The sequence below is a fragment of the Streptomyces sp. NPDC091282 genome (genome assembly GCF_044757385.1).
GTDB classification, from domain to species: Bacteria; Actinomycetota; Actinomycetes; order Streptomycetales; family Streptomycetaceae; genus Streptomyces; species Streptomyces gramineus.
Genome location: NZ_JBIVUX010000001.1, coordinates 507,413 through 564,554, shown reverse-complemented (window position 1 = coordinate 564,554; position 57,142 = coordinate 507,413). Strand labels below are relative to the sequence as shown.

The 57,142-nt window shown below is 71.7% G+C and carries 47 protein-coding genes (1 of these 47 only partly in view); 25 read left to right on the top strand and 22 right to left on the bottom strand.

What is annotated here, in order from left to right:
* Positions 1 to 48 precede the first annotated feature (48 nt).
* Both npdG and ACIQOE_RS02600 read right to left on the bottom strand, forming a co-directional pair.
* Positions 49 to 768 carry an NADPH-dependent F420 reductase gene (npdG, locus tag ACIQOE_RS02605; protein WP_351325657.1) on the bottom strand — a complete coding sequence of 240 codons (720 nt, stop codon included), beginning with the start codon at positions 766 to 768 and terminating at the stop codon, positions 49 to 51.
* A 37-nt stretch (positions 769 to 805) separates the two neighbouring features.
* Positions 806 to 1,885, bottom strand: coding sequence for an exo-alpha-sialidase (locus ACIQOE_RS02600; protein ID WP_401409140.1), 1,080 nt, complete (start codon positions 1,883 to 1,885; stop codon positions 806 to 808).
* Positions 1,886 to 1,965: 80 nt separating this feature from the next.
* On the opposite strand from ACIQOE_RS02600, the gene ACIQOE_RS02595 reads away from it, so the two are divergent.
* Positions 1,966 to 2,565: a hypothetical protein gene (locus ACIQOE_RS02595; RefSeq protein WP_351325661.1), complete on the top strand. Its 600-nt coding sequence runs from the start codon at positions 1,966 to 1,968 to the stop codon at positions 2,563 to 2,565.
* A 118-nt stretch (positions 2,566 to 2,683) separates the two neighbouring features.
* Positions 2,684 to 3,952: an MFS transporter gene (locus tag ACIQOE_RS02590; protein ID WP_401409136.1), complete on the top strand. Its 1,269-nt coding sequence runs from the start codon at positions 2,684 to 2,686 to the stop codon at positions 3,950 to 3,952.
* Here ACIQOE_RS02590 and ACIQOE_RS02585 read toward each other — a convergent pair whose 3' ends face one another.
* Positions 3,953 to 4,186, bottom strand: coding sequence for a hypothetical protein (locus tag ACIQOE_RS02585; RefSeq protein WP_351325663.1), 234 nt, complete (start codon positions 4,184 to 4,186; stop codon positions 3,953 to 3,955).
* A gap of 58 nt (positions 4,187 to 4,244) precedes the next feature.
* On the opposite strand from ACIQOE_RS02585, the gene map reads away from it, so the two are divergent.
* Together map and ACIQOE_RS02575 are read left to right on the top strand one after the other, a co-directional pair.
* Complete coding sequence (gene map / locus ACIQOE_RS02580) at positions 4,245 to 5,102, top strand: type I methionyl aminopeptidase (protein WP_362639514.1); 858 nt, start codon at positions 4,245 to 4,247, stop codon at positions 5,100 to 5,102.
* A 145-nt stretch (positions 5,103 to 5,247) separates the two neighbouring features.
* On the top strand, positions 5,248 to 5,895 hold the full coding sequence (locus ACIQOE_RS02575) for a biliverdin-producing heme oxygenase (RefSeq protein WP_351325666.1): 648 nt from the start codon (positions 5,248 to 5,250) through the stop codon (positions 5,893 to 5,895).
* A gap of 3 nt (positions 5,896 to 5,898) precedes the next feature.
* Here the strand turns inward: ACIQOE_RS02575 and ACIQOE_RS02570 are convergent, their stop codons facing one another.
* Complete coding sequence (locus ACIQOE_RS02570; RefSeq protein ID WP_351325668.1) at positions 5,899 to 6,699, bottom strand: site-2 protease family protein; 801 nt, start codon at positions 6,697 to 6,699, stop codon at positions 5,899 to 5,901.
* Positions 6,700 to 6,835: 136 nt separating this feature from the next.
* Here ACIQOE_RS02570 and ACIQOE_RS02565 point away from each other — a divergent pair, with 136 nt between their 5' ends.
* Entirely contained in the window at positions 6,836 to 7,381 is a 546-nt protein-coding gene (locus ACIQOE_RS02565; RefSeq protein ID WP_365561829.1) for a Uma2 family endonuclease, read from the top strand.
* 35 nt (positions 7,382 to 7,416) lie between these two features.
* Entirely contained in the window at positions 7,417 to 10,683 is a 3,267-nt protein-coding gene (locus ACIQOE_RS02560; RefSeq protein ID WP_401409130.1) for a BTAD domain-containing putative transcriptional regulator, read from the top strand.
* A 25-nt stretch (positions 10,684 to 10,708) separates the two neighbouring features.
* Here ACIQOE_RS02560 and ACIQOE_RS02555 read toward each other — a convergent pair whose 3' ends face one another.
* Both ACIQOE_RS02555 and ACIQOE_RS02550 read right to left on the bottom strand, forming a co-directional pair.
* Entirely contained in the window at positions 10,709 to 11,539 is an 831-nt protein-coding gene (locus ACIQOE_RS02555) for an ABC transporter permease (RefSeq protein WP_351325672.1), read from the bottom strand.
* Positions 11,536 to 12,543, bottom strand: a complete 1,008-nt coding sequence (locus tag ACIQOE_RS02550; protein ID WP_351935306.1) for an ATP-binding cassette domain-containing protein — start codon at positions 12,541 to 12,543, stop codon at positions 11,536 to 11,538. The genes ACIQOE_RS02555 and ACIQOE_RS02550 overlap by 4 nt, the downstream gene beginning before the upstream one ends.
* Before the next feature lie 88 nt (positions 12,544 to 12,631).
* Here ACIQOE_RS02550 and ACIQOE_RS02545 point away from each other — a divergent pair, with 88 nt between their 5' ends.
* A complete protein-coding gene (locus tag ACIQOE_RS02545; RefSeq protein ID WP_401409125.1) occupies positions 12,632 to 13,153 on the top strand; it encodes a GNAT family N-acetyltransferase in 522 nt (173 codons plus the stop codon).
* A gap of 78 nt (positions 13,154 to 13,231) precedes the next feature.
* Here ACIQOE_RS02545 and panB read toward each other — a convergent pair whose 3' ends face one another.
* Positions 13,232 to 14,104: a 3-methyl-2-oxobutanoate hydroxymethyltransferase gene (gene panB, locus ACIQOE_RS02540; protein WP_351325677.1), complete on the bottom strand. Its 873-nt coding sequence runs from the start codon at positions 14,102 to 14,104 to the stop codon at positions 13,232 to 13,234.
* Positions 14,105 to 14,296: 192 nt separating this feature from the next.
* Between panB and ACIQOE_RS02535 the strand changes: the two genes are divergently transcribed.
* The 5 genes from ACIQOE_RS02535 to ACIQOE_RS02515 all read left to right on the top strand — a co-directional run bounded on the left by ACIQOE_RS02535 (position 14,297) and on the right by ACIQOE_RS02515 (position 20,000).
* On the top strand, positions 14,297 to 15,895 hold the full coding sequence (locus ACIQOE_RS02535; protein WP_365561838.1) for an MFS transporter: 1,599 nt from the start codon (positions 14,297 to 14,299) through the stop codon (positions 15,893 to 15,895).
* An 84-nt stretch (positions 15,896 to 15,979) separates the two neighbouring features.
* Complete coding sequence (locus ACIQOE_RS02530) at positions 15,980 to 16,615, top strand: TetR/AcrR family transcriptional regulator (protein WP_365569761.1); 636 nt, start codon at positions 15,980 to 15,982, stop codon at positions 16,613 to 16,615.
* Between the two features lie 200 nt (positions 16,616 to 16,815).
* Complete coding sequence (locus ACIQOE_RS02525; protein ID WP_365561841.1) at positions 16,816 to 17,868, top strand: endonuclease/exonuclease/phosphatase family protein; 1,053 nt, start codon at positions 16,816 to 16,818, stop codon at positions 17,866 to 17,868.
* Positions 17,869 to 18,016: 148 nt separating this feature from the next.
* On the top strand, positions 18,017 to 19,240 hold the full coding sequence (locus ACIQOE_RS02520; protein WP_401409119.1) for an MFS transporter: 1,224 nt from the start codon (positions 18,017 to 18,019) through the stop codon (positions 19,238 to 19,240).
* Positions 19,241 to 19,385: 145 nt separating this feature from the next.
* On the top strand, positions 19,386 to 20,000 hold the full coding sequence (locus ACIQOE_RS02515) for a Uma2 family endonuclease (protein WP_351325686.1): 615 nt from the start codon (positions 19,386 to 19,388) through the stop codon (positions 19,998 to 20,000).
* A 96-nt stretch (positions 20,001 to 20,096) separates the two neighbouring features.
* On the opposite strand, the gene ACIQOE_RS02510 is transcribed toward ACIQOE_RS02515, so the two are convergent.
* The 3 genes from ACIQOE_RS02510 to ACIQOE_RS02500 all read right to left on the bottom strand — a co-directional run bounded on the left by ACIQOE_RS02510 (position 20,097) and on the right by ACIQOE_RS02500 (position 23,626).
* A complete protein-coding gene (locus tag ACIQOE_RS02510; protein ID WP_365561897.1) occupies positions 20,097 to 22,016 on the bottom strand; it encodes a S53 family peptidase in 1,920 nt (639 codons plus the stop codon).
* Between the two features lie 324 nt (positions 22,017 to 22,340).
* Positions 22,341 to 22,964, bottom strand: a complete 624-nt coding sequence (locus tag ACIQOE_RS02505) for a DUF305 domain-containing protein (RefSeq protein ID WP_362639498.1) — start codon at positions 22,962 to 22,964, stop codon at positions 22,341 to 22,343.
* Positions 22,964 to 23,626, bottom strand: coding sequence for a DUF3105 domain-containing protein (locus tag ACIQOE_RS02500; protein ID WP_351325690.1), 663 nt, complete (start codon positions 23,624 to 23,626; stop codon positions 22,964 to 22,966). Before ACIQOE_RS02500 ends, ACIQOE_RS02505 begins: the two co-directional genes overlap by 1 nt.
* 168 nt (positions 23,627 to 23,794) lie before the next feature.
* On the opposite strand from ACIQOE_RS02500, the gene ACIQOE_RS02495 reads away from it, so the two are divergent.
* Positions 23,795 to 24,238 (top strand): Rrf2 family transcriptional regulator, encoded by a 444-nt coding sequence (locus ACIQOE_RS02495; protein WP_362639495.1) that lies wholly within the window; start codon positions 23,795 to 23,797, stop codon positions 24,236 to 24,238.
* An 11-nt stretch (positions 24,239 to 24,249) separates the two neighbouring features.
* Here ACIQOE_RS02495 and ACIQOE_RS02490 read toward each other — a convergent pair whose 3' ends face one another.
* Positions 24,250 to 25,443, bottom strand: coding sequence for a globin domain-containing protein (locus tag ACIQOE_RS02490; RefSeq protein WP_365569770.1), 1,194 nt, complete (start codon positions 25,441 to 25,443; stop codon positions 24,250 to 24,252).
* Between the two features lie 309 nt (positions 25,444 to 25,752).
* Between ACIQOE_RS02490 and ACIQOE_RS02485 the strand changes: the two genes are divergently transcribed.
* On the top strand, positions 25,753 to 27,114 hold the full coding sequence (locus ACIQOE_RS02485) for a glutamine synthetase family protein (RefSeq protein ID WP_363017542.1): 1,362 nt from the start codon (positions 25,753 to 25,755) through the stop codon (positions 27,112 to 27,114).
* A gap of 86 nt (positions 27,115 to 27,200) precedes the next feature.
* Here ACIQOE_RS02485 and ACIQOE_RS02480 read toward each other — a convergent pair whose 3' ends face one another.
* The 5 genes from ACIQOE_RS02480 to ACIQOE_RS02460 form a co-directional block, all read right to left on the bottom strand.
* Positions 27,201 to 27,389, bottom strand: coding sequence for a hypothetical protein (locus ACIQOE_RS02480; protein ID WP_362639492.1), 189 nt, complete (start codon positions 27,387 to 27,389; stop codon positions 27,201 to 27,203).
* 115 nt (positions 27,390 to 27,504) lie between these two features.
* The gene (locus ACIQOE_RS02475; protein ID WP_401409112.1) at positions 27,505 to 28,524 is read right to left on the bottom strand and encodes a TolB family protein; all 1,020 of its coding nucleotides are present in this window, start codon (positions 28,522 to 28,524) and stop codon (positions 27,505 to 27,507) included.
* Complete coding sequence (locus ACIQOE_RS02470; protein WP_401409109.1) at positions 28,521 to 29,789, bottom strand: MFS transporter; 1,269 nt, start codon at positions 29,787 to 29,789, stop codon at positions 28,521 to 28,523. The genes ACIQOE_RS02475 and ACIQOE_RS02470 overlap by 4 nt, the downstream gene beginning before the upstream one ends.
* A gap of 1 nt (position 29,790) precedes the next feature.
* Entirely contained in the window at positions 29,791 to 30,690 is a 900-nt protein-coding gene (locus ACIQOE_RS02465) for an alkaline phosphatase family protein (RefSeq protein ID WP_351325701.1), read from the bottom strand.
* A 220-nt stretch (positions 30,691 to 30,910) separates the two neighbouring features.
* A complete protein-coding gene (locus ACIQOE_RS02460; protein WP_351325703.1) occupies positions 30,911 to 31,420 on the bottom strand; it encodes a pyridoxamine 5'-phosphate oxidase family protein in 510 nt (169 codons plus the stop codon).
* Between the two features lie 146 nt (positions 31,421 to 31,566).
* Here ACIQOE_RS02460 and ACIQOE_RS02455 point away from each other — a divergent pair, with 146 nt between their 5' ends.
* Positions 31,567 to 34,596 (top strand): bifunctional [glutamine synthetase] adenylyltransferase/[glutamine synthetase]-adenylyl-L-tyrosine phosphorylase, encoded by a 3,030-nt coding sequence (locus ACIQOE_RS02455; RefSeq protein ID WP_351325705.1) that lies wholly within the window; start codon positions 31,567 to 31,569, stop codon positions 34,594 to 34,596.
* 61 nt (positions 34,597 to 34,657) lie between these two features.
* Here the strand turns inward: ACIQOE_RS02455 and ACIQOE_RS02450 are convergent, their stop codons facing one another.
* Entirely contained in the window at positions 34,658 to 35,266 is a 609-nt protein-coding gene (locus ACIQOE_RS02450; RefSeq protein WP_351325707.1) for a TetR/AcrR family transcriptional regulator C-terminal domain-containing protein, read from the bottom strand.
* Positions 35,267 to 35,445: 179 nt separating this feature from the next.
* Here ACIQOE_RS02450 and ACIQOE_RS02445 point away from each other — a divergent pair, with 179 nt between their 5' ends.
* A complete protein-coding gene (locus ACIQOE_RS02445) occupies positions 35,446 to 36,960 on the top strand; it encodes an APC family permease (RefSeq protein WP_401409103.1) in 1,515 nt (504 codons plus the stop codon).
* A 29-nt stretch (positions 36,961 to 36,989) separates the two neighbouring features.
* Positions 36,990 to 38,564 (top strand): amidohydrolase, encoded by a 1,575-nt coding sequence (locus tag ACIQOE_RS02440; RefSeq protein ID WP_401409100.1) that lies wholly within the window; start codon positions 36,990 to 36,992, stop codon positions 38,562 to 38,564.
* Between the two features lie 82 nt (positions 38,565 to 38,646).
* Here ACIQOE_RS02440 and ACIQOE_RS02435 read toward each other — a convergent pair whose 3' ends face one another.
* Together ACIQOE_RS02435 and ACIQOE_RS02430 are read right to left on the bottom strand one after the other, a co-directional pair.
* Positions 38,647 to 39,468 carry a phosphatase PAP2 family protein gene (locus tag ACIQOE_RS02435; RefSeq protein ID WP_401409097.1) on the bottom strand — a complete coding sequence of 274 codons (822 nt, stop codon included), beginning with the start codon at positions 39,466 to 39,468 and terminating at the stop codon, positions 38,647 to 38,649.
* Between the two features lie 70 nt (positions 39,469 to 39,538).
* Complete coding sequence (locus tag ACIQOE_RS02430; RefSeq protein WP_351325714.1) at positions 39,539 to 40,582, bottom strand: LacI family DNA-binding transcriptional regulator; 1,044 nt, start codon at positions 40,580 to 40,582, stop codon at positions 39,539 to 39,541.
* A gap of 394 nt (positions 40,583 to 40,976) precedes the next feature.
* Between ACIQOE_RS02430 and ACIQOE_RS02425 the strand changes: the two genes are divergently transcribed.
* The 5 genes from ACIQOE_RS02425 (at position 40,977) to ACIQOE_RS02405 (ending at position 47,649) form a co-directional block, all read left to right on the top strand.
* Positions 40,977 to 42,251: an extracellular solute-binding protein gene (locus tag ACIQOE_RS02425; protein WP_351325716.1), complete on the top strand. Its 1,275-nt coding sequence runs from the start codon at positions 40,977 to 40,979 to the stop codon at positions 42,249 to 42,251.
* Positions 42,252 to 42,353: 102 nt separating this feature from the next.
* Positions 42,354 to 43,358: a carbohydrate ABC transporter permease gene (locus ACIQOE_RS02420; RefSeq protein WP_401409093.1), complete on the top strand. Its 1,005-nt coding sequence runs from the start codon at positions 42,354 to 42,356 to the stop codon at positions 43,356 to 43,358.
* 13 nt (positions 43,359 to 43,371) lie between these two features.
* Complete coding sequence (locus tag ACIQOE_RS02415) at positions 43,372 to 44,280, top strand: carbohydrate ABC transporter permease (protein WP_351325720.1); 909 nt, start codon at positions 43,372 to 43,374, stop codon at positions 44,278 to 44,280.
* Positions 44,281 to 44,462: 182 nt separating this feature from the next.
* Complete coding sequence (locus ACIQOE_RS02410; protein WP_401410078.1) at positions 44,463 to 46,124, top strand: glycoside hydrolase family 13 protein; 1,662 nt, start codon at positions 44,463 to 44,465, stop codon at positions 46,122 to 46,124.
* A gap of 151 nt (positions 46,125 to 46,275) precedes the next feature.
* On the top strand, positions 46,276 to 47,649 hold the full coding sequence (locus ACIQOE_RS02405; RefSeq protein ID WP_399008351.1) for an alpha-amylase family protein: 1,374 nt from the start codon (positions 46,276 to 46,278) through the stop codon (positions 47,647 to 47,649).
* A gap of 94 nt (positions 47,650 to 47,743) precedes the next feature.
* Here ACIQOE_RS02405 and ACIQOE_RS02400 read toward each other — a convergent pair whose 3' ends face one another.
* Positions 47,744 to 48,334, bottom strand: a complete 591-nt coding sequence (locus ACIQOE_RS02400) for a DUF4232 domain-containing protein (protein WP_362639471.1) — start codon at positions 48,332 to 48,334, stop codon at positions 47,744 to 47,746.
* Positions 48,335 to 48,660: 326 nt separating this feature from the next.
* On the opposite strand from ACIQOE_RS02400, the gene pulA reads away from it, so the two are divergent.
* From pulA to ACIQOE_RS02385, 3 genes are all read left to right on the top strand, one after another.
* Positions 48,661 to 54,027 carry a pullulanase-type alpha-1,6-glucosidase gene (pulA, locus tag ACIQOE_RS02395; protein ID WP_401409088.1) on the top strand — a complete coding sequence of 1,789 codons (5,367 nt, stop codon included), beginning with the start codon at positions 48,661 to 48,663 and terminating at the stop codon, positions 54,025 to 54,027.
* A gap of 73 nt (positions 54,028 to 54,100) precedes the next feature.
* Entirely contained in the window at positions 54,101 to 55,723 is a 1,623-nt protein-coding gene (locus ACIQOE_RS02390) for a SpoIIE family protein phosphatase (RefSeq protein ID WP_401409085.1), read from the top strand.
* A gap of 35 nt (positions 55,724 to 55,758) precedes the next feature.
* Positions 55,759 to 56,115 (top strand): isomerase, encoded by a 357-nt coding sequence (locus tag ACIQOE_RS02385; protein ID WP_351325731.1) that lies wholly within the window; start codon positions 55,759 to 55,761, stop codon positions 56,113 to 56,115.
* Between the two features lie 24 nt (positions 56,116 to 56,139).
* On the opposite strand, the gene ACIQOE_RS02380 is transcribed toward ACIQOE_RS02385, so the two are convergent.
* On the bottom strand, positions 56,140 to 56,829 hold the full coding sequence (locus tag ACIQOE_RS02380; protein ID WP_351325733.1) for a TetR/AcrR family transcriptional regulator: 690 nt from the start codon (positions 56,827 to 56,829) through the stop codon (positions 56,140 to 56,142).
* 56 nt (positions 56,830 to 56,885) lie between these two features.
* Positions 56,886 to 57,142: the 3' end of a PDR/VanB family oxidoreductase gene (locus ACIQOE_RS02375; protein WP_365561874.1), read on the bottom strand. It continues 772 nt past the right edge of the window; 257 of the gene's 1,029 nt are visible here — the last part of the coding sequence; its start codon lies off the right edge, out of view — the gene reads right to left on this strand; it ends in the stop codon at positions 56,886 to 56,888.

The window sequence follows — 57,142 nt, the reverse complement described above, 5'->3', positions numbered from 1 at the left end:
TCGGCCGGGGGACACCGGTGGGGGCAGCCACCAGTGTCCCCCATCCGCTCAGACGTCCGTGACGCGGAGCCCGGCGTGGGCCTTGTAGCGGCGGTTGACCGAGATCAGGTTCGCGACCAGCGACTCCACCTGGTGGGCGTTGCGCAGCCGTCCCGCGAAGACGCCCCGCATCCCCGGGATGCGCCCGGCCAGCGCCTGCACGGTCTCCACGTCCGCGCGCGCCTCGCCCAGCACCATCACGTCGGTGTCGATCTGCTCGATCTCCGGGTCCTGGAGCAGCACCGCCGACAGGTGGTGGAAGGCCGCCGTGACCCGGGAGTCCGGCAGCAGCGCCGCGGCCTGCTCCGCCGCGCTGCCCTCCTCCGGCTTGAGCGCGTAGGCACCCTGCTTGTCGAAGCCGAGCGGGTTGACGCAGTCCACGACCAGCTTCCCGGCCAGGTCCGCGCGCAGCGACTCCAGCGTCTTGCCGTGGCCCTCCCACGGCACGGCGACGATCACGAGGTCGCTGCGGCGCGCGCACTCGGCGTTGTCGGCGCCCTCGACACCGTGGCCGAGCTCGTCGGCCGCGGCCTGCGCACGCTCGGCGGCCCGGGAGCCGATGATCACCTTCTGGCCTGCCCGCGCCAGCCGGTAGGCGAGGCCCTTGCCCTGCGGGCCGGTGCCGCCGAGTACACCCACGACCAGGCCTGAGACGTCGGGCAGGTCCCAGGGATCCTTGGCGGGAGCCTTCTGGGCCGCCGGCTGCTGTGCACTGTCGGAAGAGGTCATGGGCCGACTCTACGTCCGTGCGGGCGGCCGTACCCGGTCAGGTGAGCCGGTTCACGGGCACCCGCCGGAAGGTGATCGTCTCGTACGCCCCGAAGTCCCCCGTCTCGTACAGGAGTCCGACGGTGGCCCGGTCGATCCGCGCCAGGTCGGAGTAGGCGGCGGGCAGGCCGTCGAGCGGGTACACCGGACGCCAGGTGGTCCCGTCGTCACCGGACGTCCGGATCGTCATCAGGGCGCGGGCGTTCGGGTCGGCCGGGCCCGCGTACAGCAGCACGTCCGGGTCCCGCAGCTGGAGCACCGAGGCCTCGCAGACCGGCGCGATGAGCCCGGCCTGCGGCCGGAACGGCTTCACCAGCGTCCGCCCGCCGTCCGCCGAGTACGCGTCTGCCCGGTTCCCCGGCGACGGCGAGTCGTTGCGGGTGTTGAAGTAGACCCGGCCGTCGGGGAGTTCGGCGGCGGTGGTCTCGTTGACGTTGACGTACCCGTCGGTGTTCTCGTCGAGGTAGCCGAGGTACCAGGTCTCGCCCCGGTCGTCGCTGAGCAGGCAGTGGCCGCTGTTGTACCTGGCCTCCGTGCCGGTGTCGGTCCCGGTGGGCGGCAGCGTGTGGTTCGCGGCCACCACGACGCGCCCGGTGCTCAGTTGGAGGGCGTGTCCGGGCGTGGTCGCGTACCAGCGCCAGCCGGGCTCCTTCACCGTCCCGGTGATCTCCGTCGGGCCGGACCACGTCACCCCGTCGTCGTCGCTGTGCTGTACCCACACCCGGCGCCCGTCCGCGTCCGGCACCTGCCCGCGCAGGATGGCGTCCTCGGTGGCAGAAGCGGCGTTGCGGACGTGCACGAGCAGGATCCGGCCGGTGTCCAGCACCACGGGGGCCGGGTTCCCGGCCAGGTCGGGGCCGTTGTCCGCGGCGACCTGGAGCGCTCCCCAGGTGCGCCCGCCGTCGGTGGACCTCTTCAGCACCACGTCGATGTGCCCGTGGTCGGCGGCGGAGTCGGCCCTCCCCTCGCAGAAGGCGAGCACGGTGCCCGCCCCGGAGACCACCACGGCCGGGATCCGGAAACTGGCGTAGCCCTCGGTGCCCGCGCGAAAGGGAATGCTTGCTTCTACGTCACTCATGGGCCGCCTTCTCCCCGGGCCGGGCGAATTCGCGGTGAACTCCGCGTCACGACTGACCGATTGCGGCAGTATGCGGGGACATGGACGCCGTACGGGTCGCGCTGCTGCGCGAAGTGTTCGCCGGGACCGAGTGGTTGGGGGCGACCCGCAGGTTCGCGGGCGCGCTGCGGGGCTCGGTGGTGACGCACGGCGGCGGACTCCTGCTGCTCGGCACCCCGGAGTACGAGCCGTGGCATCTCGCCGCCCACCTGGTGGACGAGGCCGCGTGGTCCGGTACGCCGGAACTGGCCCCGACCCTGGTACGGCACGGCGCCCGCCCCACGGACCCCGCGCACCTCGCGGTCGGCCCCGGCCGGATCGGGGCGGCCCGCCGGGGCGAGACGCTGCTGGTGGTGGCGCCGGGTGTCTCGGAGCCGCTCCTCGACCACGTGCACACCGCCCGCCGGGCCGGGGTGACGGTGCTGGCCCTGTCGGCCGCGCCCGACGACGCGCTGACGGCGATGGCCCACGAGACGCTCACCGTCCCAAAGGACGCGGAACTCGACCTGGACACCGTCCAGCACCTGGTCAGCGCGGCGACGGGGGAGAACGGCCCGTCGCCCAGGGGCCGCCGCCGCTTCAGGGACCGCCTCTCACGCCTGGCCGAGACCCTGACGGCACCGCCCCCGACCCCCTGGTGACGGCCCGCCCACCGGACTGGCGTCCCGCCCGCCGGACGTGACGGCCCGCCCTCCCGACCGCCCGGCCGGGAGAAAAAGCAGTTGAGGCGGCACCGGTGCGCGTTCAGCATGGGTCGGCGTGACCGTGCTTCCCGACCTCGCCCCCTGGCGGGCCTCCGCCGACTTCCGCCGCCTGTGGGCCTCCGGCCTGATCAGCAACTTCGGGACCTTCCTGACGTTCGTGGCGCTCCCGGTGCAGATCAAGGACCTCACCGGGAGCGCGACCGCCGTCGGGGCCATCGGCGCGGTGGAACTGCTCCCGCTCGTCCTCTTCGGCCTCTACGGCGGCGCCCTCGCCGACGCCCTCGACAAACGCCTGCTCATCCTGTGGACCGAGGCCGGGCAGGGCCTGCTCAGCGCGGCCCTGCTGGCCAACGCCCTGCTGCCGCACCCGGCGGTCTGGCCGCTGTACGCCGTCGCCGCGTTCTCCGCCGCGATGGGCGCGGTCCAGCGCCCGGCCCTCGACTCGCTCTGGCCGCGGATCGTCGCCCACGACGACCTGCCGGCCGCGGCCGCCCTCAACTCGTTCCGCTGGACGGTCGGCGGCGTCGCGGGACCCGCGGTCGCCGGCCTGGTGGTGGCCTACGCGGGCCTCGGCTGGGCGTACGGCGCGGACCTGGTCACGTTCGCCGTCTCGGTCGTCCTGATCGTGCCGATCGCCGCGTCCCCCGCCGCCCACGAGGCCGTCAAGCCCTCCCTGCGCTCCATCGCGGAGGGCGCCCGCTACGCCTGGAGCCGCAAGGAACTCCTCGGCACCTACGCCGTGGACCTCGCGGCGATGTTCCTGGCCATGCCGCTGGCCGTGCTGCCGTTCCTGGCCGACGAACTGGACGCGAAGTGGTCGCTCGGACTGATGTACGCGGCGATCCCGGCCGGTGCCCTCCTCGTGAGCCTGGTCAGCGGCTGGACCGGGCGGGTGCGCCGGCACGGGCGGATGGTGGTGCTCTCCGCCGGGCTGTGGGGCCTGGCGATCGCCGCCGCCGGCGCCGTGCGCGACGTCTGGCTGGTGCTGCTCCTGCTGGCCGTCGCGGGCGGCTGCGACATGATCAGCGGCATCTTCCGGGGCGCCATGTGGAACCAGACGATCCCCGACGAACTGCGCGGCCGGCTCGCCGGGATCGAGCTGCTGTCGTACTCGGTGGGCCCGACCGTCGGCCAGGTCCGGGCCGGTGGCATGGCCGGTCGGCTCGGCGTACGGGCCTCCGTCGGCGTGGGCGGTCTGCTGTGCACGGGTGCGGTCGGCCTGCTGGCCCTGTGCCTGCCCGCCCTGATGGCCTACGACGCCCGGACCAACGAGCATGCCGTGCGGCTGCGCGCCCAGCGCACGGCCGCACCGACCCCCCTCTGATCAGCCCTCTTCGGAGGAGTCCCCGGCCGGCGTGTCGTGCCACCGCGGGTCGTTCTCCCACTGGAGGTTGCGCTCGCGCGCCATCTCCATCGCGTGCTCGGCCTCCTGCCGGCTGGCGTACGGGCCGAACCGGTCCTTGGCGGGGCACTCGGGCCCCTCCTCGACCTTCTTGTGCTCCAGGCAGTAGTACCACTCGCCCGGCTTGCCGACGGTCCGCTTCTTGAACAGGGCCATGACCATCTCCTTTCGCCTTCCACATGTTCCCGCATGCCCGCTGGTTAGACTCGCTGGCATGTCTGGCCAGTCGCTGCTCGTACCAGGGGAGCTCTCTCCCACCCGTTCGGTACCCGGGAACATCCGCCGTCCCGAGTACGTCGGCAAACCCGCGCCGACCCCGTACACCGGGCCCGAGGTGCAGACCCCGGAGACCGTCGAGGCGATGCGGACCGCCGGCCGTATCGCCGCGCAGGCGATGGCGGAGGCCGCGAAGATCATCGCGCCGGGGGTGACCACGGACGAGCTGGACAGGGTCGCGCACGCGTACATGTGCGACCACGGGGCCTACCCGTCCACGCTGGGCTACCGCGGCTTCCCGAAGTCCCTGTGCACCAGCCTCAACGAGGTCATCTGCCACGGCATCCCGGACTCGACGGTCCTCCAGGACGGCGACATCGTCAACCTGGACGTGACCGCGTACATCGGCGGGGTGCACGGCGACAACAACGCGACCTACCTGGTCGGGGACGTCGACGAGGAGAGCCGGCTGCTGGTCGAGCGGACCCGGGAGTCCCTGGACCGGGCGATCAAGGCGGTCAGGCCCGGCCGGCAGATCAACATCATCGGCCGGGTCATCGAGTCGTACGCCAAGCGCTTCGGGTACGGCGTGGTGCGGGACTTCACCGGCCACGGCATCAACTCGTCGTTCCACTCCGGGCTGATCGTCCCGCACTACGACAGCCCGCACGCGACGACCGTGATGCAGCCCGGGATGACCTTCACGATCGAGCCGATGCTGACCCTCGGGACGCACGAGTACGACATGTGGGACGACGGCTGGACGGTCGTCACCAAGGACCGCAGGCGGACCGCGCAGTTCGAGCACACCCTGGTGGTGACCGACACCGGCGCGGAGATCCTCACCCTGCCGTAGTCCCGCCGTCGCGCCGGGCCCGTCCTCCCCTCGGAGGGCGGGCCTTTTTCGGGTACGCTTTTCCCGACAAGGTGTCGGTAACTTTCCCGACGGGGCGTCGGCAAGGCATTGACTTAGGTAAGGCTTACCTTAGAGGATGTTGCCCATGGACTCCTTCTCGACCCTCATCCGCACCGCGTCCCACGAGCAGCACGTGGCGGCGGAGACCTCGACGTTCATGAGCGACCTGCTGGGCGGCCGGCTCGGCGTGGCCGCCTACGCGCGCTACACCGAACAGCTGTGGTTCGTGTACGACGCGCTGGAGAGCGGGGCCGCACGGCTGGCGTCGGACCCGGTGGCCGGGCCCTTCGTGCAGCCCGAGCTGTACCGGCTGGCCGCGCTGGAGCAGGACCTCGCGCATCTGCGCGGCGCCGGGTGGCGGACGGGACTCGCGGCGCTGCCGGCCACCGAGGAGTACGCGGCCCGGGTGCGGGAGTGCGCCGAGGCCTGGCCCGCGGGCTACATCGCCCACCACTACACCCGCTACCTCGGCGACCTCTCCGGCGGCCAGATCATCCGCGACCGCGCCGAGCGGACCTGGGGATTCGAGAAGAAGGGCGACGGCGTCCGCTTCTACGTCTTCGAGCAGGTCGCCAACCCCGCCGCCTTCAAGCGCGGCTATCGCGACCTCCTGGACGCGGTGGACGCCGACGACCTGGAGCGGCAGCGGATCGTCACCGAGTGCAAGCGCGCGTTCGCCCTCAACACGGAGATGTTCCGGGAACTCGGCGAGGAGTTCCCGCTCACCGCGTGAGGATCAGCCGGCCACCGAGCAGTACTCGTTCGTCCCCTGCCAGAAGCGGTACAGCTCCTGGCCGCAGTAGCGGTCGAAGTCGCCCACGCCCAGCCCCCGCAGCAGCGCGTCGATCACGTCGAAGAACGCGCTGTTGACGGACGGCACCCACAGCAGCGCGAAGACGAAGAGCAGGCCGAACGGGGCGAACGGTTCCACCTGGCGCTTGATGCCGTACGACAGCCAGGGCTCGATCACGCCGTAGCCGTCCAGGCCCGGCACCGGCAGGAAGTTCAGGATCGCGGCCGTGACCTGGAGCAGGGCGAGGAAGGCGAGGGCGTAGCGGAAGTCGCGCGGGACGCCGTCCAGGGAGTGCAGCCAGAACGGCGCAGTGCAGACGGCCGCGAACAGCACGTTCGTCAGCGGTCCCGCCGCCGAGATGAGGCTGTGCCGCCAGCGGCCGCGGATCCGGTTGCGCTCGATGAAGACCGCGCCGCCCGGCAGGCCGATCCCGCCCATGATCACGAACAGCACCGGGAGCACGATGCTCAGCAGGGCGTGCGTGTACTTCAGCGGGTTCAAGGTCAGATAGCCCTTGGCGCCCACGGTGAAGTCGCCGCTGTGCAGGGCGGTGCGCGCGTGCGCGTACTCGTGCAGGCACAGCGAGACGATCCAGGCCGCCGTCACGAACAGGAACACGGCGACGCCGGGCTGCTCGGCGAAGCCGGACCAGGTGGCCCACCCGGTGACCGCGGTGACGGCCATGATCCCGACGAAGACGGGACTGATCCGCCGGTCGCTGTGGCGGGTGGTGGTGGCGGTCATGGGCCGGGACTCCTGAGGCGCGTCGGTGGAGGCGTGCGGGGTCGACCGTACAGGTGACGGATGAAGAACGTCATACGCAGGGCTGTGGGTTCCTGGTAGTCGTTACGCTGATATCAAGTCGAACCAGGGGGTGCTCATGACGATCGCCGATGGATGGGTCGAACTGGTCCAGAACCGGATCGATGTCCCGCGGAGCGCGCGCCTCCGGCTGACGGAGAACGGTCTGACAGTGGTACCGGTGACCCAGGCGCACACGACGACAGCACGGCGCATCCAGAACCAGATCGAGGCCGGGCTGCCCGGCTGGGCGGCGGTCGGCGAGTTCTCGTTGGTCCCGCCCCGAGAGGGATACAAACCCGAACCCGATGCCGCAGCGCTGCCGCTGGACCAGGTTCACCCAGGTGAGAGCGAGATCAACGAGGCGTTGCTGCCCTTCGTCGTCGAAGTCGTCTCCCCGGAGAGCAAGAACCGGGACTACAACACCAAGCCGAGCCACTACGCACTGCGCGGCATTCCGGTGTACCTCATCGTCGACGTGCTCTCCGCGACCTGGACGCTCCTGACCCAGCCGGAGGACGGCACCTACCAGTGCACGCAGTCCGGCCCCTTCGGCAAGGAGATCACCATCCCCGTCGCCGACCGGACCCTCACCCTCGACTCCTCCCAGTTCATGCGCATCTGAAACCCGCGGGCGGCACCCGGGCGTCCCCAGGGACAATGGACCCCGTGCGCTACCGGATTCTCGGCACCACCCAGGTACTCCGCCCCGACGGCACGGCCGTCCCCGTGGGCGGGGCACGGCTGCGTGCCCTGCTGACCGTGCTGGCGCTGCGGCCCGGACGCTCCGTGCCCGCGGGGCTGCTCGTCGACGAGGTGTGGGGCGACGATCCGCCCGCGGACGCCGGCGGCGCGCTGCAGGCGCTGGTCGGCCGGCTGCGCCGCGCGCTCGGCGCGGACGCGGTGGAGTCCACCGACGGCGGCTACCGGCTCGCGGCCGCCCCCGACGACATCGACCTGCACCGCTTCGAGCGGCTCACCGGCGAGGCGCTGCACGCGCTCGCCGACGGCGACCCCGCCAAGGCGGCGGCCGTCCTCGACGACGCGCTCGCCCTGTGGCACGGACCGGCCCTGGCCGACCTGCCCGACCGCACCGCCGAGGCGGCCGGCGTCGACATCCGCCGCCTCGACGCGCTGCGCGCCCGCCACACCGCGGCCCTCGCCCTCGGCCACGCCGAACAGGCACTGCCCGAACTGGCCGCCCTGTGCGACGCCCACCCGCTGGACGAACCCCTCCAGGCGCTGCGCCTGCGCGCCCTGCACGACTGCGGCCGCACCGCTGAGGCGCTGGCCGCCTACGACGGCGTACGGCACCTGCTCGCCGACCGGCTCGGCTCCGACCCCGGCCCCGAACTGCGCGCCCTGCACGCCGAGTTGCTGGCCCCGGCGGCGGTGCCGAAGGAGCCGTCGCGGCCCGGCAACCTGCGCGCCCGGCTCACCTCCTTCGTGGGCCGCGAGAAGGACCTGGAGGTCATCAGGGGCGACCTGGCCACCGCCCGCCTGGTCACCCTGCTCGGGCCCGGCGGGGCAGGCAAGACCCGGCTCTCCCAGGAAGCCGCCGAGGCCGTGCGGCACACTGTCCGGGACGGGGTGTGGCTGGCCGAACTGGCGCCCGTCGACGACCCGGCCGACGTCCCCGAGGCCGTGCTCAGCGCCATCGGCGCCCGCGAGACCGTCCTCTACGGCGCCGGCGCGGAGGGCATGCGGGCCGCCGCCGACCGGCACGACGACCCGGTCGAACGGCTCGTCGACCACTGCTCGCGGCGCCGGATGCTGATCGTCCTCGACAACTGCGAGCACGTCGTGGACGCCGCCGCCGACCTCGCCGCCCGGCTCCTGGAGCGCTGCCCGGACCTGACGGTCCTCGCCACCAGCCGCGAACCCCTCGGTGTCCCGGGGGAGTTGCTGCGCCCTGTGGAACCGCTGCCCGATCCGGTGGCGCTGCGGCTGCTCGCCGACCGGGGCGCCGCGGCCCGGCCCGGCTTCGCCGTCGACGCCGACGAGGAGACCGCCGCGGCCTGCGCCGAGATCTGCCGCCGCCTGGACGGCCTGCCCCTCGCCATCGAACTGGCCGCCGCCCGGCTGCGGATGCTCACGCCCCGCCAGATCGCCGACCGCCTCGACGACCGCTTCCGCCTGCTCACCTCCGGCAGCCGCACGGTCCTGCCCCGCCAGCAGACGCTGCGCGCCGTCGTCGACTGGTCCTGGGACCTGCTCGACGCCGACGAACGGAGCGTGCTGGGCCGGCTCTCGGTGTTCGCGGGCGGCTGCGACCTGGCCGCCGCCGAAGCGGTCTGCGGCCCCGCCGCCCTCGACGCGCTGGCCTCCCTGGTCGACAAGTCCCTCGTCGTCGCCGCCCCTTCGGACGGGCAGGGCATGCGCTACCGGCTCCTGGAGACCGTCGCCGAATACGCCGGCGCCCGCCTCGACGAGAGCGGCGCGCGCGCCGACGCCGAACGCGGCCATCTGACGTACTACCGCGAACTAGCCCGCACCACCGACCCGTTGCTGCGCGGCACCGGCCAGCGTGCCGCCGTGGCCCGGCTGGAGCTGGAGTACGAGAACCTGCGCACCGCCATCCGGCACGCCATCGCCACCAGGGACGAGCAGGAGGCTTTGTGCCTGGCCCACTCCCTGGTCTGGTACTGGCAGTTGCGGGACAAGCGGGTCGAGACCCGCACCTGGTGCGCCGACATCATGGCGCTCGGCCCCGACCCCTTCGCCGAGCCGGTCCAGCGCGCCGAACCGGTGTGGCAGCGCCCGCACGACACCCCGCCGCCGTACTCCGGGGAAGTCCTCGTCGAGGCCCGGCGCGGCATCCACCTGGCCCACATGGCCTGCATGGACACCGAACTGGACGTCTGGCAGACACCGGCCGCGCAGGCGAAGATGCGCGCCGTCACCGAGGCCTACCAGCCCGGACTGCCGCAGACCTGCCGGGCCCCCGGCATGTTCTGGTTCTTCGCCGTGATGCTGACCGGCGGCCTGGAGCACCTGCGCACCATCGTGGACGCCGGTGTCGAGACCTGCCGGCGGACGCCCGGCTTCGAGTGGGAACTCGCCGGCGCCCTCCAGCTGCGGGCCAACGTGTTCGCCAACTTCGCGACCTCCGCCGGTGCCGCCACCCGGGACGCCGACGAGTCCCTGGAGATCTTCCGGCGCCTCGGGGACGACTGGGGCACCGCCGAGGCCTTCTCCGCGCGCGCGGAGTCTCGGGAGCGGATGGGGGAGTACCGGGAGGCCGCCACCGACTACGAGTCGGCGATCGAGCGCGCCGGACGGCTGGACGCCCGTACCCAGGTCGCGGTGCTCAACGCCCGGCTCGGCATGGCGCTGCTCGAACTGGGCGAGATCGAGCGCGGCGAGCGGCTGCTGCGCGAGGTCATCGAGAACCACGACAGCAGTCACAACGAGGCGATGCCCGCCGCCCGGCTCTTCCTCACCGTGTGGCTGCTGCTGACCGACCGGATCACCGAGGCCCGTGAGCAGCTCCGGCTGCTGCGCGATCAGTTCACGATCTCGCACTTCGTGGTCTTCGACGCGATGATCCTCATCCAGGAGGCGTGGGTGGACGCCCTCGACGGACGGCACACCGAGGCCCTGGCCAAGCTGCGCGAGGCGATGACGCACTCCGCCGACCCGCTGGCCCAGGCCGTCACCCCGCACTCCGGCTCCTCCGGCCTCACCGTCGCCGCCTTCACGCTGGCCGGCGTGGACGGCGGTGCCCGCGCCCGGGACGCCGCCCGCTGCCTGGGCGCCGCCGACGCCCTGCAGCCGGCCGGGCACATCGCCTCCGGCATGGAACGCCGGCTGCACGGCCGCGCCGAGGAGCGGGTGCGGGCCGCGCTCAGCGACGACGCCGCCTACGCGGCCGCGTACGCGGAAGGCGGTGGCCTCTCCCTCGCGGAGGCCACCGCCCTGCTCTGAGACCCGGCACCGGGCACGCCCGGGGTCAGCTCTTGGTACGGAACTTGTAGACCGCGTACGGCGCCGCCACCGCGGTGATCGCCACCGACCAGCCCAGCGTGATCCACAGGTCGTGGGCGACCGGACCGCCGATCATCAGTCCGCGCGCCGCGTCGGCGAGCGTGGACAGCGGGTTGTAGTCGGTGAAGGCCTGCAGCCAGCCCGGCATCGACTGGGTCGGCGCGAAGATCGACGAGCCGAACTGCAGCGGGAACAGCACCAGGAACCCCATCGCCTGCACGGACTGCGCGCTCTTGAGGATCACGCCCAGGGTGAGGAACACCCACATGATCGAGGAGGCGAACACCGCGGACAGGCCCACGGCGGCGAACAGCCCGGCCCAGTGCGTGATGTGGAACCCGACCAGCACGGCGACGACCATCAGCACGGCGGTCGCGAACAGCATCCGGACCAGCTCGACGGAGATCTTGGCGAACAGCACCGAGCCGCGCCCGATCGGCAGCGACCGGAACCGGTCCATCACACCGGAGTTGAAGTCCTGGCTGAACCCGGTGCCGACGCCCTGCGAGAGCGTCATGCTCATCATCGCGATCATGCCCGGGATGACGTACTGGACGTAGCCCTCCTGGCCGCCGCCCAGCGCCTGGCCGATCGAGCCGCCGAAGACGTACACGAACAGCAGCGTGAAGACGACCGGCATCAGCAGCGCGTCGAACATCGACTCGGGGTCCTGCCGGATCCACAGCAGGTTGCGGCGGATCAGGGCGCCGGTGTGCCGCACATGCCCGCGCAGCGGGATCCGGGCGTCGGCGGTGCCCGGGGCGGTGACGGCCGGGGTGGTGGTGACGGCGCTCATACGGCGACCTCCTCGCGGTCGTCGGCGGGCGTGGCGTCCTGCGGGGCACTGGCGCGGTGGCCGGTGAGCGACAGGAAGACCTCGTCCAGGCTGGGAAGTTCGGTGACGATGGAACGGATGGTGATACCGCGGGCGGTGACGGCGCCGACCACGGCGGTCAGCTGCTCGTCGCTGAGGATCGGCACCAGCAGGGTGCCGCGCTCGGCGTCCACGGTCGTGCTCGCGAGCCCGGTGATGCCCAGCTCGTCGATCATGGCGGCGAGCGGCCGCACCTGCAGCGGGTCGACCGGCTGCACGCGCAGCGTCCGTCCGCCGACCTTGGCCTTCAGCTCCTCCACCTTGCCGCCCGCGATGACCTTGCCGCGGTCCACGACGGTCAGCTCGGAGGCGAGCTGCTCGGCCTCCTCCATGTACTGGGTGGTCAGCAGCACGGTCACGCCCTCGCCGACCATCGCCTTGACCTCGTCCCACACCTCGTTGCGGGTGCGCGGGTCCAGACCCGTGGTCGGCTCGTCCAGGAACAGCACCTGGGGGTGCCCGATCATCGAGGCGGCCAGGTCCAGGCGGCGGCGCATGCCGCCGGAGTAGGTGCTCGCCGGGCGCTTGGCGGCGTCCGTCAGCGAGAACCGCTCCAGCAGCTGGTCGGCGCGGGTCCGGGCGTCCTTGCGGGACAGGTCGAGCAGCCGCCCGATCATGTACAGGTTCTCCCAGCCCGGCAGCTTCTCGTCGACCGAGGCGTACTGCCCGGTCAGGCCGATCACCCGGCGCAGCTGGCGGGGCTGGTGCAGGACGTCGTAGCCGGCGACGGTGGCCTGCCCGGCGTCCGGCTTCAGCAGGGTGGACAGGATCCGTACCAGGGTCGTCTTGCCGGCCCCGTTCGGTCCGAGGACACCCATCACGGTGCCTTCGCGGACGTCCAGATCAACTCCGTCGAGAGCCTTGGTGTCGCCGTAGTGCTTCACCAGCCCCCGTACGGTCACGGCGGTGTTGTCGATTCGCGTCATGGGAAGAACCGTGCCAGGCGCCACCGACAAACCACCGACAGGCCGCCGACACCGGCCGACAGCCCGCCGACACGGGTACCGTGCCCGCGTGACCACCCTTTCGGCCCAGACCCTCCGCACCGGGCGGCTTGACCTGCTGCCGTTGCGCGTCGGGCACGCCGGTGAGATGGCGGCGGTGCTGTCCGACCCGGCCCTGCACACCTTCACCGGCGGCTCCCCGGACAGCGCGGCGGACCTGCGTGCGCGCTACCTGCGGCTCGCGGAGGGCTCCCGGGACCCGGCCGTCGTCTGGCTGAACTGGGTGATCCGGCTGCGTGCCGAGTCCTGTCTGACGGGCTACGCGCAGGCGACTCTGACCGGTTGTGTCGCCGAGGTCGCCTGGGTGGTGGGCACCGCGTGGCAGGGCCGGGGCATCGCCACGGAGGCGGCCCGCGCCGTGGTCGGCCGGCTGGCGCGTCCGCCGGTCCGTGCCGTCGTCGCCCACATCCATCCCGGCCACCACGCGTCGGCGGCGGTCGCCGCGGCCGCCGGTCTGGTGCGCACCGACGAGGAGCACGACGGCGAGATCCGCTGGCGGCTGGCGGTGGCCCCGGGAGCGCCGACGGCGTGAGACGCGGGCCGGACGCGGACGGCCGGCCCGCCGACGGGGGATGATCGGCGGGCCGGCCCGGGTGTTGCCGCAGTGGCTCTAGTGGACGGAGTGCTCCTCCAGCGGGAACGTCCCGCCGACCACGTCCTCGGCGTAGGCGCGGGCCGCGTCGCCCATCACGGCGCGCAGGTCCGCGTACTTCTTCACGAACTTCGGCACCCGGCCCGAGGTCAGGCCCAGCATGTCGGTCCAGACCAGGACCTGCGCGTCGGTCTCGGGACCGGCGCCGATGCCGACGGTCGGGATGTGCAGCGTCCGGGTCACCTCGGCCGCCAGCTCCGCCGGGACCAGTTCGAGCACGACCGCGAAGGCGCCCGCGTCCTGGACCGACTTGGCGTCGCGCAGCAGCTGCTGGGCCGCCTCCTCGCCGCGGCCCTGCACGCGGTAGCCCATCGCGTTGACGGACTGCGGGGTCAGGCCGATGTGCGCCATCACCGGGATGCCGGACTCCACCAGCAGCCGGATCTGCTCGTGCGACCGCTCGCCGCCCTCCAGCTTGACCGCGCCGACCCCGGCCTCCTTCACCATCCGGGTCGCCGAGCGCAGCGCCTGCACCGGGCCCTCCTGGTAGGAGCCGAAGGGCAGGTCGCCGACGATGAGGGAGCGGCGGGTGCCGCGGACCACGGCCGCCGCCAGCATCGTCATCTCGTCCATGGTGACGGGTACCGTCGACTCGTACCCGAGGTGGCAGTTGCCGGCCGAGTCGCCGACCAGGAGCACCGGGATCCCGGCCTCGTCGAAGACGGAGGCCGTCATCGCGTCGTACGCGGTGAGCATGGGCCACTTCTCGCCGCGCTCCTTGGACAGCGCGATGTCGCGGACCGTGATGCGGCGGGTGCCCTTGCCTCCGTACAGCGTCCTGCTGCCGTCGGAGGGGCTGTTCTGCGGCTGGGCAGCGGAGAGCTGCGTCATGTGAACGGCTCCTTCACGTCATCTCGAGGCACCCTCACGGTGTCCCCGGACCGGTTCCATGGTGGCACTTCGTGCCGTCCGCGGCCAGAGGACCCCCGTGTGATCCCTCGGTCACCCGTCCTGAGTAAGGCCTCGGTAAAGGAATTCAGATACGAGACGGTGCCGTATTGAAATGGCCCTAGGCTCGTCGGCATGACAACACCTGCCGACCACGCTCCAACCGGCCCGCGCATACCCGAGGAGGTGCACCGGCGCCGCTGGGCGATCCTCGGCGCGCTCATGCTGAGCCTGCTGATCGTGGTGCTCGACAACTCGATCCTGAACGTCGCCATCAAGACCATCTCCACCCCCGCGCCGACCGGCCTCGGCGCCACCCAGAGCCAGCTGGAGTGGGCGATCAACGCCTACACCCTGGTCTTCGCCGGCCTGCTGTTCACCGCCGGCCTCATCGGCGACCGGCTCGGCCGCAAGAAGGTGCTGATCGGCGGCCTTCTCGTGTTCGGCGTCGGCTCCGCGCTGGCCGCCGAGTCCGGCTCCCCGGGCCAGCTGATCGCCTACCGGGCGCTGATGGCGCTCGGCGCCGCCTTCGTGATGCCCGCCACCCTCGCCGTCCTGATGAACGTCTTCGAGCGTCAGGAGCAGCCCAAGGCCATCGGCATCTGGGCCGGCGGCGTCGGCCTCGCCATCGCGATCGGCCCGATCACCGGCGGTGTGCTGCTCGACCACTTCTGGTGGGGCTCGGTCTTCCTCGTCAACGTGCCGATCGTGATCGTCGCGCTCGCGCTGATGCTGTGGCTGGTGCCCGACTCGCGCGACCCGCGTCCCGGCCGCCTGGACCCCGTCGGCGTGGTGCTCTCCGTCGTCGGCCTGGTCCTGCTGGTCTACGGCATCATCAAGGGCGGCGAACTCGCCGACTTCACCGACGCCAAGGCGCTCGCCACCATGATCGCCGGTGCCGTGGTGCTCGCCGGCTTCGTGGTCTACGAGATGCGCAGCGACCACCCCTCCCTGGACGTCACCTACTTCAAGAACAAGGTGTTCTCGTCCGCCATGGCCGCCATCGCGCTGGTCTTCTTCGCGCTGATGGGCGTCACCTTCTTCTCGGTCTTCTACACCCAGAGCGTGCGCGGCTACTCGCCGCTGCAGTCCGGCCTGCTGCTGCTCCCGCTGGCCGTCGCCCAGCTGATCTTCGCGCCGCGCGCCCGGCTGGTCGTGGACCGGATCGGCAACAAGGCCACCACCACCGCGGGCCTGGTCCTGATCGCGGCGATGCTCGGCATGTTCGCCACCTTCGAGGTCGACACCCCGATCTGGCTCCTGGAGGTCGTCTTCTTCCTCATGGGCACCGGCATGGCGCACATCATGACGCCCACCTCGGTCGTCATCATGCAGGCCCTGCCCCGCGAGAAGGCCGGTTCCGCCTCCGCGCTCAGCAACACCTTCCGCCAGGTCGGCGGCGCCCTCGGCATCGCCGTCCTCGGCTCGGTCCTGTCGACGTCGTACCGCAACGGCATCGAGGACAAGCTCGGCGCGCTGCCGCCCGGCCTGCGCGACACCGCCGGCGAGTCCATCGAGGCCACGCTGGGCGTCGCCGACAAGCTCGGGGCGCAGGGCAGGTCCCTGGTCACGCCCGCCAACGACGCCTTCCTGCACGCCATGCACATGACCGCCCTGTGCGGTGTGGGCGTCGCGCTGATCGGCGCCGTGGTCACGGCCCTCTTCCTGCCGGGCAAGCCGCCGGCCGGTCAGCAGGGCGAGAGGGAACAGGAGTTGGTGGCCGCCGGGGAGTGAGCCGGCGCACGATACGGCGGGGGTCCACGGGGGGAGGCTTGGCTGCGGGAGAATTTCCCGCAGCCAGTGAGAGGACGGTATGACGTGAGGCTTGCCGACAGTCGGCCGCGGTCCGTGGGTCCCGCCCGGGGGCGTCCCCGCAGCGAGGCGGTGGAGAGCGCCATCCTGGAAGGGGTGATGAAGCTCCTGGAGGACGGTGTCCCGCTCGCGGAGCTGTCCATCGAGCGCATCGCCCGGACCGCCGGCGTCGGCAAGGCCACCATCTACCGCCGCTGGAACGGCAAGGAGGAGCTCTTCGTCGACGTCATGCGCGCCGCCGAGCCGCCGGATCCCGAACTCCCCGGCACCTCCATGCGCGACGACCTCGTCGTCCTGCTCGAATCACTGCGCCGCCGCGGGCTGATGAACCGTTCGTCGGCGATCCTGCACAACGTGTACGCCCAGATGAAGAGCAGCCCCCGCATCTGGAACGCCTATCACGTCAACGTCGTCAACCCGCGCCGCGAACTCGGCAAGGAAGTGCTGCGCCGCGGCCAGCGCAACGGCGAACTGCGCACCGACATCGACGTGGACGTGGCCAACGACATGTTCACCGGCCCGATGCTGCTGCGGGCCATCCTGCGCCCGGACGCCGACCTCCCCGAGGGCCTCGCCGAGGAGATCGTCGACGCGGTGCTGGCCGGCCTGCGGCCCGTCGGCCCGCCGGAACCCAAGCCGTAGCGGGCGCGGCCGTCCCCGGTGGAATGTGCACGTTTCGTCACAGTGCACCCCGACCGGCCGGTCACCGGAACCTCTTCGCCCGGTGTCTTCGTCCTCGTCTTCCGTACGGCCGTCATGTGACGGCGGGATCGGAGCCGATCATCCCCTAGGGTCGTATCCCGGGGGACGACGGTGTGCACGGCAGGTTGTGAGGCAGGCGTATGGCGCAGCAGGCGTACATGACGGAGACGGACAACGGCGGCTCGGGGCCCGAGCGCCGGGGAGACCGGTTCCGGCGCCTGGTGGACCGTCTGCTGGCGGGCTGGCGCGACGACCCGCGCATCTGGCGCCGGGGCCTCGTCCTCGCCGCCGTCGCGCTGCTGCTGGCCGGCGTGATGCTGATGCACTCCCGCATCCCCAACGCCATCGGCAACCTCGGCAGTCTGACAGAGACGTTCCTGCCGTGGCTCGGCCTGCTGATCCCGGTGCTGGTGCTGCTCGGCCTGGTGCGCAGGTCGGCCACCGCGCTCATCGCCGTCCTCCTCCCGGCGATCGTCTGGCTGAACATGTTCGGCGGGCTGCTCACCGACAAGTCGGGCACCGGCGGCGACTTCACGGTCGCCACGCACAACGTGAACGCCGAGAACCCCGATCCGACCGGCACCGCCGACCGGCTCGCCGCGTCCGGCGCCGGTGTGGTGGCCCTGGAGGAGCTGACCGCGTCGGCCGTCCCCGCCTACCAGAAGGCGCTGGCGTCGACGTACAAGTACCACGCGGTGGAAGGCACCGTGGGGCTGTGGAGCAAGTACCGGCTGACCGGCGTGAAGGCCGTCGACATCAAGCTCGGCTGGACGCGCGCGATGCGGGCCACGGTCGCCACGCCGGAAGGTTCCCTCGCGGTCTACGTCGCCCATCTCCCCTCGGTCCGGGTGAAGGTGAACGCCGGGTTCACCGCCCGGCAGCGGGACACGAGCGCGGACGCGCTGGGCGAGGCCATCGCCGACGAGAGCCTGCCGCGGGTGGTCCTGCTGGGCGACCTCAACGGCACGATGAACGACCGCTCCCTGAACGCCGTCACCTCGCAGATGCGCTCCACGCAGGGCGCGGCGGGCAGCGGGTTCGGGTTCAGCTGGCCGGCCGCGTTCCCGATGGCCCGCATCGACCAGATCATGGTGAAGGGCGTGGAGCCGGAGGGTTCCTGGACGCTGCCGAGGACGGGCAGCGACCACCTGCCGATCGAGGCCCGTGTGAACCTGGCCACATCGGATTCGTAGAATCCGCAGGTCAGACGAGTGATCTCGTCTTTGTAAGGACAATCGGACACTGGGCCGTAACCCGGTGGAATACTTGTCCTGGGATGCTTTGTTCCGTAACTGAACTTAGAACGTACGGAACCCCGCTCCCCGAAAGGCGACGCCCGTCATGCCCCTGGCCCTGCTCGCCCTGGCCGTCGGCGCCTTTGGTCTCGGCACCACCGAGTTCGTGATGATGGGCCTGCTGCCCGACGTCGCCGACGACCTGCGCATATCGATCCCCACCGCCGGGCACCTGGTCTCGGCGTACGCGCTGGGCGTCGTCATCGGTGCCCCGGTGCTCGCCGCCCTCACCGCGCGCCTGCCCCGGCGCACGGTCCTGATCTCCCTGATGGCCCTGTTCGTCGCGGGCAACGCGCTGTCCGCACTGGCCCCCGGCTACCACTGGCTGCTGGCCGCCCGCTTCCTCAGCGGCCTGCCGCACGGCGCCTTCTTCGGCGTCGGCGCGGTCGTCGCCACGAACCTGGTGGCACCGGAACGCAAGGCCCGCTCGGTCTCCCTGATGTTCATGGGCCTGACGGTCGCCAACATCGCGGGCGTCCCCGTCGCCACCCTCATGGGCCAGCACCTGGGCTGGCGGGCGACCTTCCTCGGCGTCAGCCTGATCGGCGTCGCCGCGATGGCCGCGGTCGCACTGCTCGTCCGCCGCGCCGACACCCCGGCCCCGGTCCTGGGCCTGCGCGGCGAACTGACCGCGCTGCGCTCCCTGCCGGTCTGGCTGGCCCTGGCCACCACGGTCGTCGGCTTCGGCGCGCTCTTCTCCGCGTACAGCTACATCACGCCGATGCTGACGGACTCCGCCGGGTACGCCGACTCCGACGTGACGCTGCTGCTGGCCCTCTTCGGCGTCGGCGCCACCGCCGGCAACCTGATCGGCGGCCGCCTCGCCGACCACGCCATGCGCGGCACGCTCTTCGGCGGCCTCGTCTCCATGGTCGCGGTGCTGCTCCTGTTCCCCGTCCTCATGCACACGCAGTGGAGCGCGGCCCTCGCGGTGACCCTGCTCGGCGTGGCCGCCTTCGTCACCGGCTCGCCCCTCCAGCTGATGGTCATGGAACGGGCCTTGGCCGGCCCGTCCCTCGCCTCCTCCGCCAACCAGGCCGCCTTCAACCTCGCGAACGCGGGCGGCGCCTGGATCGGCGGCGTGGCGCTGGCCGCCGGGTTCGGCGCGACGTCCCCGGCGCTGGCGGGCGCGGCCCTCGCGGTCCTGGGCCTCGGCGTGGCGAGCGTGGCCCTCGCGGTCGACCGCCGCCGGGCGGTGCCTTCGGCCGTTCAGGAACGCGTCGTCGCCTCGCACGTCCCCGACCCCACGGGACTGGTGCGCTCCTCCTGACCTGCGGCGCCCCGGCCGGCCTCCGGCCCGTGACGTCAAGGAGCGCGGGCAGGATCCACCTTCGGGTGAAGCGATGCGGACGGGACGCGGACGACCCGGTCTGCCTACGATGATGCTCTCGACACCAGCCCCCGGGAGGCACGCGATGTCCGCCGCAGCCATCGAGCAGCCCTTCGACGACGAGCCGTTCTCGCTCACGGCCATCGCCGACGAGATCATGGACCGGCATCCGGGCTACCGCGTCGAGATCATCGGAGGCCACCTCCTCGTGACCCCATCACCGGACGCCCCTCACGCCCGTGCCCTGACCGGCCTGATGATTCCCTTCATCGCCGCGGGTCTGCACGGAGAGGAAACCGAGGTCCTGCAGAACGTCGGCCTCTGGCTGCCCACCGGAGCCGAGGACTACGCCATCCCCGACCTCGCGATCGTGGACGCCGACATCGACGATCACTTCGTCGAGAACAACGCCTACGACCCGGTCTGCTTCCGACTCGTCCTGGAGGTCACCTCCAGCAACTGGAAGGACGACCTCAAGACCAAGGCCGTCGCCTACGCCCAGGCCAAGGTTCCGGTCTATGTCGTCGTCGACCGCAAGCACCGGCGCGTCCACGTGCTCACCGAGCCCGACGGGGAGCAGTACGAGCACCACCGCCCGTACTCGCCCGGCGAGACCGTCACGCTGCCCGGGTCGATCGGCGCGGAGGTCACCCTCGACGTCGAGGGGATCCTCAAGGCCGCGTCGAGGAAGGCCGACTGAGCGCCGCCCCTCGCCCCCCCCCGCGGCACGGCAGAAGGGCGCGAGGCCGGTGAAGACCTCACGCCCTTGTGCTCAGTGGCTCACCGCGTCAGCGGATCAGTGCTTGCGGTGCGCCTGCGCCTTGTACGACGAGACGTAGCCGTCCGCGGGCGAGCCCACGCCGGTCACGTCGTCGTAGCCCTTCACCGCGGACAGCGAGCTGTCCTTGCCGAGGCTGCGGACCGAGGTCAGCAGGCCGGCGGTGGCGTCGAAGCCGTTGGCGAAGTCGATGCGGGCGACCGCGAGGCCCTTGCCGGTCGGGTTGTCGGTGACGTCGTGGAAGACGCCCTTCTTCCCGAACTTGGAGTAGATCGACGGGTTGGCGAAGCCGAGGGCCTTGCCGCCCGCCGCCTCCTGCGCGAGCGCCTGGACCGCCGCGATGGTGGGCGCCGCCAGCGAGGTGCCGCCGATGCGGTACTCGCTGTACTGCTGCGACCCGTCGCCGAAGGTCTGGGTCTGGCCGACCAGGAACCCGGTGTTGGGGTCGGCGATCGCGGAGATGTCCGGGACCACGCGGTTGCCGGTGGCGCTGTTGGCCGTCGCCAGGGAGTTGGGGACGACGCCCTTCTGGTAGAAGGGCTCGGCGACCGTCTTGCTGGTGCCGCCGCCCGCGCCCGAGGTGAAGGCGCCCGGGAAGGAGGTCCAGCTCTTGCCGTCCGCCGACAGGGTGGCCTTCTCGGTGCCCCAGCCGGTCTCCCACTGGTACTTGTCGCCCTTGCCGACGGCCAGCGAGGTGCCGCCGACCGCGGTCACCCACGCCGAGTTGGCCGGGGTGTCGACCTGCTTCGTCCCGGTGTTGGCGACCTCGTCGCCGTTGTCGCCGGAGGAGAAGTAGAAGCCGATGCCCTGCACCGCGCCCAGCTGGAAGACCTGGTCGTAGGCGGCCGCGAGGTCCGGGGTCTGGTTGGCCTCGACGTCGCCCCACGAGTTGGAGACGATGTCGGCGAGGTGGTTGTCGACCACCTTGCTGAGCGAGTCCAGCAGGTCGTCGTCGTAGCAGGAGGCGGCGCCCACGTAGGTGACGTCCGCGTCCGGCGCGACCGCGTGCACGGCCTCGACGTCGAGGGTCTCCTCGCCGTACCAGCCGGCCGCCGAGCACTCGTCGGTCCTGGTGTAGGCGTTCGGCAGCACCTGGTGCAGCTGGCTCGTCTTCCAGGCCGCGTCACCGTTGCGCTTGGCGTAGGTGCCGGCGTCGAAGGCGATGGTCGGCGAGGCGTACGCGTCGGTGATCGCGACGCGGACCTTCTTGCCGGTGTACTTGCCGGCGCCGTAGGCCGCCCGCAGCTGCTTGCCGGTGTAGCCCTTGATCGCGTAAGGGATCTTCGAGCCGTAGGCCGACGGCAGCGAGGTCGCGGTCTTCGAGCCGTAGTACGAGGAGAACGGCCCGGCGTTCTTGAACACGGCGTCCGGGGGCGGCAGCGTGTCGTCGTGGCTGGCCTTGTGCGGCGCGCTGTCCAGACCGGTGACGGTCAGGATGGCGCTGCTCACGGCGGCCGGCACCGACGCGGTCTTCTCCGGCGCGCGGTACGTCTTCGAGCCCTTGGCGTAGTTGTGCAGCTGGGTGCCGAACGCCTGCTCGACGGCGGAGACGTCGCCGGAGACGGCTATGTAGTGCTGGGTGACGTCGGTGACCTTCAGGCCGGACGCGGCCAGCCAGGACTTGACGGCCTTCACCTGGGCCGCGGTGGCGCCGTAGCGGGCCTGGGCCTGCTTGGCGCTGAGGTACTTGCCGTAGGACGGCGAGCTGGGGTCGGACACGGCCTTCGCGTAGGCCGCGAGGCCGCTGGCGTTCCGCCCGGCGAGGTAGACGCGCGCCTTGACCTGCGCGCTGTCGGAGGTGGCGCCCTTGTCCGCCTTGGCCGTGGCCCAGGCGGGCTTGGTGCCCTTCAGGGCGTCACGGGCCGGGCTGTCCGCGGCGTGCGCCGCGGGTATGCCGAGTGCGAGCGCGCCGGCGATCATCGGCAGTGTCGCTGCCATGCTCACGCTGGCCCGCACCTTGGCACGGTTCGATCTCATACTGCCCCCTGCTATGCGGTTCGACGCATCGAGTGGTCGGTCAGGCGTGATCATCAGGAGGCCAGCGGCGGAACGGCCCATGAATGGATCACACGATCGGGGTCACTCTTGCGGTGAACTGTTCATGCCAGGGGAATGAAAAGGCCAAGGAAACCCCAAGTGGGCGTTGATCGGGGGCCTTTGGCCTGATTTCGGTGCCGTGCCAAATGTTGCGGGTGGATTGCGATCGCCGGATAACCCTTGCGTTACCGCTTAGTCGACAAATCGCCCACCCGGTACGGCAGTTCAGTCCCGGGGCCGCGCGCCCCGCTCCTTCAGCATCTGCGCCATCGCCGTCAGCTCCGACTGCTGCGCGTCCACCATGCCCTGGGCGAGGCTCTTCTCCACCCCGACGGTGCACTTGGCCACGCACCCCTCGGCCATGTGGATGCCGCCCTTGTGGTGGTCCGTCATCAGCTGCAGGTAGAAGACCTCCGCCTGCCTGCCGTTCAGGGTCCCCAGCTTCTTCAGCTCGGTGTTGGTCGCCATGCCCGGCATCAGCGAACCGTCCTTGCCGGATGCCATGTCGCCCATGCCCATCCACGTCATCGGCGGATCCGCCGACACCTTCGGCAGACCCCACAGATCCAGCCAGCCCAGCAGCATGCCGCGCTGGTTGGCCTGCGTCTGCGCGATGTCGTAGGCGAGGCGCCGCACGTCGGCGTCCTTCGTGCGGTCGCGCACGATGTACGACATCTCCACGGCCTGCTGGTGATGGACCGCCATGTCCCGCGCGAACCCCGCGTCCGCCGAGTCGGCGCCCGGGACGGCGACGGAGCCGTCGCCGTCCTCGCCCGCGACCGCGTAGGTGATCGCCCCGGCCGCGACCAGCACCGCCACCGCGGAGCCGGTGATCAGCACCGTGCGCATCACTGGCCCTTGCCTCCCGTGCACGCGGCACCCGGCTCGGGCGTCTGCTTGCCCTGCACGAACTCCTCGAAGAACGTGCCCACGTTCGGGTCGTCGGCCCCGGTGACGGTCCGCTGGTGCGCCCACGCCGTCAGCATGATCGGGTCCTTCTGCTTGTCGTCCGGGCTCATCAGCGTGTACGGCGTCTGCTTCACCTTCGCCGCGAGCGCGTCGACGTCGGACTTCTTCGCCTTGCTGTTGTACGTCACCCAGACCGCGCCGTGCTCCAGCGAGTGCACGGCGTTCATGTCGTCCAGCGCCTCGGTGTAGACGTCGCCGTTGCAGTTCTGCCAGACCGGGTTGTGGTTGCCGCCCACCGGAGGCTCGGTCGGGTAGTGCACGGCCGTGGTCACGTGCGTGCGGCCCAGCGTGCCCTTCCAGGTGTTCACGCCGTCCTTGCCGGTCACGAAGTGCCCCGAGGTCTTCGCGTCGGCCGCCGCGGTGTCGTCACCGGACTGCTTCTTCACCAGCACCACACCGCCGACCACGAGCCCGGCGACGACCACCACGCTCGCGGCGATCACCAGGATCCGGCCTCGACGCTCGCGCGCACGCTCCGCGCGCCGCATCTCCTCTATGCGCGCCTTGCGTTCGGCGTTGCTGCTCTTCTTCGCGGAACCCATGGGGTGTGTCCTTCTGGGGGGTAAGAGGTGTGAGAAGCGGGCCCGCTGATCGTAATCGGCACAGGGGGCCGGTCGTAGGGAGGGCACAGGAAAGGCCGGGAAAGTCCTGCGATCCGACAGGAAACCGATAATTTGAACGACGGATGCGTATTACCTACCCTGGCCGGTATGAGGCTGCTGCGCTCCACCGACCTCGCCCTGCGGCTCCTGATGCGGCTCGCCGTCGCGGGCGAGTCCACTCCCACGACCCGCGAGGTCGCCGGGGACATGGACGTGCCGTACACGCACGCCGCCAAGGTGGTCGCCGAACTGCAGCACCTGGGACTGGTCGACGCGCGCCGCGGCCGGGGCGGCGGGCTCACGCTCACCGGCAAGGGCCGCACCGCCTCGGTGGGCGCGCTCGTGCGCACCTTCGAGGGCGAGGGCGACGTCGTCGACTGCGAGGGGGCCGCGCCCTGCCCCCTGCACACCGGCTGCCGGCTGCGCGGGGCGCTGCGCCGGGCCCAGGAGGCCTTCTTCGCGGCCCTGGACCCGGTGACCGTCGCGGACATCGTGCGGGACCCCACCGGGCCGCTGCTGCTCGGCATCGCGCGGCGCCCGCACGACGCCTGACGGGGTCCTGCTCAGCCCCGCGCGAGCCACAGGTCGGGGCCGAACACCTCGTAGTGGACGTCGGCCGGTGCCACGCCCCTGCCGATCAGCTGGGTGCGCACGGAACGCATGAAGGGCAGCGGCCCGCACAGGTACGCGCGCGTGCCCGGCCGTACGGCGATGTCCGCCCGGTCGAGGTCGACCCGGCCCATGCGGGCGTCCGGGGCCGCGTCGCGTTCGTAGAAGAAGTGCACGGACGCGTCCGGGAGCTTCGCCGCGAAGGCCGCGTGGTCGGCGCGCAGGGCGTGGTCGGCGGGGGAGCGGTCGCCGTGCACGACGGTGACCGGGGCGGCGTGGCCGTCGGCCGCCAGGGCGGCGAGCATCGCCACCATCGGCGTCACGCCGATGCCGGCGGAGGCGAGCAGCAGCGGCCGGTCCGCGGCGGCGCCCAGCACCAGGTCGCCGTACGGCTCCGAGAGGTCCAGGACGTCGCCCTCGCGCACGTGCGCGTGCAGGTGGCGGGAGACCTCGCCGTCGGGCGCGGTGCCCTCGCCCCGCACCCGCTTGACGCTGAACTGGCGGACCGGCCCGTCCGGCGCCCCGGACAGGCTGTACTGGCGTATCTGGCGGGCGCCGTCGGGGAGCGTGACGCCCACCGAGACGTACTGCCCGGCGCGAAAGCCGCGGACCTCGCCGCCGTCGGCCGGGCGCACGCGGAATGTGACGACGTCCGCGGTCTCCGGGACCCGTCCGACCACCTCCCAGGGCCGGAACCCGGTGCTGCCGCTCTCCTCGTACAGCCGCTTCTCGATCGCGGCGAGCGCGTTCGCCATCAGCCAGTAGACCTCGTCCCAGGCGGCCGCGACCTCGGGCGTGACGGCGTCGCCGAGGACTTCGGCGAGGCCGGCGAACAGGTGCTCGTGGACCACCGCGTACTGCTCGGGCGCCACGCCGAGGGAGGCGTGCTTGTGGGCGATGCGGCCGAGCAGGGCGTCGGGCCGCTGCCCGGGGTGGTCCAGCAGGTGCGTGGCGAACGCGGCGACGGAGCCGGCCAGGGCCTGGCTCTGGGTGCCGGCGGCCTGGTTGCCGCGGTTGAAGAGGTCGCGCAGCAGGCCGGGGTGGGCGGCGAACAGGCGGGCGTAGAAGCGTTCGGAGATCTCGCCGATGGCCGCGCCCACGGCGGGCAGGGTGGCGCGGACGGTGGCTGCGGACTGGTCGGACAGCATCGGGGCTCCTCGTGTCTCGGCTCGGCATCCCGCACGCTAGTAAAAGTTGCATCTCAGATTCAAATTAAAGTGCCGTGGTGTCCGTCACCCGCGAACCGGATCGGCCATTACGGATGTCGGTGCGAACAGGCAAGATGGGCGCGAGGGCGGTACACCCGCCGTACGGGAGCCGTTCAGGCCGAGGACGCTGGGGCGATCATGGTCCGCAACGCGCATGAAATGCTGTTGTGGTGTGATGCTCAGGTGCCCGACCGCCTCCTGTGGGACCGGGAACAGGCGGCCTGACCAGCAAGGATGGGGAAGCTGAAGATGGACAAGCAGCAGGAGTTCGTGCTCCGGACCTTGGAGGAGCGGGACATCCGGTTCGTACGCCTGTGGTTCACGGACGTGCTGGGCTTCCTCAAGTCCGTGGCCGTGGCCCCGGCCGAGCTGGAACAGGCCTTCGACGAGGGCATCGGCTTCGACGGCTCCGCGATCGAGGGCTTCGCCCGGGTCTACGAGTCCGACATGATCGCCAAGCCCGACCCGTCCACCTTCCAGGTCCTGCCGTGGCGCGCCGAGACCCCCGGTACCGCCCGCATGTTCTGCGACATCCTGATGCCGGACGGCTCGCCGTCCTTCGCGGACCCGCGCTACGTCCTCAAGCGGGCCCTGGCCCGCACCTCCGACCTCGGCTTCACCTTCTACACCCACCCCGAGATCGAGTTCTTCCTCCTCAAGGACCGCCCGCTGGACGGCACCCGCCCGGTCCCGGCCGACAACTCGGGCTACTTCGACCACACCCCCACCAACGTCGGCATGGACTTCCGCCGCCAGGCGATCACCATGCTGGAGTCGATGGGCATCTCGGTGGAGTTCTCGCACCACGAGGGCGCGCCCGGCCAGCAGGAGATCGACCTCCGGTACGCCGACGCGCTCTCCACGGCGGACAACATCATGACGTTCCGCCTGGTCATGAAGCAGGTGGCGCTGGAGCAGGGCGTGCACGCGACCTTCATGCCGAAGCCGTTCTCCGAGCACCCCGGCTCGGGCATGCACACCCACCTGTCCCTCTTCGAGGGCGACCGGAACGCGTTCTACGAGTCGGGCGCGGAGTTCCAGCTCTCCAAGGTCGGCCGCTCCTTCATCGCGGGCCTGCTGAAGCACGCCGCGGAGATCTCGGCGGTCACCAACCAGTGGGTGAACTCCTACAAGCGCATCTGGGGCGGCTCCGAGCGCACCGCGGGCGCCGGCGGCGAGGCCCCCTCGTACATCTGCTGGGGCCACAACAACCGCAGCGCGCTGGTCCGGGTCCCGATGTACAAGCCCGGCAAGACCGGCTCGGCGCGGGTCGAGGTCCGCTCCATCGACTCCGGCGCCAACCCGTACCTGGCCTACGCCCTGCTGCTGGCGGCCGGCCTCAAGGGCATCGAGGAGGGCTACGAGCTCCCGCCGGGCGCCGAGGACGACGTCTGGGCCCTCTCCGACGCCGAGCGCCGCGCGATGGGCATCGAGCCCCTCCCGCAGAACCTCGGCGAGGCCCTGACCCTGATGGAACGCAGCGACCTGGTCGCCGAGACCCTCGGCGAACACGTCTTCGACTTCTTCCTGCGCAACAAGCGCGCCGAATGGCACGAGTACCGCAGCGAGGTCACCGCCTTCGAGCTGCGGAAGAATCTGCCGGTGCTGTAGAGGCGTGGGGCGGGGCGGAGCCCGGTCTTTTCCGGCACGGGTGCGCCCCGCAGCGCGTGGCTCGGCTGCGGGGCGCTCGGTGGGGGTCAGTCCACCATCTGTCCGTCGTACGAACCGCCCTTGCAGGTGTTGTTCGCCCAGTTGACGGTTCCGCCGCCCTGTTCGCACTCACCCGGGGTGAGGCTGGCTGCGGAGGCGGTGGGGGCGGCTGAGAGGCCGAGTCCGGCGAGAGCTGCCGCGGCGACGGCGGCGGCGATGATTCGTCGAATGCGCATGTGGTTCGCCTTTCACGGGTTGCCTCGGTCGGGACACCCATCAGCTTGGGGTTCGGCCATACGGGCGACACGTCATGCTGGGCCGTTCGGGTGACATCGCCGACGAGGGGCCAGGTCAGGGCACGTACGCCGGTGATACCGCCGACGTGGTCAGACGCCGTGCCGTGCCGGTGCCGTCCGCCGGGACCTCGTACAGGTCCGCCCCGTAGTCGCCCGGCAGGGCGTAGACGAGCGTGCGGTCGTCCTTCCACACCGCCTGGTCGTCGACGCTGCGGGACTCGGCCAGCGGGGTTTCCCGCATCGTCCTGAGGTCCAGCACGTACAGGTGCCAGGGGGCGTCCTTCGGGAGGCCCTTGACGCGCTTCTTGTAGGCGACGCGGGTGCCGTCCGGGGAGAGGGAGGGGCACTCGACGTTCGGGTGCAGGGTGGTGACCGTGCGGGCGCGCAGGTCGCCGCGGACCAGGTACGTCGAGCCCTTGGTCGCCAGCGTGGCGTAGAAGGTGCGGTCGTCGGACGCGAACGTCACGCCCCAGAAGTTGACGTCCGCCGCGTGGTAGGCGCGGCCGTCCTTCAGGACGCGGAACGCCTCCAGGGAGGGGATCAGCGTCCCCGTGCGGGTGTCGGCGATCGCCGTGCGCGTGGAGAAGTCCGTGCCCGCGTAACTGTCACCGCCCACGAACGCCGTCCAGGACGCGTACCGGCCGGTGGGGGAGACCCGGGCGCGGGACGGGATGCCCGGGACGTCGTAGTGGGCGGTGGCGTGCAGCGTCGCGTCCAGGACCAGGGCGCGGTAGGTGTCCGAGACCGGGCCGTGCACGGCCTGGAGGCAGACGCCGGTGCCCGCGGCGGCGTAGAACCGCAGGCACTTGACGCCGGACGCGGTGCGCGGGGCGGACGGGTCGGAGGCCGGGACCGTGGTCAGCTCGTCGCGGTGCGGACCCCACGCCATGTTGCGGAAGACCATGCGGTGGCGGGCGGTCAGGGTGACCGTGCCCGCGGTGACCTCGGGGCCGCCCGCCTGGACCTGGTCGCGGCGCCCGGCCCGTGCCGAGGCGTGCAGGACGGCGGTCAGGGCGACGGCCGTCAGGACCGCCAGCGCCGACAGGAGGATCAGGACACGGGAGCGCAGGGTCATACGGCCGCCTTCCGGAAGGGACGCAGGGACACGGCGTAGGCGGCGCACGCGGCGAGCGCGGCCGTGGTCAGCAGCAGCGCCGTACGGTCGCCCCACAGCGTCCAGGCCGCGCCGAACGCCAGCGAGCAGGCGAAACGCGCTCCCGCCTGGCCCGTCTGGACCAGCGCCAGGCCCGACGAGCGCAGCGCCTCGGGCACGCTGTCCGAGGCGGCCGCCATCAGCACCCCGTCGGTGGCCGCGTAGAACGTGCCGTGCAGGGCGAGGATCGCGTACGGCAGGGCCGGGCCGTGCCAGGACGTCAGCAGCAGGGCGTACGCCAGCAGCAGGGCTCCGTGGCCGGCCAGGAAGACGCGCCAGCGGCCCCAGCGGTCCGCGAGGCGGCCGAGGGGCACGGCCAGCAGGAGGAACGCGGCGGCCGTCCCGAGCGGGAGGAGGGCGAACCAGCGGTCCGGGACGCCGAGCCGGCGTTGCAGCAGCAGGTAGACGAAGGAGTCGCTGACCGTCGCGAGGCCGAGGAGCAGCGCGCACACGGTGAGCCGGCGCAGGTCCCGGTGGGCGAGCAGGGCGAGCGCCGCGCGCAGGGTGGGACGGACGGCCGGGGCAGCCGCCTCGCCACGGCCTCCCGGCACGAACAGCACCAGCACCAGGACCCCGGTCACCGCCACGCAGAAGCTCACCGTGAACACCGCGTCGTAGCCGTCCACCGTCGCCCGCAGGATCAGGAACGCGGCGAGCGGGCCGAGCAGCGCGCCCGCCGTGTCCATCGCCCGGTGCACGCCGAAGGCGCGGCCGCGGGTCTCCGGGGTGCTGGAGAGCGAGATGAGGGCGTCGCGCGGTGCCGTGCGCAGGCCCTTGCCGGTGCGGTCCGCGGCCAGCACCAGGCCGATGGGGGTGAGGGTGTGGGCGACCAGCAGCAGGGGCTTGCACAGCGCGGAGAGCGCGTAGCCCGCGCCCGCCACCCACTTGTGCCGGCCGCCGCCGCGGTCGGCGAGATGGCCGCCGACCAGGCGGACGACCGCCGAGAAGCCGTTGTAGACGCCGTCCAGGAGGCCGAAGCCCAGCGGGGACAGGCCAAGCCCCGCCACCAGGTACAGCGGCAGGACCGCCGTCACCATCTCCGAGGACACGTCCGTGATCAGGCTGACCGTGCCGAGGGCGAGGACGGTGGGGGCGACCGCGGTGCGGTACCGCCCGGCCGGTGCGGGCCGGGCGGTACCTTCCGCGGACGCCGCCGGGGTGCTCGCGCGGCTGTCCGCTACGTACACGTCAGGACGCCCAGATCCCGGTGATGTCGTCGGCCGAGGCCGCGTTGCCCGCGTGCGCGCTCAGGCCCTGGGTGTCCTCCAGGGTGCGCAGCAGGTCGTAGTGGTTGTAGGTGGTGGCGGAGGTGGCGCCCGCCTTGACCGGCTGGCCGTACAGGACCGTCGGGATGCGGTTGCCGGCCAGGCGGTTGTCCTCGTCCATGGTGACGACGAGGAGGCTGTTGTGGGTCTTGGCCCAGGTCGCGTACGCGCCGAGCTTGTTCTTCAGCCAGGTGTCGCCGGTGGACACCGAGCAGTCGTGCATGTCGCTGCACAGGTTGGGGGTGACGAAGGAGAGCTGGGGCAGGGTGGTGTAGTCGGTGGGGAACTGGGTGAACGTCTTGGCGGTCGACGTCGGGACGTTGCTGAAGCCGAACCACGGGTTGTGCTTGCGCGCGTAGTCGCCGCTGCTGCACGTGGTCGAGCCCTGGCTGGGCAGGGTCTCGTTGTAGCTGGCCCAGGTGCGGCCGGCCGCGAGCTGCTCGGAGGCGAGGTTCGCCGCCTTGGAGAAGCCCGCGGTGTAGCAGCCGTCGTCGGTGATGCCCTGGGTGGCGCCGGAGAACAGGGCGAAGTAGTTGGGCTGGCTCGGGTGGGTCTCGGCGTACATCTGGGTCAGGTTGGCGCCGCCGGCCGCCAGCGAGTTGATGTACGGGGCGCTGGACGAGCCGATGACCTGGCTGTACGCGTGGTTCTCGAAGACCACGACGATCACGTGGTCCGGGGCCGGTACGGCGCTCGCGGCGTGCGCGGACGTGCCGCCGAGCCCGGTCCACAGGCCGACCGCGGCCGCGGTGAGGGCGGTGGCGGAGGCCACCGCGGTACGGGCTCGGCGCAGCGTCGCCGAACGTGCGGAACTGCCGGACACATCAACCTCCGGTGCTGGGGAAGGGTGGGAGGGGATCGGTGGCGGTGCGGACAGAGCATGCACACGCCAACAATCGCCCGCCCCACCGCACCCGGCCGGACGGATGAAGACCGGGTGAACTGCTCCCGTCACGAACACCCCCGCGGCCGGGCGACGGCATCTCGCACCGCCGCGGCCGAGGACCGTGCGGCACGGTGTCCGCGGCGGAGCGCCCGCGCCTCTAGCCGCCCCACGTCCACGTCGTCTGGCTGAACGGCTCGCCCTTGCCGAAGCCGAGGACCTTGCGCGGCCGCACTGCGAAGACCAGGGCGCGGCCCGGCCCGTGGTGGAAGTGGCCGTCGGCCACCTCGTAGTGCCAGGACGGGCCGTACTTCGCCTCCCAGGCCGCCGCCAGCTCGCGCAGCCGGCCGTCGTCGGTGACCCGCACCGCCTCGCCCTCGACCGTCAGGTCGTACCCCCGGGTCCAGCTGTCGGTGCCGGTGGTCAGGACGACGTGCGGGTTCCCGGCGAGGTTGCGCGCCTTGCGCTCGCCGGGGCCGGTGCTGAAGTGCAGGGCGCCGCCCTGCCACACCGCGATCAGCGGGGTGACGTGCGGCCGCCCGTCCGGCCGTACCGTGGACAGCCAGAACAGCCCGGCGCCGGTGAGCAGCCGTTCCGCCTCCGCCCAGTCACGGGCCCGGGCGCCGGGGCTGCTGTAGCGGGCGTCCAGCACACCCTCGGGTTCGCGCATGATGCCTCCTTCGGTCCTGCTGCCGGTGCACACCCGGTGAGGACCACGATCGCGCCGCGAACTCATCGGCGCCCGTGACCGGGTCTGCGGTTAGGCTCTGGCGTGGACGACCTTGATCCGGTTCGCGATCCGATGGGAGGCCGCGGATGACGCCGGGGCGCAGGAGCAGTACCTTCACGCGACTGCTGCGGCACGGCTTCACCGATGCCTCGGCCGCCGAGCAGTTGCTCGACGGCCCCGAACTGGCGGCCGTGCGCGACGATCCGGTGCTCCTGGAGGCACTCGGTGCCACCGCCGACCCGGATCTCGCCCTCGACGGGCTGGTACGGCTGCTGGAGGCCCAGCCCGGCCCCACCGCCCACCGTGAACTGCTCGACACCCTGATAGCGGCCAAGCCGCTGCGGGACCGTCTGCTGGGCGTCCTCGGCGCCTCCGCCGCGCTCGCCGACCACCTGGCCCGGCACCCGCGGGACTGGGAGGCGCTGGTCACCTACGAGCCCCGCGACCTGCACCCCGGCGTCCCGGAGTTCGAACGCGGCCTGGCGGAGGCCGGCGACCCGGTCGGCCTGCGGGTCGCCTACCGGCGCTGCCTGCTGTCCATCGCCGCCCGGGACGTGTGCGGCACCATCGACGTCGCCCAGACCGCCGCCGAGCTGGCCGACCTCGCCACCGCCACCCTGCGCGCCGCCCTCGCCCTCGCCGAGCGGGCCGCGCCCGAGGACGCCGCCGCCTGCCGGCTCGCGGTGATCGCCATGGGCAAGTGCGGCGGCCACGAACTGAACTACGTCTCCGACGTCGACGTCATCTTCGTCGCGGAGGCCGCCGAGGCCGCGGCGGGCGACGACGAGGCCAAGGCCCTGCGCTCGGCCACCAGGCTCGCCTCGCACATGATGCGGATCTGCTCCGAGACCACGGTGGAGGGCTCGATCTGGCCGGTCGACGCCAATCTCCGGCCCGAGGGCCGCAACGGTCCCCTGGTGCGCACCCTGAGCAGCCACCTCGCCTACTACCAGCGGTGGGCCAAGACCTGGGAGTTCCAGGCCCTGCTCAAGGCCCGCCCGGTCGCCGGCGACCCCGGCCTGGGCCAGGAGTACCTCGACGCCCTCGAACCGATGGTCTGGAAGGCAGCCGAGCGCGACAACTTCGTCGCCGACGTGCAGCAGATGCGCCGCCGGGTGGTGGAGAACATCCCCGTCTCCGAGGTCGACCGCGAGCTGAAGCTCGGCCCCGGCGGACTGCGCGACGTCGAATTCGCCGTCCAGCTCCTCCAGCTGGTGCACGGGCGCGCCGACGCCACCGTCCGCTCCGGCACCACCCTGGTCGCCCTCCAGGCCCTCGCCGCGGGCGGCTACGTGGGCCGTGCCGACGCCACCCAGCTCGACGACGCCTACCGCTTCCTGCGCTCCATGGAGCACCGCATCCAGCTCTACCGGCTGCGCCGCACCCACCTGGTCCCCGAGGACCAGGCCGACCTGCGCCGCCTCGGCCGCTCCCTGGGCCTGCGCACCGATCCGGTGGCCGAGCTGACCCGCGAGTGGAAACGGCACACCGGTGTCGTACGGCGCCTGCACGAGAAGCTCTTCTACCGCCCGCTGCTCGACGCGGTCGCCCAACTCGGGCCGGGCGAGGCGAGACTGAGCCCGAAGGCGGCCCGGGAACGGCTGGAGGCGCTCGGCTACGCCGACCCCGCCGCCGCCCTGCGCCACCTGGAGGCCCTCGCCTCGGGCGTCACCCGCAAGGCCGCCATCCAGCGCACCCTGCTGCCCGTCCTGCTGGGCTGGTTCGCCGACTCCGCCGACCCGGACGCGGGCCTGCTGAACTTCCGCAAGGTCTCCGACGCCCTCGGCAAGACCCCGTGGTACCTGCGGCTGCTCAGGGACGAGGGCGCCGCCGCCGAGAACCTCGCGCGGGTCCTGTCGGCCGGCCGGCTCGCCCCCGACCTGCTGATGCGCGCGCCCGAGGCGGTCGCGCTGCTCGGCGACGGCGAGGGCGCGGCCCGGGAGGGCGGCGGACCCGGCGGCGGCCTCGAACCCCGCGGGCGCGCCCAGCTGGAGCGGGAGACCCTCGCCGCCGTCGGCCGCGCCGACAACGCCGCTGACGGCGTGCGGGCCGCGCGCGGCGTGCGCCGCCGCGAGCTGTTCCGCACGGCGGCCGCCGACATCGTCGACTCCTACGGCACCGAGACCAACCCCGCCGAGGCCGACCAGGGCGCCCTGGTGGACCGGGTCGGCGGCGCGGTCTCCGACCTCACGGCGGCCACCCTCGCCGGCACCCTGCGGGCGGTGGTCCGCGAGGGCTGGGGCGACACCCTGCCGACCCGGTTCACGATCATCGGGATGGGCCGGTTCGGCGGCCACGAGCTGGGCTACGGCTCCGACGCGGACGTGCTGTTCGTGCACGAGCCGCAGGACGGCGTGCCCGAGCGGGAGGCCGCCGACGCGGCCAACAAGGTGGTCTCCGAGATGCGGCGGCTGCTCCAGATCCCCAGCGCCGACCCGCCGTTGCTGATCGACGCCGATCTGCGGCCCGAGGGCAAGTCAGGGCCGCTGGTGCGCACCCTCAAGTCCTACGAGGCGTACTACCGCCGGTGGTCGCTGATCTGGGAGTCCCAGGCCCTGCTGCGGGCCGAACCGGTCGCCGGCGACGAGGAGCTGGGCCGCCGGTTCATCGAACTCGTCGACCCGCTGCGCTATCCGGCGGAGGGGCTCGGCGAGGACGCGGTCCGGGAGATCCGGCGGCTGAAGGCCCGCATGGAGTCCGAACGGCTGCCGCGCGGGACCGACCCCAAACTGCACACCAAGCTCGGGCCCGGCGGCCTGTCCGACGTGGAGTGGACCGTGCAACTGCTCCAGTTGCGGCACGGCTGGGCCGAACCGGGACTGCGCACCACCCGGACCCGTGAGGCGCTGGCCGCGGCGTGCGCGGCGGGGCTGCTGGGCGCCGAGGAGGCCGAGACCCTGGACGAGGCGTGGGTGCTGGCCACGCGGGTGCGCAACGCGGTGATGCTGGTGCGCGGGCGGGCCGGCGACACGTTTCCGCCCGAGATCCGGGAACTGGCCGCGGTCGGCCGGTACCTGGGGTACGGGGACGGGCACGCCGGGGACATGCTCGACGCGTACCGGCGGACGGCGCGGCGGGCCCGGGTGGTGGTGGACGAGCTCTTCTACGGGGCGTAGGCGCAGCGGCCGCAGGGGTGGCCGACGTCCCGTACGGCGCTGCCCGTACGGGGCGCTGCCCTCACGGGGCCGCCAGCATCGCCCGTGCGTGGTTCATCAGCCCGGCCAGGCCCACCTCGAAGGCCCGGTCCGCGCGGCGGCCGCCCACCGCCGCCAGGGCCTCGGCCAGGCGCGGGGTCGGGGTCCGCGCGGTCAGCTCCCACATCGTCTCCGGCGCCGCCAGGTCCAGCGCCGAGCCCAGCACCAGGTTCTCCAGGGCGATCAGCAGCGGCATGACCTCCGCGGCGGCGAAGCCCGCGTCCAGCAGCACCGTGACCGCGCGCTCGTACTGCTCCAGCACCCTGGGGGCCCGCACCGGCGAGGTCATCAGGAGCGGGATCGCCTTCGGGTGCGCGGCGAACGCGGCCCGGTAGGAACGGGCCCAGGCCTCCAGCGCGGTGTCCCAGGGCGCCAGGTCCAGGGTCGCGGGATCGATCACGGCCGCGACGCGCTCGCGCAGCAGTTCGACGATGCCGTCCCGGCCCTCCACGTGGTGGTACAGCGAGCCGGCCTGCGTGCCGAGCCGCCTCGCGATCTGGGGGACGGTGAAGTCGCCCTGCTCGTCCACGAGTTGCAGCGCCGTCGTGGTGATCCGCTCCCGGTCCAGGAGCGGGGTGCGCGGCCGTCCCATCAGTGTGTTCTCTCCCGTGGGTGTGAAAAGGGGGCTTCCCGGATGTCCAGGAGGAGGCTACATTGCCAAAACCGAAAGGCTTTAGATTTACGGGTCCGGGGCAGCGCCTGCCCCGGTAGCGCCGGTCACCCCGCACGCCCGGAACCCTCCCGTCCGCCGCGCTCGAAGGGCTCCCCGCCATGTCCGTCACCGCCCGCGAGGAGAGCACGCCACCCGACGTGGCCACGCTCCGCTCCGGCTCGCTCGGCACCGCCGACATCGCCTTCTTCGTCATCTCCGCCGCCGCCCCGCTCACCGTGATGGCCGGCGTCGCCCCGCTCGCCGTCCTGCTCGGCGGCATCGGCGCCCCGGCCGGCTACCTGATCGCCGGCATCACCCTCACGGTCTTCGCCGTCGGCTTCACCACCATGAGCCGCCACGTCAGGAGCGGCGGCGCGTTCTACGCGTACATCACCCGCGGCCTCGGCCGCCCCGTCGGCATCGGCGCCGCGCTGCTCGCGCTGATCGGCTACAACGGCATGGAGATCGGCGTCTACGGCCTGCTCGGCAGCGCCGGCCGGGACACCGCGAAGGCCCTCTTCGGCATCGACGTCCCGTGGCTGCCGATCGCCCTCGCCGGACTGCTCCTCATCGGCTACGGCGGCTACCGCTCCATCGAGTTCGGCGCCAAGCTGCTCGGCGTGCTGCTGGTCGCCGAGACCGGCATCCTGGTCCTGCTCGCGGGCGGCGTGCTGGTCAAGGGCGGCGCCCACGGGCTGTCCGGCGCCTCCTTCGCCCCGGACCACGTGTTCGTCTCCGGCACGGCCGTCGTCCTGGCCTTCGCCTTCGCCGCGTTCACCGGCTTCGAGTCGACCGTCATCTACCGCCGCGAGGCCCGCGACCCCGAGCGCACCGTGCCGCGCGCCACCTACGCGGCCGTCGCCTTCCTCGGCCTCTTCTACGCGCTCATGGTGTGGATCGTCATCCAGGCCTTCGGCGACCGGGAGGTCCTCGCGGCCGCGGCCGAGGACCCGGGCGGCCTCTTCTTCACCGCGATCACCACCTACGTCGGCGGCTGGGCGGCCGACCTGATGCACGTCTTCATCGTGACCAGCATCATCGCCTCGCTGCTCGCCTTCCACAACGCCATCAACCGCTACGTCCTCGCGCTCGCCGAGGAAGGCGTGCTGCCCCGAAGGCTCGGCACGATCCACCCGCGGCACCGCTCCCCGTACCTGGCCGGCGCCGCGCAGACCGTCGTCGGCCTGCTGGTCGTGCTCGGCTTCTGGGCGGCCGGCGCCGACCCGTACAACCAGCTGCTGCTGTGGGTCAACACCCCCGGAATGATCGGCCTGTTCGCGCTGCAGCTGCTCGCCGCGATCGCGGTGCCCTGCTACTTCCGCCGGGTCCGGCACGACGAGGGCACACTGCGCACCGTGGTGGCCCCGTCCGTCGCCGCCGTCCTGCTGGCCACCGCCATAGGGCTGGTCGTCACCCACATCGACGTGTTCACGGGTGCCTCCACCACCGTCAACACGGTCCTCATCGTCATCGCCCCCGCCGTCTTCGTCGCGGGCCTCGGCCTCGCCTGGTGGCTGCGCCGCCAACGTCCCTCCGTGTACGCGGACTTCGCCGCCGAGCCCGCCGAGCCCGCCGAGCCCGCCGAGCCCGCTCCTCCCGTCCGGCCCGCCGTGGCCGCCGAGCCGGCCGAATGACCCCCCACAGCGAAGGAGTTCACCCCGTCATGACCGCCGCCCCCGATCTGGTCCTCACCGGCGCCCGGATCCGCACCCTCGACCCGGCCCGTCCGTCCGCCACCGCCGTCGCCGTCCGGGACGGCGTGATCGCCGCCGTCGGGGACGAAGCCGACGTGCGCGACTGGCGCGGGCCGCGCACGGAGGTGGTGTCCCTGCACGGCGCCCACCTCGTGCCCGGCCTGGTGGACGCGCACAGCCACCCGGTGTGGGGCCTGGACATGGCGGCGGGCACGGACCTGTCGGCGGTGCGGGACCTGGCCGGACTGCGGGCGGCACTGGCCGCGGCGGACCGCACCGACGGGTGGGTGACCGGGTACGGCCTCGACCACAACGCGTTCGAGGGCCGCGGCGTCCACCACGACCTGGTGGCCGAGGTGCTCGGCGCCACCCCGGCCTTCCTGCGCCTGTACGACGGCCACTCCGCCCTCGCCAGCCCCGCGGCGCTGGCCGCGGCCGCCGTCACCGGGCCGCGGACGTTCGCCCAGCGCGCGCAGGTGGTCTGCGACGACGCGGGGCGGCCGACCGGGCACCTCGTGGAACACGCGGCGATGGACCTGGTCGAGCGGATCCTGCCCCGCCCGTCGTACGCCGAGCGCCGTGCGCGGCTCGTCGAACTGCTCGGCGCGATGGCGGCCACCGGCCTGACCGGGGCCCACGTGATGGACGCCGGGGACGCGGAGCTGGTCGGGGCGGTGGCACGGGAGACGGTGCTGCCGCTGCGGCTGCGGTTCGCGCCCTGGTGCATGCCGGGCGTGGACGAGGCCGGGCTGGCGGAGCTGGTCGCCGGGCAGGGCCTGGGCGGGCGGCACTGGATCGTGGACGGCGTCAAGTTCTTCATGGACGGGACGGTGGAGGGCGGCACGGCCTGGCTGGAGCACGCGGACTGCCACGGGCAGGGGACCGAGGCCCTGTGGCCGGACCCGGAGGCGTACGCGGCGGCGGTTCGGGCGCTGCACACGGCCGGGGTGCGCACGGCGACGCACGCGATCGGGGACGCGGCCGTGCGGCATGTCCTGGACGTGGTGGCGGGGCTGGGCGCGGACGCGGCGGGCCGGCACCGGGTGGAGCACATCGAGACCGCCCCGGACGACCTGCTGCCCCGGTTCGCCGAGCTGGGGGTGGCGGCGTCGATGCAGCCGCCGCACACGGCGTACACGAGGGCCGACGGCACCGACGAGTGGTCCCGCCGTCTGGGCGCCGGGCGCGCGGCCCACGCCTGGCGCCTGCGCGACCTGCGGGACGCCGGGGCGACGGTCGCGCTGGGCTCGGACTGGCCGATCGCCCACCACGACGTACGGGCCGTGCTCGCCACCGCCCGCGCCCCGCGCGGCGCCGCGTCCGCCCGCGCGGGCCTGACCGGCCTGGAGGCACTGGAGGGCTGCACCACCCACGCGGCACGCGCGGCGGGCGAGTGGGCGGTGGCGGGCCGGATCGCGCCGGGACACCGGGCCGACCTGACCGCCTTCGGCCTCGACCCGGTCGCGGCACCCGCGGACGAGCTGGCCCAGGCCCCGGTACGGCTGACGGTGACCGGCGGCCACGTGGTGCACCGGGGGGAGTGAGGCCCGGGGGAGCGCGGTCCCGGTCGTGCCGCCGCCGCATGCCCGGCTGCGCCGGCGGCGGCGCGCGCTCGCCGGGACCGGGCTACGTCCGTCTCGGCAGCGCGTAGGGCAGCGTGCCGTACCACAGGCGGGCCGTCAGGAAGCCGAACGTCAGGCAGAGCATGCCGCCCACCGCGTCCAGCCAGAAGTGGTTGGCCGTGGCGACGATGACCAGCAGGGTCGTCGTCGGGTAGAGCAGCCCCAGTACCCGTGCCCACGGCACCGAGGCCAGCGCGAAGACCGTCAGGCCGCACCACAGGGACCAGCCGATGTGCATGGACGGCATCGCGGCGTACTGGTTGGACATGTGTTTCAGGTCGCCGGAGGCCATCGAACCCCAGGTGTGGTGGAGCGTCACCGTGTCGACGAACAGGCCGCCGGTCGTCAGCCGCGGCGGGGCGAGCGGGAACAGGTAGTAGCCGAGGAGGGCCACGCCGGTCGTCGCGAAGAGGGCGAGACGGGCCGCCGCGTACCGGCCCGGATGACTGCGGTAGAGCCACACCAGCACACCCAGCGTCACCACGAAGTGCAGGGTCGCGTAGTAGTAGTTCATCCCGATGATCAGCCAAGTCACCGAGTTCACGGCATGGTTGACCGAGGCCTCGACGGCGATGCCCAGCAGGTGCTCGGCCCGCCAGATCCAGTCCGCGTTGCGCAGCGCCTGCGCCTTCTGTTCCGGGACCGCGTTGCGGATGAGCGAGTAGATCCAGTAACTCACCGCGATCAGCAGGATCTCGAACCACAGCCGGGGCCGGCGCGGGGTGCGAAGGCGCCGCAGGAAACCCTGGTCTCCTTCGCCCGTGACGGTCCGCGGAAGGGTCTGTTGTGCGCGACCTTCCGGCTCTGTCACGGTCGAGTCACTCATAGGCACAGAGTCTGCCAGAAAAGACGTCTTCGACAGATCATCCCAAGGTCGGGTCCACCACGCATGTCCGTCAGGGTCGGTTGGCGCGGTCCCGGTCTCCCGGTGCCGACGCCGTAGAACCGCGTACCACCAATTCCGGCATGAAAACGAACTCACTGTGCGGAGCGGGCGTCCCGCCGATCTCCTCCAGCAGGGTGCGCACCGCCGCCTGCCCCATCGCCGGGACCGGCTTGCGGATCGTGGTGAGCGGCGGATCGGTGAAGGCGATCAGCGGCGAGTCGTCGAAACCGACGACGGAGACATCCCGCGGGACGTCCAGACCGCGCTGCCGGGCCGCCCGTATCGCGCCGAGCGCCATCATGTCGCTGGCGCAGACGATCGCGGTGCAGTCGCGGTCGATGAGCGCCGTGGTCGCCGCCTGGCCGCCCTCCAGTGTGTACAGGGAGTGCTGGACCAGCTCGGTCTCGATGGTCGCGGCCGGCAGCCCCAACTGGTCCTGCACGGCCCGCACGAAGCCCTCGATCTTGCGCTGCACGGGGACGAAGCGCTTCGGGCCGAGGGCGAGGCCGATGCGGGTGTGGCCGAGCGAGGCGAGGTGGGTGACGGCCAGGGTCATCGCGGCCCGGTCGTCGGGGGAGATGAACGGCGCCTGCACCTTGGGCGAGAAGCCGTCCACCAGGACGTACGGCACGCCCTGCGCCCGCAGCCGCTCGTAGCGCTGCATGTCGGCGGTGGTGTCCGCGTGCAGGCCGGAGACGTAGATGATGCCCGCGACCCCGCGGTCCACCAGCATCTCGGTCAGCTCGTCCTCCGTGGACCCGCCGGGGGTCTGGGTGGCGAGCACCGGGGTGTACCCCTGCCGGGTCAAGGCCTGGCCGATGACCTGGGCCAGGGCCGGGAATATCGGGTTCTCCAGCTCGGGGGTGATCAGCCCCACCAGCCCCTCGCTGCGCTGCCGCAGCCGTACCGGACGTTCGTAGCCGAGCACGTCCAGGGCGGCGAGCACGGACTGGCGGGTGGTGGCGGCGACGCCCGGCTTCCCGTTGAGGACCCGGCTGACGGTCGCCTCGCTCACCCCCGCCTGCGCTGCGATGTCGGCAAGCCGTGTGGTCACGGCACTGGACTGTACCGGCCGTATGTCCCCCTGCACACCGATCGGGCGCCTGATGCGGCCTGGGGGGCGGCCCGGGGCGGGCTGCTGCGTCATCGCACTCCCTCGTGAAACGTGATGGCAAGAGCTTGCAGAGTCTTGCACAAGTGGCCCCCGTAGCGCTCTACCGCCGTAAACAACCAGCAAGCAAGCGTCGCCCGGCGGTCGCCGACAGGTCACGCGCGGATAACTTCGGAGATCTCTTGCACTTTTTTGCTGCAAGGTCTTTCGTCGCGCTTACATCGCTGTTACGTTCCCTGACGCCCGGCCGCCGCAAAGGCGCTGTCGGCACGACAGCGAGGACGGCGGACGGGGCCGCCCTCGCATCACTCGGGCTTTTCACCCTCAAGGAGAACTCATGCGGCGTGGCATAGCGGCCTCCGCGCTGGTGGCGTCCCTCGCCCTCACGGCGACGGCGTGCGGCGGGAGCGACAGCGACAGCAAGTCGGACGGCCCGGTCACCATCACCTGGTGGGACACCTCCAACGCCACCAATGAGGCGCCGACGTACAAGGCCCTGGTCAAGGAGTTCGAGGCCGCGAACAAGGGCATCAAGGTCAACTACGTCGACGTCCAGTTCGACCAGGCGCAGAACAAGTTCGACACGGCGGCCCAGTCCGGCAAGGGCGCCCCCGACGTGCTGCGCTCCGAGGTCGGCTGGACCCCCGCCTTCGCCAAGGCCGGCTACTTCCTGCCGCTGGACGGGACCAGTGCCCTCGCGGACAAGGACAAGTTCCAGCCCAGCCTGATGACGCAGGCCCAGTACGAGGGCAAGACCTACGGTGTCCCGCTGGTCACCGACACCCTCGCGCTCGTCTACAACAAGGCCCTGCTGAAGAAGGCCGGCATCACCGAGGCCCCGAAGACCTGGGACGAGGTGCGGACGGACGCCGCCAAGATCCAGGACAAGGCCAAGGTCACCGGCTACTGGGGTCCCGAGGCCGCGTACTACACGCAGCCCTTCCTGTACGGCGAGGGCACCGACATGGTCGACGCCTCCGCCAAGAAGATCACCCTCACCTCGGCGGCGGCCAAGAAGGGCTACCAGACCTGGCTGGACCTCTACTCCGGCAAGGGCCTGCAGAAGGCGGACACCACCGCCGACGCCTACGCCCACCGCCAGGACGCCTTCGTCAACGGCAAGGTCGCCATGACCATGGAGGGCCCCTGGGAGATCACCAACTTCTACAAGGGCTCCGCGTTCGCCGACAAGTCCAACCTCGGCATCGCCACCGTCCCGGCCGGCTCCACCGGCAAGGCGGGCGCCCCGACCGGCGGCCACAACCTCTCCATCTACGCCGGCATCGACAAGGCCCACCAGGAAGCCGCCGAGAAGTTCGTCGCCTTCATGACGTCCGCCAAGACGCAGACGCAGATCGCCCTGAAGAACTCCACCCTGCCGACCCGCTCCGACGCGTACACCGCCGAGGTCAAGTCCGACCCGGGCATCGCCGGCTACCAGGCCGTCCTGTCCTCCGCGCAGCCGCGCCCGGCGCTCGCCGAGTACTCCTCCCTGTGGGGCCCGGTCGGCACCGAGCTGACCAAGGTCGCCGGCGGCAAGGAGTCCCTCGACAAGGGACTGGGCAACGCCGAACTCGGGGTCGAGAAGCTCGTCCCCGACTTCAGCAAGTAAGCCCGGACGGCCGCCGGATCCCCTCCCGGAACGCGGGGGAGGGTCCGGCGGCCACCGGCCTGTGCCCAGCCCGACCCCGGAAAACCCAGAAGGTGCCGAACCATGACAGTCGCCATCGACCGCGCGACCGGCAAGCGCCACGGCGACCGCGCGCCCCGCCCCGGGCTGGGCCAGCGGATCCGCAGCAGCTACCAGAAGTACTGGTACGCCTACGCGATGGTCGCCCCCGTGGCCGTCGTGCTCGGGGCGCTCGTCGTCTACCCGCTGGTGTACGGCTTCTACCTGACGCTGACGGACGCCAACAGCCTCAACACCGCCCGCACCATCGGCGTCAACCACATCGACGCCACCTACAAGTTCATCGGCCTGGACAACTACAAGGACATCCTGTTCGGCCCGACGTCCTACGACCGCTTCTGGTCGCACTTCGTGTGGACGATCGTCTGGACCGCGCTCTGCGTCACCCTGCACTACACCATCGGCCTGGGCCTGGCCCTGCTGCTCAACGAGAAGTTCCGCGGCCGCACCTTCTACCGCATGGTCCTGGTGCTGCCCTGGGCGGTGCCGACCTTCGTCACCGTGTTCGGCTGGCGGTTCATGCTCGCCGACGGCGGCATCGTCAACGCGGCCCTGCACCTCCTCCATCTGCCGCAACCCGACTGGCTGGAGGACACCTTCTGGCAGCGGGCCGCGGCGATCCTCGTCAACACCTGGTGCGGTGTGCCGTTCATGATGCTCTCGCTGCTCGGCGGCCTCCAGGCCATCGACGGCACGCTCTACGAGGCCGCCGAGATGGACGGCGCGAGCGCCTGGCAGCGCTTCCGGTACGTCACCCTGCCCGGCCTGCGGTCCGTCAGCTCCACGGTGGTCCTGCTCGGCATCATCTGGACCTTCAACCAGTTCGCCGTCATCTTCCTGCTGTTCGGCAACACCGCCCCGGACGCGCAGATCCTGGTCACCTGGGCCTACTTCCTCGGCTTCGGACAGCAGCCGCGTGACTTCGCCCAGTCCGCCGCCTACGGCATGCTGCTGCTGGCCATCCTGATCGTCTTCACCTCCTTCTACCGCCGCTGGCTCAACCGCAACGACCAGCAGCTCGCGATCTGAGGCAGGAGTTCCCATGAGTACGACCACGGTCAAGACCTCCGCCCAGGTCGCCGAGGAGACCCCCGTGACCCGCAGTCCCCGTGTCCGCCGCCGCGGTGAGCGCGGCCCGCTCGGCACCGCCGTCACCCACGGCATCCTGGGCGTCGCGAGCCTGATCGCGTTCTTCCCGGTCGGCTGGCTGATCTTCCTGTCGCTGGGCCCGGACAAGGACGACTACCTCCATCCGGGCGGCATCTGGCACAAGATGACGCTGGACAACTACTCCTTCGTCCTCCAGCACACCGGCTTCTGGGACTGGTTCAGGACGACGATGATCGTCGTCGGCGGTACGACGGTCATCGGACTGATCCTCGCCTCCACCACCGGCTACGCCGTCTCCCGGATGCGTTTCCCGGGCTACCGCAAGTTCATGTGGCTGCTGCTGGTCACCCAGATGTTCCCGATCGCCGTCCTGATCGTGCCGATGTACCAGATCCTGTCGCGGCTCGGCCTCATCGACAGCTACCTCGGCCTGATCCTGGTCTACTGCACCACCGTCGTCCCCTACACGGCGTGGCTGCTCAAGGGCTACTTCGACACCATTCCCTTCGAGATCGACGAGGCCGGCCGGGTCGACGGGCTCTCGCCGTTCGGCACCTTCTTCCGGCTGATCCTGCCGCTCGCCAAGCCGGGCCTCGCGGTCGCCGCGTTCTACAACTTCCTCACCGCCTTCGGCGAGGTCGCCTTCGCGTCCACGTTCATGCTCAGCGACGACAAGTACACGTTCGCGGTGGGGCTCCAGAGCTTCATCAGCGAGCACGACGCGCAGCGGAACCTGATGACCGCGACGGCCGTGCTGATCGCGATACCGGTCGCCGTGTTCTTCTACCTCGTGCAGAAGAACCTGGTGACCGGGCTCACCGCGGGCGGCACGAAGGGGTAGCGCGCCGGTTCACCGGCGCCCCGCAAGGGGCGCGGGGAACTGCGCGACCAGCCCCGACGGCGCCGCACCCGAAACCCGAGGCGGCCGCGATGTCCATCCGACCCCGCTGACACCGCGGCCGTCTCGTCATCACCGATCCACGCACGCTTGATCCGATGACCCCTTCACGTACCAAGGACGCCATGAGCCAGCAGCACTCCGCCATCGCCCCGGCACCGAACCCCGCCAAAGCCAAGCGCAGCGACTGGTGGCGGGACGCGGTGATCTACCAGGTCTATCCGCGCAGCTTCGCCGACAGCAACGGCGACGGGATGGGCGACCTGGAAGGTGTGCGTTCCAGACTTCCCTACCTGCGTGACCTCGGCGTGGACGCCGTGTGGCTCAGCCCCTTCTACGCCTCCCCGCAGGCCGACGCCGGCTACGACGTCGCCGACTACCGGGCCGTGGACCCGATGTTCGGCAACCTGCTCGACGCGGACGCGCTGATCCGGGACGCGCACGGGCTGGGCCTGAGGATCATCGTCGACCTGGTCCCGAACCACTCCTCCGACCAGCACGAGTGGTTCAGGCGGGCGCTGGCGGAGGGCCCCGGCTCGCCGTCGCGGGACCGCTACCACTTCCGTCCGGGCAAGGGCGAGAACGGCGAACTGCCGCCCAACGACTGGGAGTCCATCTTCGGCGGACCGGCCTGGACGCGGGTTCCGGACGGCGAGTGGTACCTGCACCTGTTCGCCCCCGAGCAGCCCGACTTCAACTGGGAGCACCCGGCCGTCGGCGACGAGTTCCGCTCCATCCTGCGTTTCTGGCTGGACATGGGCGTGGACGGCTTCCGCATCGACGTGGCGCACGGCCTGGTGAAGGCGGAGGGCCTGCCGGACCTCGGCGGCGCCGACCAGCTGAAGCTGCTGGGCAACGATGTCATGCCGTTCTTCGACCAGGACGGCGTGCACGAGATCTACCGGCAGTGGCGGCACGTCCTCGACGAGTATGCGGGCGAGCAGATCTTCGTCGCCGAGGCCTGGACGCCGACCGTGGAGCGCACCGCGAACTACGTCCGCCCGGACGAGCTGCACCAGGCCTTCAACTTCCAGTACCTGAGCACCGCCTGGGACGCGAGGGAACTGCGCACGGTCATCGACCGCACCCTGGAGGCGATGCGCCCGGTCGGCGCCCCCGCCACCTGGGTCCTGTCCAACCACGATGTCACCCGGCACGCCACCCGCTTCGCCAACCCGCCCGGTCTCGGCACCCAGATCCGCACGGCCGGGGACCGCGAGCTGGGCCTGCGCAGGGCGCGGGCGGCCACCCTGGTGATGCTGGCGCTGCCCGGCTCGGCCTACGTCTACCAGGGCGAGGAGCTGGGCCTCCCGGACGTCGTCGACCTGCCCGACGAGGTCCGCCAGGATCCGGCGTACTTCCGCGGCGCGGGCCAGGACGGCTTCCGGGACGGCTGCCGGGTACCGATCCCCTGGACGCGGGAGGGGTCGTCGTACGGCTTCGGCGACGGGGGCAGCTGGCTTCCGCAGCCCGCGGGCTGGGGTGAGCTGAGCATCGAGGCGCAGAGCGGGGAGGCCGGTTCCACCCTGGAGCTGTACCGCGCCGCGCTGCACCTGCGGCGCACCCAGGCGGACCTGGGCGCGGGCGAGTCGGTGGAGTGGCTGCGGGCCGCGGACGGCGTGCTCGCCTTCAGGCGCGGGGAGTTCGTGTGCGTGGCGAACACCGGCGGGGAGTCGGTGACCACTCCGGCGTACGGCCGGGTGCTGCTGGCCAGCGGTGAGATCACCGAGGCGGACGGCGAGGCGAAGCTGCCGGCCGACACCACCGTGTGGTGGACGACCGCCTGACGGTCCGTCACGCGATAATTTATTGCGGCAACTTCTGAGGGCCCGCTACCCATCCGGGGAGCGGGCCCTTAACATCTGCGCAACCGCAAGGTTTCAGCAACCTTTCAGCAAGAGCCTTCATCGGCGCCTTCAATGACGAAGGAACCCCCACATGGCACCCAAGATCCTCTCCGCCGCGCTGGCGCTGGCCGCCTGCAGCGTTGTCATGACCCCGTCCGTCGCGGCGGCCTCGCCGCCCGGCACCAAGGACGTCACCGCCGTCCTCTTCGAGTGGAAGTACGCCTCGGTCGCCAAGGAGTGCACCGCCACCCTGGGCCCCGCGGGCTACGGATACGTCCAGGTCTCACCGCCCGCCGAGCACATACAGGGCTCCCAGTGGTGGACCTCCTACCAGCCGGTGTCGTACAAGATCGCGGGCCGCCTCGGCGACCGCGCGGCCTTCCAGAACATGGTGAACACCTGCCACGCGGCCGGTGTGAAGGTGGTCGTCGACTCGGTGATCAACCACATGTCGGCGGGCAGCGGCACCGGCACCGGCGGCTCGTCGTACACCAAGTACGACTACCCGGGCCTGTACTCCTCCTACGACTTCGACGACTGCACCGCGCCGGTCTCGAACTACGCCGACCGCTGGAACGTCCAGCACTGCGAACTCGTCGGCCTCGCCGACCTGGACACCGGCGAGGAGTACGTCCGCAAGACCATCGCCGGATACCTGAACGACCTGCTGAGCCTCGGCGTCGACGGGTTCCGCATCGACGCGGCCAAGCACATCCCGGCCGAGGACCTCGCCAACATCAAGTCCCGGCTCACCAACCCGTCGGCGTACTGGAAGCAGGAGGTCATCTACGGCGCCGGCGAGGCCGTCCAGCCCACCGAGTACACCGGCAACGGGGACGTCCAGGAGTTCCGCTACGCCTACGACCTCAAGCGCGTCTTCAACAACGAGAACCTCGCCTACCTCAAGAACTACGGCGAGGGCTGGGGATACCTGAGCAGCTCGGTCGCCGGGGTCTTCGTCGACAACCACGACACCGAGCGCAACGGCTCGACGCTCAACTACAAGGACGGCGCCAACTACACCCTGGCCAACGTCTTCATGCTCGCCTATCCCTACGGCGCCCCGGACATCAACTCCGGCTACGAATGGAGCGACGCCGACGCCGGCCCGCCCAACGGCGGCACGGTCAACGCCTGCTGGCAGGACGGCTGGAAGTGCCAGCACGCCTGGCCGGAGATCATCCGCATGGTCGCCTTCCGCAACGCGACCCGCGGCCAGGCGGTGACGAACTGGTGGGACGACGGCGCCGACGCGATCGCCTTCGGGCGGGGCGCGAAGGGGTTCGTGGCGATCAACCACGAGACCGGCTCGCTCACCCGGACCTACCAGACGTCCCTGCCGGCGGGCACCTACTGCAACGTGCAGAACAACACGAGCGTGACGGTGAACGGCTCCGGGCAGTTCACCGCGACCCTCGGCGCCAACACGGCCCTCGCGGTCTACGCCGGGAAGTCGGCCTGCTGACCGGTGTCCGGCGGCTCGCGCCGCCGGACACGGCACGCGGGCGGCGGGGGCACGGCCCTGACGGCCGCGGCCCCGCCGCCCCTGCCGGGCCCGGTCAGTCGGTCACGTCGACGTGCCTGGCCAGCGCGGTGACCGACAGGTCGCCGTGGTCGACCCACTGCGGGAAGGCCAGCGTCTTGTGCTGGGTGGCGGCGGGCGGGGTGATCTCCAGGTAGGAGGCGTGCGCCGCGCCCGAGGTGCCGGTGTTGGCGTGCGTCCAGGCCACCACGGCCTCGGCGCTCTCGCCGTCCTTCAGGACCAGGGTCTTCTTGCCGGGGTCCTTGGCGTACCAGGTGTCTCCCCAGTGCGTGTGGGCCGCGAGCGCGTGGTGCGCGGTGTTCTCCAGCCCGAGGCCGGGGTAGCCGCGCACCGCGCAGGACCTGCCGCTGAGGTTGCGCAGCCTGATCACGACGCCCTCGTGGTTCATCCCGCCGGCGAGCTGCCGGCCGAAGGTGGCCTTGAGCGCGCCCGCGGAGCAGGTCGACGCCTGTTGCGCGGTGCTCGGGCTCGCGGCCTGCGCCGTGCCCGCCCAGGCGAGGCCCAGGCCGGCGACGGCGGCCACGGCGAGCACCGCGCGGCCGGTCCTGCGGTGGACGCGACGCCCGGCGGTGCGGGTCCGGTCGATGGTGTTCCGGTGATCGTTCACGGTGTCGGTGCTCCACTCGTGTTCCGCGGCGCGGTCGGCGGCGGTAACCGTACCCGCTCCCCACGCCGTCCTCTGGTGACCTACACACGGTTCGATGCGGGATACGGCCGTTTTGTTCACCCGAACCCGGAAAATCTCGCGGCACCGCGCGTGAGGGCCGTGGGCTCGGTGCCGTGGCCGGTCACGAAGGGCACCGGGTGCGCGGCGGCCTCCGGGTTGAAAGTACTTTCCGGGAATTGCAAGACTCTTGCTGTAATCCTTTCGGCGGCGGTACGGTCGCGCGGGGTCGGACCCAAGAGAGCCGCTATCGCTAGGAGTTCACACCGGTGATACATGTCAGACGGGTCGCGGCCGTCGCCGTCGCCGCCCTCGCCGCCGCGCTCGTGCAGCCGCCGGCCGCGCACGCCGCCGCACCGCCCGCACCGCCCTCCGACGCGAGACTCGCCGCCGAGCCCGCCCGGCACGACGACACGCGCGAGCAGTTCTACTTCGTCATGCCGGACCGCTTCGCCAACGGAGACACCGGCAACGACAAGGGCGGCCTCACCGGCTCCCGCCTCTCCACCGGCTACGACCCCACCGACAAGGGCTTCTACCAGGGCGGTGACCTCAAGGGCCTGACCCAGCGGCTCGACTACATCAAGGGCCTCGGCACCACCGCCCTGTGGATGGCCCCGATCTTCAAGAACAAGCCGGTGCAGGGCACCGGGAGCAACGCCTCGGCCGGCTACCACGGTTACTGGATCACCGACTTCACCCAGGTCGACCCGCACTTCGGGACCAACGCGGACCTCAAGACCCTGATCTCCAAGGCGCACGCCAAGGGCATGAAGGTCTTCTTCGACGTCATCACCAACCACACGGCGGACGTCGTCGACTACGACGAGAAGTCCTACGACTACCTCTCCAAGGGCGCCTTCCCCTACCTGACGAAGGACGGCCGGCCCTTCGACGACGCCGACTACGCGGCCGGCGGCAAGGGATTCCCGGCCGTCTCCGCCGCCTCCTTCCCGCGCACGCCGACCGTGACCGGCGACCGCAAGGTGCCGTCCTGGCTCAACGACCCGACGATGTACCACAACCGGGGCGACTCCACCTTCGCCGGCGAGTCCGCGACCTACGGCGACTTCTCCGGCCTCGACGACCTGTGGACCGAGCGTCCCGAGGTCGTCGGCGGCATGGAGAAGATCTACCAGCGCTGGGTGCGCGACTACGACGTCGACGGTTTCCGGATCGACACCGTGAAGAACGTCGACATGGCGTTCTGGACCCAGTGGGCGACCGCGCTCGACCGCTACGCGGCCCGGCACGGCCGCAAGGACTTCTTCATGTTCGGCGAGACCTACTCCGCCGACACCTCGGTCACCTCCCCGTACGTCACCCAGGGACGGCTGGACGCCACCCTCGACTTCCCGTTCCAGGACGCGGCCCGCGCCTACGCCTCCCAGGGCGGCAGCGCGCGGAAGCTGGCGAGCGTCTTCGGCGACGACTACAAGTACACGACCGACAAGGCCAACGCCTACGAGCAGGTCACCTTCCTCGGCAACCACGACATGGGCCGGATCGGGTACTTCCTGCGGCAGGACGACCCCAAGGCCACCGACGCCCAACTGCTGGCCAAGGACCGGCTCGCCAACGAGCTGATGTTCCTCAGCCGCGGCAACCCGGTCGTCTACTACGGCGACGAGCAGGGCTTCACCGGTTCGGGCGGCGACAAGGACGCCCGGCAGACGATGTTCGCCTCGAAGGTCGCCGACTACCTGGACGACGACGAGATCGGCACCGACCGGACCGCCGCGAGCGACGCCTACGACACCAGAGCACCGCTCTACCGGCAGATCAGTGCTCTGTCCAAGCTGCGCGCCGCCAACCCCGCGCTCGCCGACGGCGTGCAGACCGAGCGCTACGCGGCCGACGGGGCCGGCGTCTACGCGTTCACCCGGACGGACGCGAGGACCGGCCAGGAGTACGTCGTCGCCTTCAACAATGCCGGCACGGCGAGGACCGCGGCCTTCACCACCGGCTCCGCCGGCATGCGCTACCGCGCGCTCTACGGCACGGACACCACCGTGACCTCCGACGCCACGGCCCGGCTGACCGTCACCGTCCCGGCCGGCTCCGCCTTCGTCTACAAGGCCGCGGGCCCCCTCGACCAGCCCGCCGCCCGCCCGGAGATCACCCTCACCGCCCCGGCCGCGGGCGCCACCGGCACCGTCGAGCTGACCGCCGACGTCACCGGCGGCGCGCTCGACCGGGTCGTCTTCGCCGCCCAGGTCGGCGACGGCAGGTGGACCACGCTCGGCTCCGCCGACCACGCCCCCTACAAGGTCACCCAGACCCTCGACGGCACGCTCCCGGCCGGCACCGCGCTGCGCTACAAGGCGGTCGTCGTCGACATCGCCGGCCACCGCTCCGCCGCCACGGCCGCGAGCACCTCCGGCACCCCGCCCGCCCCAGAGACCCCCACCGCCTCCTCCCGCGACTACGCGGTCGTCCACTACAAGCGCACCGACGGCGACTACGCCGACTGGGGCCTGTACGCCTGGGGCGACATCGCCGACGGCGAGGCGACCACCTGGCCCGCCGGCCACCCGTTCACCGGCCGCGACGCGTACGGAGCCTTCGCCTACGTCAAGCTGAAGCCCGGTGCCTCGACCGTGGGCTTCCTCGTCGTCGACAAGAACGGCGACAAGGACGTCTCCGCCGACCGCTCCGTCGACGTCACCAGGACCGGCGAGGTCTGGATCGAACAGGGGAAGGCGGACGTGATGACCGAACGCCCCGCCTACCCCGCCCAGGACACCACCAAGGCGGTCGTCCACTACCACCGCGCCGACGGCGACTACGACGGCTGGGGCCTGCACGTCTGGACGGGCGCCGCGCACCCCACCGACTGGTCCGCCCCCCTGAAGCCGGTGCGGACCGACGCCTACGGCGCGGTCTTCGAGGTGCCGCTCGCCGACGGCGCCACCGGCCTCAGCTACATCCTCCACAACGGCGACGAGAAGGATCTCCCCGCCGACCAGTCCCTCGACCTCAAGGGGGACGGCCATGAGGTGTGGCTGCTGAACGGCCAGGAAGGACACCTGCTCCCGCAGCCCGCCGGCAGCGCGGCCGCCCTCGACCTGACCACCTCCAAGGCCGTCTGGATCGACCGGGACACGGTCGCCTGGAACGGCGTGGACGGCGCCGCCTCCACCCAGCTCCTGTACTCCCGTGACGGCTCCATCGCCGCCGCGGACGGCGTGCTGACGAGCGACGACGAGCGGTGGCTGCGGCTGACGAGGACCACCCTCACCGACGCGCAGAAGGCCAGGTTCCCGTACCTGAAGGACTACACGGCCTGGTCGGTCGACCCGCGCGACCGGGGCCGGGTGCGCGAGGCGCTCACCGGCCAGCTGGTCGCCTCCCAGCGGGCCGTGAACGGTGCGGTCCTGGCCGCGACCGGCGTCCAGACCGCCGGAGTCCTCGACGACCTGTACGCGGGAGCGACGAAGGCGAGCCTCGGTCCGGTCTTCCGCCACGGCAGGCCGACCCTCTCCGTCTGGGCGCCGACCGCGCAGAGCGTGCGGGCCGAAGTCGGCGGCACCACCGTGGCGATGCGCCGCGACGCCGCCACCGGCGTGTGGTCGGTCACCGGCCCCGGCTCCTGGAAGAACCAGCCCTACCGGTACGTCGTGAAGGTCTGGGCGCCCAGCGTCCGGAAGGTGGTGACCAACAAGGTCACCGACCCCTACTCGGTCGCCCTGACCGCGAACTCCGAGCGCAGCCTCGTCGTCGACCTGGACGACCGTTCCCTCGCCCCCGGCGGCTGGGCCACCTACGCCAAGCCCGCGGCGGTGCCCCTGAGGGACGCCCAGATCCAGGAACTGCACGTGCGGGACTTCTCGGTGGCGGACGACACGGTCCCGGCCGCCGACCGGGGCACGTACCTGGCCTTCACCGACAAGGACAGCGACGGCTCGAAGCACCTGCGGGAACTGGCGAGGTCCGGGACGTCGTACGTCCACCTCCTGCCGGCCTTCGACTTCGCCACCGTGCCCGAGAGGAAGGCGGACCAGGCGAGCCCCGGCTGCGACCTCGCCTCCTACCCGGCCGACTCCGGCAAGCAGCAGGAGTGCGTCGCCGCGACCGCCGCCGAGGACGCCTACAACTGGGGTTACGACCCGTACCACTTCACGGTCCCGGAGGGGTCGTACGCCACCGACCCGGACGGCACCGCCCGTACCGTCCAGTTCCGGCGGATGGTCAAGTCCCTGAACGAGGACGGCCTGCGGGTCGTCATGGACGTCGTCTACAACCACACCGCGGCGAGCGGGCAGGCCGACACGTCCGTCCTGGACCGGATCGTGCCCGGCTACTACCAGCGGCTGCTCGCCGACGGCTCGGTCGCGAACAGCACCTGCTGCGCCAACACCGCGCCCGAGAACGCCATGATGGGCAAGCTGGTGGTCGACTCGATCGTCACCTGGGCCCGGGAGTACAAGGTCGACGGCTTCCGCTTCGACCTCATGGGCCACCACCCGAAGGCCAACATCCTGGCCGTCCGCAAGGCCCTGGACGCGCTGACCGTGGCGAAGGACGGCGTCGACGGCAAGAAGATCATCCTGTACGGCGAGGGCTGGAACTTCGGCGAGGTCGCCGACGACGCCCGCTTCGTGCAGGCCACCCAGGCCCACATGGCCGGCACCGGCATCGCCACCTTCTCCGACCGCGCCCGCGACGCCGTGCGCGGCGGGAGCCCCTTCGACGAGGACCCCGGCGTCCAGGGCTTCGCGTCCGGCCTGTACACCGACCCCAACTCCTCGTCCGCCAACGGCACTCCCGCCGAGCAGAAGGCCCGGCTGCTGCACTACCAGGACCTCATCAAGGTCGGTCTGAGCGGCAACCTCGCCACATACCGGTTCACCGGCTCCGACGGCAAGGAGGTCACCGGCGCCGGGATCGACTACAACGGCTCACCGGCCGGTTACGCGGACGCGCCGGGCGACGCCCTCGCCTACGCCGACGCACACGACAACGAGTCGCTGTTCGACGCGCTGACGTACAAACTGCCGCCCGGGACCAGCGCCGCCGACCGGGCCAGGATGCAGGTCCTCGCGATGGCCACGGCCACCCTGTCGCAGGGCCCGTCGCTCTCCCAGGCGGGCACCGACCTGCTGCGCTCCAAGTCGCTGGACCGCAACTCCTTCGACAGCGGCGACTGGTTCAACGCCATCCACTGGAACTGCCGGGACGGCAACGGCTTCGGGCGCGGGCTGCCCATGGCCGCCGACAACGCCGCCAAGTGGCCTTACGCCGCACCGCTGCTGAGTTCGGTGCGCGTCGGCTGCGCGGAGATCGACGGCACCTCGGCCGCCTACCGCGATCTGCTGAGAATCCGTACGACCGACAGCGTGTTCTCACTGGACACCACTGGACAGGTGCAGTCGAAGCTCTCCTTCCCGCTGTCCGGCAAGGACGAGACACCGGGCGTGATCACGATGGCACTCGGCGACCTCGTCGTCGTGTTCAACGCCACGCCGCAACGGCAGGAACAGCGGGTGAGCGCCCTGGCCGGGACCGGATACCGGCTGCACCCGGTGCAGGCGGCGGGTGCCGATCCCGTCGTCAAGACCGCGTCGTACGACCGGACCGCCGGTACGTTCATCGTTCCGGGGCGGACCGTGGCGGTGTTCTCCCGGTCCGCATGACATCCGCATTACGTTGGTGGGGCAGGCCCAAAACCGGGTGCTGCCCCACCGGCGTTGCCCAGGGGCTGGTCAATTGGACGTCAACGGCAACCTCACCGACACCACCGTGCTGATCGTGGACGACGAGGCCGCGAGCCGGTACGCGATGGGTACCGTGCTGCGCCGGGCCGGTCACGAGGTCGTCCCGGTCGCCCGCGGCCACGAGGCGCTCGCCGAACTCGACGTACGGCTGCGCAAGGGCCGGCTGCCCGACGTGGCGCTCGTCGACGTGCACCTGCCGGACATGAGCGGCTTCGAGCTGTGCCGCCGGCTCAAGGAACGGCCCCACATGGCCGGGCTGCCCGTCGTGCACTTCTCCGCCCTGTCCGTCGTCCCGGCGGACCGCTGTCCGGGCCTCGAGACGGGCGCCGAGGCCTACCTGACCGTGCCCGCCGAACCGGAGGACATCGAGGCCGCCGTCCGCGCCGCGGTCCGCTCCGCCCGGCTCCGCGCCGACGACCAGGCCCTGGTGCGGCGGCTGCGGCAGCTGTCGGAGACCATTGTCACCATCCAGTCGGCGCGCTCGCTGCACGAACTGGCCGACGCGGCCGCGGACGGCGCCGCCCGGCTGCTCGGCTGCCCCGCCGCCGTCTTCTTCCTCGACCGCGACGACCAGCTGTACCGCGGCCTGAGCCGGGGGCGCACCTCCCTCGCCCTGCCCGACGAGGGCGCCCACCGGGACGTCGCCGGGCTGCTGCGGCGGCTCACCCGGGGCCAGTCCGGGGTCCGGATCACCACCGTGCCGGCACCGCTGTGGCCCACCGGGTTCTTCCGGCCCGGAGTGCAGCACGACGCCCGGCTGACGCTCGTCCTCACCCAGGACGGCCAGGTCCCGGTCTGCCTGGCCACCCCCACCCGCGGCCGGCGCCGGGTCAGCCCCGAGAACGAGGCGCTGCTCGCCCAGCTGGCCCAGGCCACCGCGCTGGCCGCCGAACCGCTGCTCATGTACCAGATGGAGCGGCACGTCGCCCTCACCCTCCAGCACAGCTTCCTGCCCCGGCCGCACCAACTGCCCGACCTGCCGGGCGTCGACATAGCGGTGCGCTACGAGCCCGCCTCCCAGGAGACCGAGATCGGCGGCGACTTCTACGCCGCGGTACCGGTCGGCGACGGCGTGCTCACCGCGGTGGGGGACGTCGTCGGGCACTCGCTCGAGGCGGCCACCGTCATGGTCGAACTGCGGCACGCGCTGCGCGCCTACTGCCTGGCGGAGAGCGACCCGGCCGCGCTCGCCGACCGGCTCGACCGGCTGCTCCAGCACTACCACACCGAGGTCACGGCCACCGTCTGCCTGGCCCTGATCGACCCCGGCACCGGACGGACCCGGATCGCCAACGCCGGGCACATCCCGCCGCTGATACTGGGCGAGGACGGCAGCGCCGAGTACGTCAAGGCGTCCGGACCGCTGCTCGGCGTGGGCCTGCCGCACCCGCCGCCCACCGAACTGGTCCTCGGGCCCGCCGACCGGCTCCTCATGGTCACCGACGGCCTGATCGAGACCCGCGGCACCGACCTCACGGTCTCGATGGAACACCTGCGCGCCGCCGCCGTCGGCGCGCTGCCCGGCCTGGAGGCCCTGTGCGACACCCTCCTGGCCTGCTTCGCCCGCGACCGCGAGGACGACGTCGCCCTGCTGGCCCTGCGCCTGGCCGACTAGTCTGAGGCCCAGTTCAGGCCGACCAGGAGGGCTCCATGCCGCAGATCACCGTCGACTACTCTCCCGCCGCGGACGCCGGCTTCGACCGGGAGGGCTTCGCCAGGGCCCTGCACACCGCCGTCGTCGAGATCGCGGCGGCCCGGCCCGAGGCCTGCAAGACGCTGTTCCGCGCCGCCGACGCCTCGGCGTACGGCTACGACCAGGAGGGCGCGCACGTCATCGTGCACATCACCTTCGGGCTGCTGGCCGGCCGTTCCGAGGAGACGAAGGCCAAGCTGACCGAGACCACCCTGGACCTGCTGCGGGACCACCTGAAGTCCGACGGTTTCGTCCTGCACGCCTCCGCGGAGGTCCGGGACCTGGACCCGTCGTACCGGAAGTACGAGGGCTGAGCGTCCGGCCCCGGCGCCGCTCGGTCAGCCCGCCAGCGACAGCAGCCGGACGGCCAGGTCCGCGAACGGGCCGTCGCCCGGCTCGTCCTTGACCATCCGCTTCAGCAGGGCGCTCATCTCCTCGTCGTGGGCGGCGCTGACGGCGGCCAGCGCCGCGAAGTCGTGCACGAGCTGGATCTCCAGCTCGGCACGCGGGATGCGCCGGCCGTCCAGCCAGAGCAGCGCGGTCGACTCGGCCAGGGAGATCCAGGACCGGATGACCAGTTCCAGCCGGACCGGTGCCTCGGCGACGTCGAGGTGCGCGAGGATCTGCTCGTAGGCGGCCTGCCGTACGGAGTCGATGAGCGCGTTGGTCGCGGACGAGCCGACCGCCGGACCACCGCGCATCAACGCGGCGAAACCGGGGCCGTGTTCGTCGACGAAGTCGAAGAAGCGCCGCATCACCCGCAGCAGCCGCGACCCGAGCGGACCCTCGTGCGGCTCGGCGAAGCGTCCCGCGAGATCCTCCGAGGCACGCTTCAACGCGGCCTCGTACAGGCTGAGTTTGCCGGGGAAGTAGTGGTAGACGAGCGGCCGCGAGATGCCCGCGGCCGACGCTATCTCGTCTATCGAGACCTCGTCGGGCGATCGGCGGCTGAACAGTTCGAGGGCGACGCCGATCAACTGCTGCCGCCGCTCCTCGACTCCCAATCTGCGGCGTACCCCGGTACTCATACGAACACCTTACCGATCGGATCCGGCCTCCCACGGACCTGACCCGCCACGGGCGTTCACAGATCCAGCACGAGTCTCCCCCCGTGCGCGCGGGATACGCAGATCAGCATCGAGTCGGCACGCTCCGCGTCCGTCAGCAGCTCGTCCCGGTGGTCCACCTCGCCGGCCAGCACCCGCTGCTGGCAGGTCCCGCAGAACCCCTGGGCGCAGGAGTACGCGGTGTCGGGCAGCTCCGCCCGCACCGCGGCCAGCACGGTCGAGTCGGCCGGCACCGTCAACGTCCGTCCGCTGCGCCGCAGTTCCAGCTCGAACG

Coding starts and splice junctions, on each gene's coding strand:
- ACIQOE_RS02475 (WP_401409112.1), bottom strand. CDS start 28,524: ATGACCCTGCGCTCCCGTGTCCTGATCCTCCTGTCGGCGCTGGCGGTC.
- ACIQOE_RS02455 (WP_351325705.1), top strand. CDS start 31,567: ATGACGCCGGGGCGCAGGAGCAGTACCTTCACGCGACTGCTGCGGCAC.
- ACIQOE_RS02535 (WP_365561838.1), top strand. CDS start 14,297: ATGACAACACCTGCCGACCACGCTCCAACCGGCCCGCGCATACCCGAG.
- ACIQOE_RS02445 (WP_401409103.1), top strand. CDS start 35,446: ATGTCCGTCACCGCCCGCGAGGAGAGCACGCCACCCGACGTGGCCACG.
- ACIQOE_RS02450 (WP_351325707.1), bottom strand. CDS start 35,266: ATGGGACGGCCGCGCACCCCGCTCCTGGACCGGGAGCGGATCACCACG.
- ACIQOE_RS02460 (WP_351325703.1), bottom strand. CDS start 31,420: ATGCGCGAACCCGAGGGTGTGCTGGACGCCCGCTACAGCAGCCCCGGC.
- ACIQOE_RS02385 (WP_351325731.1), top strand. CDS start 55,759: ATGCCGCAGATCACCGTCGACTACTCTCCCGCCGCGGACGCCGGCTTC.
- ACIQOE_RS02435 (WP_401409097.1), bottom strand. CDS start 39,468: ATGAGTGACTCGACCGTGACAGAGCCGGAAGGTCGCGCACAACAGACC.
- map (WP_362639514.1), top strand. CDS start 4,245: ATGTCTGGCCAGTCGCTGCTCGTACCAGGGGAGCTCTCTCCCACCCGT.
- npdG (WP_351325657.1), bottom strand. CDS start 768: ATGACCTCTTCCGACAGTGCACAGCAGCCGGCGGCCCAGAAGGCTCCC.
- ACIQOE_RS02510 (WP_365561897.1), bottom strand. CDS start 22,016: ATGGCAGCGACACTGCCGATGATCGCCGGCGCGCTCGCACTCGGCATA.
- ACIQOE_RS02495 (WP_362639495.1), top strand. CDS start 23,795: ATGAGGCTGCTGCGCTCCACCGACCTCGCCCTGCGGCTCCTGATGCGG.
- ACIQOE_RS02380 (WP_351325733.1), bottom strand. CDS start 56,829: ATGAGTACCGGGGTACGCCGCAGATTGGGAGTCGAGGAGCGGCGGCAG.
- ACIQOE_RS02440 (WP_401409100.1), top strand. CDS start 36,990: ATGACCGCCGCCCCCGATCTGGTCCTCACCGGCGCCCGGATCCGCACC.
- ACIQOE_RS02420 (WP_401409093.1), top strand. CDS start 42,354: ATGACAGTCGCCATCGACCGCGCGACCGGCAAGCGCCACGGCGACCGC.
- ACIQOE_RS02505 (WP_362639498.1), bottom strand. CDS start 22,964: ATGCGCACGGTGCTGATCACCGGCTCCGCGGTGGCGGTGCTGGTCGCG.
- ACIQOE_RS02480 (WP_362639492.1), bottom strand. CDS start 27,389: ATGCGCATTCGACGAATCATCGCCGCCGCCGTCGCCGCGGCAGCTCTC.
- ACIQOE_RS02425 (WP_351325716.1), top strand. CDS start 40,977: ATGCGGCGTGGCATAGCGGCCTCCGCGCTGGTGGCGTCCCTCGCCCTC.
- ACIQOE_RS02600 (WP_401409140.1), bottom strand. CDS start 1,885: ATGAGTGACGTAGAAGCAAGCATTCCCTTTCGCGCGGGCACCGAGGGC.
- ACIQOE_RS02585 (WP_351325663.1), bottom strand. CDS start 4,186: ATGGCCCTGTTCAAGAAGCGGACCGTCGGCAAGCCGGGCGAGTGGTAC.
- ACIQOE_RS02415 (WP_351325720.1), top strand. CDS start 43,372: ATGAGTACGACCACGGTCAAGACCTCCGCCCAGGTCGCCGAGGAGACC.
- ACIQOE_RS02525 (WP_365561841.1), top strand. CDS start 16,816: ATGGCGCAGCAGGCGTACATGACGGAGACGGACAACGGCGGCTCGGGG.
- ACIQOE_RS02570 (WP_351325668.1), bottom strand. CDS start 6,699: ATGACCGCCACCACCACCCGCCACAGCGACCGGCGGATCAGTCCCGTC.
- ACIQOE_RS02515 (WP_351325686.1), top strand. CDS start 19,386: ATGTCCGCCGCAGCCATCGAGCAGCCCTTCGACGACGAGCCGTTCTCG.
- ACIQOE_RS02565 (WP_365561829.1), top strand. CDS start 6,836: ATGACGATCGCCGATGGATGGGTCGAACTGGTCCAGAACCGGATCGAT.
- ACIQOE_RS02490 (WP_365569770.1), bottom strand. CDS start 25,443: ATGCTGTCCGACCAGTCCGCAGCCACCGTCCGCGCCACCCTGCCCGCC.
- ACIQOE_RS02485 (WP_363017542.1), top strand. CDS start 25,753: ATGGACAAGCAGCAGGAGTTCGTGCTCCGGACCTTGGAGGAGCGGGAC.
- panB (WP_351325677.1), bottom strand. CDS start 14,104: ATGACGCAGCTCTCCGCTGCCCAGCCGCAGAACAGCCCCTCCGACGGC.
- ACIQOE_RS02550 (WP_351935306.1), bottom strand. CDS start 12,543: ATGACGCGAATCGACAACACCGCCGTGACCGTACGGGGGCTGGTGAAG.
- ACIQOE_RS02555 (WP_351325672.1), bottom strand. CDS start 11,539: ATGAGCGCCGTCACCACCACCCCGGCCGTCACCGCCCCGGGCACCGCC.
- ACIQOE_RS02405 (WP_399008351.1), top strand. CDS start 46,276: ATGGCACCCAAGATCCTCTCCGCCGCGCTGGCGCTGGCCGCCTGCAGC.
- ACIQOE_RS02575 (WP_351325666.1), top strand. CDS start 5,248: ATGGACTCCTTCTCGACCCTCATCCGCACCGCGTCCCACGAGCAGCAC.
- ACIQOE_RS02560 (WP_401409130.1), top strand. CDS start 7,417: ATGGACCCCGTGCGCTACCGGATTCTCGGCACCACCCAGGTACTCCGC.
- ACIQOE_RS02500 (WP_351325690.1), bottom strand. CDS start 23,626: ATGGGTTCCGCGAAGAAGAGCAGCAACGCCGAACGCAAGGCGCGCATA.
- ACIQOE_RS02595 (WP_351325661.1), top strand. CDS start 1,966: ATGGACGCCGTACGGGTCGCGCTGCTGCGCGAAGTGTTCGCCGGGACC.
- ACIQOE_RS02410 (WP_401410078.1), top strand. CDS start 44,463: ATGAGCCAGCAGCACTCCGCCATCGCCCCGGCACCGAACCCCGCCAAA.
- ACIQOE_RS02520 (WP_401409119.1), top strand. CDS start 18,017: ATGCCCCTGGCCCTGCTCGCCCTGGCCGTCGGCGCCTTTGGTCTCGGC.